At 34.1% G+C, this 51,291-nt stretch carries 43 protein-coding genes and 33 tRNA genes; 9 read left to right on the top strand and 67 right to left on the bottom strand.

The window, feature by feature from the left end:
* Positions 1-39: 39 nt before the first annotated feature.
* The 20 genes from KM149_RS05020 to hemE form a co-directional block, all read right to left on the bottom strand.
* A complete protein-coding gene (locus tag KM149_RS05020; protein ID WP_214972267.1) occupies positions 40-738 on the bottom strand; it encodes an exotoxin beta-grasp domain-containing protein in 699 nt (232 codons plus the stop codon).
* Between the two features lie 198 nt (positions 739-936).
* Entirely contained in the window at positions 937-2,442 is a 1,506-nt protein-coding gene (locus KM149_RS05015; protein ID WP_214972270.1) for a coagulase domain-containing protein, read from the bottom strand.
* 514 nt (positions 2,443-2,956) lie between these two features.
* Positions 2,957-3,094 (bottom strand): beta-class phenol-soluble modulin, encoded by a 138-nt coding sequence (locus tag KM149_RS05010; protein WP_050330608.1) that lies wholly within the window; start codon positions 3,092-3,094, stop codon positions 2,957-2,959.
* Between the two features lie 260 nt (positions 3,095-3,354).
* Positions 3,355-4,332 carry a beta-channel forming cytolysin gene (locus KM149_RS05005; RefSeq protein WP_214972273.1) on the bottom strand — a complete coding sequence of 326 codons (978 nt, stop codon included), beginning with the start codon at positions 4,330-4,332 and terminating at the stop codon, positions 3,355-3,357.
* 2 nt (positions 4,333-4,334) lie between these two features.
* Positions 4,335-5,279 (bottom strand): beta-channel forming cytolysin, encoded by a 945-nt coding sequence (locus tag KM149_RS05000; protein ID WP_214972276.1) that lies wholly within the window; start codon positions 5,277-5,279, stop codon positions 4,335-4,337.
* 619 nt (positions 5,280-5,898) lie between these two features.
* Positions 5,899-6,876, bottom strand: a complete 978-nt coding sequence (locus KM149_RS04995) for a beta-channel forming cytolysin (RefSeq protein ID WP_165545901.1) — start codon at positions 6,874-6,876, stop codon at positions 5,899-5,901.
* Positions 6,877-6,878: 2 nt separating this feature from the next.
* Positions 6,879-7,820, bottom strand: a complete 942-nt coding sequence (locus KM149_RS04990; protein ID WP_182281415.1) for a beta-channel forming cytolysin — start codon at positions 7,818-7,820, stop codon at positions 6,879-6,881.
* Positions 7,821-8,484: 664 nt separating this feature from the next.
* A tRNA-Ser gene (locus KM149_RS04985) sits at positions 8,485-8,573 on the bottom strand.
* Positions 8,574-8,620: 47 nt separating this feature from the next.
* A tRNA-Glu gene (locus tag KM149_RS04980) sits at positions 8,621-8,692 on the bottom strand.
* Between the two features lies 1 nt (position 8,693).
* Positions 8,694-8,768: transfer RNA gene (locus tag KM149_RS04975), tRNA-Asn, on the bottom strand.
* A 7-nt stretch (positions 8,769-8,775) separates the two neighbouring features.
* Positions 8,776-8,849: transfer RNA gene (locus KM149_RS04970), tRNA-Gly, on the bottom strand.
* Positions 8,850-8,866: 17 nt separating this feature from the next.
* Positions 8,867-8,941, bottom strand: a tRNA-His gene (locus KM149_RS04965).
* A gap of 13 nt (positions 8,942-8,954) precedes the next feature.
* Positions 8,955-9,027, bottom strand: a tRNA-Phe gene (locus KM149_RS04960).
* Positions 9,028-9,037: 10 nt separating this feature from the next.
* Positions 9,038-9,114: transfer RNA gene (locus KM149_RS04955), tRNA-Asp, on the bottom strand.
* A gap of 10 nt (positions 9,115-9,124) precedes the next feature.
* A tRNA-Met gene (locus KM149_RS04950) sits at positions 9,125-9,198 on the bottom strand.
* A gap of 111 nt (positions 9,199-9,309) precedes the next feature.
* Positions 9,310-9,381: transfer RNA gene (locus KM149_RS04945), tRNA-Glu, on the bottom strand.
* 510 nt (positions 9,382-9,891) lie between these two features.
* On the bottom strand, positions 9,892-10,446 hold the full coding sequence (locus tag KM149_RS04940) for an RBBP9/YdeN family alpha/beta hydrolase (protein ID WP_214972279.1): 555 nt from the start codon (positions 10,444-10,446) through the stop codon (positions 9,892-9,894).
* 318 nt (positions 10,447-10,764) lie between these two features.
* On the bottom strand, positions 10,765-12,171 hold the full coding sequence (hemY, locus tag KM149_RS04935) for a protoporphyrinogen oxidase (RefSeq protein WP_182280798.1): 1,407 nt from the start codon (positions 12,169-12,171) through the stop codon (positions 10,765-10,767).
* Positions 12,172-12,177: 6 nt separating this feature from the next.
* Positions 12,178-13,110, bottom strand: coding sequence for a ferrochelatase (hemH, locus tag KM149_RS04930; RefSeq protein ID WP_050330601.1), 933 nt, complete (start codon positions 13,108-13,110; stop codon positions 12,178-12,180).
* Between the two features lie 30 nt (positions 13,111-13,140).
* The gene (gene hemE, locus KM149_RS04925; protein ID WP_214972283.1) at positions 13,141-14,178 is read right to left on the bottom strand and encodes a uroporphyrinogen decarboxylase; all 1,038 of its coding nucleotides are present in this window, start codon (positions 14,176-14,178) and stop codon (positions 13,141-13,143) included.
* A 497-nt stretch (positions 14,179-14,675) separates the two neighbouring features.
* Here hemE and KM149_RS04920 point away from each other — a divergent pair, with 497 nt between their 5' ends.
* Entirely contained in the window at positions 14,676-15,197 is a 522-nt protein-coding gene (locus KM149_RS04920) for an antibiotic biosynthesis monooxygenase family protein (protein ID WP_060829713.1), read from the top strand.
* Between the two features lie 55 nt (positions 15,198-15,252).
* On the opposite strand, the gene ecsB is transcribed toward KM149_RS04920, so the two are convergent.
* Positions 15,253-16,470: an ABC transporter permease EcsB gene (ecsB, locus tag KM149_RS04915; protein WP_425353686.1), complete on the bottom strand. Its 1,218-nt coding sequence runs from the start codon at positions 16,468-16,470 to the stop codon at positions 15,253-15,255.
* Positions 16,467-17,201, bottom strand: coding sequence for an ABC transporter ATP-binding protein EcsA (gene ecsA, locus KM149_RS04910; protein WP_165546249.1), 735 nt, complete (start codon positions 17,199-17,201; stop codon positions 16,467-16,469). The genes ecsB and ecsA overlap by 4 nt, the downstream gene beginning before the upstream one ends.
* A gap of 137 nt (positions 17,202-17,338) precedes the next feature.
* Here ecsA and KM149_RS04905 point away from each other — a divergent pair, with 137 nt between their 5' ends.
* From KM149_RS04905 to prsA, 5 genes are all read left to right on the top strand, one after another.
* Positions 17,339-17,761 carry an HIT family protein gene (locus KM149_RS04905; protein WP_182280803.1) on the top strand — a complete coding sequence of 141 codons (423 nt, stop codon included), beginning with the start codon at positions 17,339-17,341 and terminating at the stop codon, positions 17,759-17,761.
* A gap of 79 nt (positions 17,762-17,840) precedes the next feature.
* The gene (locus KM149_RS04900) at positions 17,841-18,197 is read left to right on the top strand and encodes a YtxH domain-containing protein (protein WP_016425444.1); all 357 of its coding nucleotides are present in this window, start codon (positions 17,841-17,843) and stop codon (positions 18,195-18,197) included.
* Positions 18,198-18,297: 100 nt separating this feature from the next.
* Positions 18,298-18,828, top strand: coding sequence for an HTH-type transcriptional regulator Hpr (locus tag KM149_RS04895; protein WP_165546248.1), 531 nt, complete (start codon positions 18,298-18,300; stop codon positions 18,826-18,828).
* 47 nt (positions 18,829-18,875) lie between these two features.
* Positions 18,876-19,424 (top strand): DUF3267 domain-containing protein, encoded by a 549-nt coding sequence (locus tag KM149_RS04890; protein ID WP_165546247.1) that lies wholly within the window; start codon positions 18,876-18,878, stop codon positions 19,422-19,424.
* A gap of 308 nt (positions 19,425-19,732) precedes the next feature.
* On the top strand, positions 19,733-20,710 hold the full coding sequence (prsA, locus tag KM149_RS04885; RefSeq protein ID WP_050330593.1) for a peptidylprolyl isomerase PrsA: 978 nt from the start codon (positions 19,733-19,735) through the stop codon (positions 20,708-20,710).
* A gap of 168 nt (positions 20,711-20,878) precedes the next feature.
* Here the strand turns inward: prsA and yhaM are convergent, their stop codons facing one another.
* The 7 genes from yhaM to KM149_RS04850 all read right to left on the bottom strand — a co-directional run bounded on the left by yhaM (position 20,879) and on the right by KM149_RS04850 (position 29,324).
* A complete protein-coding gene (gene yhaM, locus KM149_RS04880; RefSeq protein ID WP_050330592.1) occupies positions 20,879-21,820 on the bottom strand; it encodes a 3'-5' exoribonuclease YhaM in 942 nt (313 codons plus the stop codon).
* Positions 21,821-21,838: 18 nt separating this feature from the next.
* Complete coding sequence (locus tag KM149_RS04875; RefSeq protein ID WP_214972298.1) at positions 21,839-24,763, bottom strand: ATP-binding protein; 2,925 nt, start codon at positions 24,761-24,763, stop codon at positions 21,839-21,841.
* Positions 24,764-24,766: 3 nt separating this feature from the next.
* Positions 24,767-25,954 carry a metallophosphoesterase family protein gene (locus tag KM149_RS04870; protein WP_214972301.1) on the bottom strand — a complete coding sequence of 396 codons (1,188 nt, stop codon included), beginning with the start codon at positions 25,952-25,954 and terminating at the stop codon, positions 24,767-24,769.
* 291 nt (positions 25,955-26,245) lie between these two features.
* On the bottom strand, positions 26,246-26,590 hold the full coding sequence (locus tag KM149_RS04865; protein ID WP_016425452.1) for a YlbF/YmcA family competence regulator: 345 nt from the start codon (positions 26,588-26,590) through the stop codon (positions 26,246-26,248).
* Positions 26,591-26,679: 89 nt separating this feature from the next.
* The gene (locus tag KM149_RS04860; RefSeq protein ID WP_214972303.1) at positions 26,680-27,810 is read right to left on the bottom strand and encodes a DUF445 domain-containing protein; all 1,131 of its coding nucleotides are present in this window, start codon (positions 27,808-27,810) and stop codon (positions 26,680-26,682) included.
* 285 nt (positions 27,811-28,095) lie between these two features.
* A complete protein-coding gene (xdrA, locus tag KM149_RS04855; RefSeq protein WP_016425454.1) occupies positions 28,096-28,560 on the bottom strand; it encodes an XRE family transcriptional regulator XdrA in 465 nt (154 codons plus the stop codon).
* A 557-nt stretch (positions 28,561-29,117) separates the two neighbouring features.
* Positions 29,118-29,324: a DUF6007 family protein gene (locus tag KM149_RS04850; RefSeq protein ID WP_214972314.1), complete on the bottom strand. Its 207-nt coding sequence runs from the start codon at positions 29,322-29,324 to the stop codon at positions 29,118-29,120.
* Between the two features lie 493 nt (positions 29,325-29,817).
* Between KM149_RS04850 and KM149_RS04845 the strand changes: the two genes are divergently transcribed.
* Positions 29,818-30,255 (top strand): hypothetical protein, encoded by a 438-nt coding sequence (locus tag KM149_RS04845; protein ID WP_214972318.1) that lies wholly within the window; start codon positions 29,818-29,820, stop codon positions 30,253-30,255.
* Between the two features lie 233 nt (positions 30,256-30,488).
* Here the strand turns inward: KM149_RS04845 and KM149_RS04840 are convergent, their stop codons facing one another.
* Entirely contained in the window at positions 30,489-31,775 is a 1,287-nt protein-coding gene (locus tag KM149_RS04840) for a dicarboxylate/amino acid:cation symporter (RefSeq protein WP_214972322.1), read from the bottom strand.
* Between the two features lie 180 nt (positions 31,776-31,955).
* On the opposite strand from KM149_RS04840, the gene KM149_RS04835 reads away from it, so the two are divergent.
* Entirely contained in the window at positions 31,956-32,825 is an 870-nt protein-coding gene (locus KM149_RS04835; protein ID WP_050330585.1) for a cation diffusion facilitator family transporter, read from the top strand.
* A 165-nt stretch (positions 32,826-32,990) separates the two neighbouring features.
* Here the strand turns inward: KM149_RS04835 and KM149_RS04830 are convergent, their stop codons facing one another.
* A complete protein-coding gene (locus KM149_RS04830) occupies positions 32,991-33,617 on the bottom strand; it encodes a response regulator transcription factor (RefSeq protein WP_050330584.1) in 627 nt (208 codons plus the stop codon).
* Between the two features lie 20 nt (positions 33,618-33,637).
* Positions 33,638-34,741, bottom strand: a complete 1,104-nt coding sequence (locus KM149_RS04825) for a GAF domain-containing sensor histidine kinase (protein WP_050345449.1) — start codon at positions 34,739-34,741, stop codon at positions 33,638-33,640.
* Between the two features lie 151 nt (positions 34,742-34,892).
* Between KM149_RS04825 and KM149_RS04820 the strand changes: the two genes are divergently transcribed.
* Complete coding sequence (locus tag KM149_RS04820; RefSeq protein WP_214972325.1) at positions 34,893-35,720, top strand: RluA family pseudouridine synthase; 828 nt, start codon at positions 34,893-34,895, stop codon at positions 35,718-35,720.
* A gap of 380 nt (positions 35,721-36,100) precedes the next feature.
* Here KM149_RS04820 and KM149_RS04815 read toward each other — a convergent pair whose 3' ends face one another.
* From KM149_RS04815 to KM149_RS04645, 35 genes are all read right to left on the bottom strand, one after another.
* Positions 36,101-38,263 (bottom strand): RNA degradosome polyphosphate kinase, encoded by a 2,163-nt coding sequence (locus KM149_RS04815; RefSeq protein WP_182280810.1) that lies wholly within the window; start codon positions 38,261-38,263, stop codon positions 36,101-36,103.
* A gap of 83 nt (positions 38,264-38,346) precedes the next feature.
* The gene (gene ppx / locus KM149_RS04810; RefSeq protein ID WP_182308586.1) at positions 38,347-39,873 is read right to left on the bottom strand and encodes an exopolyphosphatase; all 1,527 of its coding nucleotides are present in this window, start codon (positions 39,871-39,873) and stop codon (positions 38,347-38,349) included.
* A 20-nt stretch (positions 39,874-39,893) separates the two neighbouring features.
* Positions 39,894-41,279: a class II fumarate hydratase gene (gene fumC / locus KM149_RS04805; protein ID WP_050330579.1), complete on the bottom strand. Its 1,386-nt coding sequence runs from the start codon at positions 41,277-41,279 to the stop codon at positions 39,894-39,896.
* A 171-nt stretch (positions 41,280-41,450) separates the two neighbouring features.
* Entirely contained in the window at positions 41,451-41,876 is a 426-nt protein-coding gene (locus KM149_RS04800; protein WP_165546235.1) for a hypothetical protein, read from the bottom strand.
* Positions 41,877-42,024: 148 nt separating this feature from the next.
* Complete coding sequence (locus KM149_RS04795; protein WP_214972328.1) at positions 42,025-42,177, bottom strand: SAS053 family DNA gyrase inhibitor; 153 nt, start codon at positions 42,175-42,177, stop codon at positions 42,025-42,027.
* Between the two features lie 18 nt (positions 42,178-42,195).
* A complete protein-coding gene (locus KM149_RS04790; RefSeq protein WP_214972331.1) occupies positions 42,196-42,795 on the bottom strand; it encodes a 6-phosphogluconolactonase in 600 nt (199 codons plus the stop codon).
* Positions 42,796-42,974: 179 nt separating this feature from the next.
* Complete coding sequence (gene trmL, locus KM149_RS04785) at positions 42,975-43,445, bottom strand: tRNA (uridine(34)/cytosine(34)/5-carboxymethylaminomethyluridine(34)-2'-O)-methyltransferase TrmL (protein ID WP_060829695.1); 471 nt, start codon at positions 43,443-43,445, stop codon at positions 42,975-42,977.
* On the bottom strand, positions 43,445-44,575 hold the full coding sequence (gene queG / locus KM149_RS04780; protein WP_182280813.1) for a tRNA epoxyqueuosine(34) reductase QueG: 1,131 nt from the start codon (positions 44,573-44,575) through the stop codon (positions 43,445-43,447). Before queG ends, trmL begins: the two co-directional genes overlap by 1 nt.
* A 175-nt stretch (positions 44,576-44,750) precedes the next feature.
* Positions 44,751-45,479, bottom strand: coding sequence for an amino acid ABC transporter ATP-binding protein (locus tag KM149_RS04775; protein ID WP_182280814.1), 729 nt, complete (start codon positions 45,477-45,479; stop codon positions 44,751-44,753).
* Complete coding sequence (locus tag KM149_RS04770) at positions 45,472-46,932, bottom strand: ABC transporter substrate-binding protein/permease (protein ID WP_214972337.1); 1,461 nt, start codon at positions 46,930-46,932, stop codon at positions 45,472-45,474. The genes KM149_RS04775 and KM149_RS04770 overlap by 8 nt, the downstream gene beginning before the upstream one ends.
* A gap of 327 nt (positions 46,933-47,259) precedes the next feature.
* Positions 47,260-48,321 carry a PTS sugar transporter subunit IIC gene (locus KM149_RS04765; protein WP_182280816.1) on the bottom strand — a complete coding sequence of 354 codons (1,062 nt, stop codon included), beginning with the start codon at positions 48,319-48,321 and terminating at the stop codon, positions 47,260-47,262.
* Positions 48,322-49,095: 774 nt separating this feature from the next.
* Positions 49,096-49,179 (bottom strand) — tRNA-Leu (locus KM149_RS04760).
* A 35-nt stretch (positions 49,180-49,214) separates the two neighbouring features.
* Positions 49,215-49,288 (bottom strand) — tRNA-Gly (locus tag KM149_RS04755).
* A 27-nt stretch (positions 49,289-49,315) separates the two neighbouring features.
* Positions 49,316-49,390 (bottom strand) — tRNA-Gly (locus tag KM149_RS04750).
* Positions 49,391-49,404: 14 nt separating this feature from the next.
* Positions 49,405-49,479 (bottom strand) — tRNA-Cys (locus KM149_RS04745).
* Between the two features lie 8 nt (positions 49,480-49,487).
* A tRNA-Gln gene (locus tag KM149_RS04740) sits at positions 49,488-49,559 on the bottom strand.
* A 16-nt stretch (positions 49,560-49,575) separates the two neighbouring features.
* Positions 49,576-49,648, bottom strand: a tRNA-His gene (locus KM149_RS04735).
* A gap of 2 nt (positions 49,649-49,650) precedes the next feature.
* Positions 49,651-49,724: transfer RNA gene (locus KM149_RS04730), tRNA-Trp, on the bottom strand.
* 7 nt (positions 49,725-49,731) lie between these two features.
* Positions 49,732-49,815, bottom strand: a tRNA-Tyr gene (locus KM149_RS04725).
* 9 nt (positions 49,816-49,824) lie between these two features.
* A tRNA-Thr gene (locus tag KM149_RS04720) sits at positions 49,825-49,897 on the bottom strand.
* Positions 49,898-49,903: 6 nt separating this feature from the next.
* Positions 49,904-49,976 (bottom strand) — tRNA-Phe (locus KM149_RS04715).
* 10 nt (positions 49,977-49,986) lie between these two features.
* A tRNA-Asp gene (locus tag KM149_RS04710) sits at positions 49,987-50,063 on the bottom strand.
* Positions 50,064-50,074: 11 nt separating this feature from the next.
* A tRNA-Met gene (locus KM149_RS04705) sits at positions 50,075-50,148 on the bottom strand.
* 16 nt (positions 50,149-50,164) lie between these two features.
* Positions 50,165-50,257 (bottom strand) — tRNA-Ser (locus KM149_RS04700).
* Between the two features lie 8 nt (positions 50,258-50,265).
* Positions 50,266-50,339, bottom strand: a tRNA-Ile gene (locus KM149_RS04695).
* Between the two features lie 23 nt (positions 50,340-50,362).
* Positions 50,363-50,436: transfer RNA gene (locus KM149_RS04690), tRNA-Met, on the bottom strand.
* A 32-nt stretch (positions 50,437-50,468) separates the two neighbouring features.
* Positions 50,469-50,544: transfer RNA gene (locus tag KM149_RS04685), tRNA-Ala, on the bottom strand.
* An 18-nt stretch (positions 50,545-50,562) separates the two neighbouring features.
* Positions 50,563-50,636 (bottom strand) — tRNA-Pro (locus tag KM149_RS04680).
* A 12-nt stretch (positions 50,637-50,648) separates the two neighbouring features.
* Positions 50,649-50,722: transfer RNA gene (locus KM149_RS04675), tRNA-Arg, on the bottom strand.
* 12 nt (positions 50,723-50,734) lie between these two features.
* A tRNA-Leu gene (locus KM149_RS04670) sits at positions 50,735-50,823 on the bottom strand.
* A 7-nt stretch (positions 50,824-50,830) separates the two neighbouring features.
* A tRNA-Gly gene (locus tag KM149_RS04665) sits at positions 50,831-50,905 on the bottom strand.
* Between the two features lie 3 nt (positions 50,906-50,908).
* Positions 50,909-50,990, bottom strand: a tRNA-Leu gene (locus KM149_RS04660).
* A 3-nt stretch (positions 50,991-50,993) separates the two neighbouring features.
* Positions 50,994-51,069: transfer RNA gene (locus KM149_RS04655), tRNA-Lys, on the bottom strand.
* A 4-nt stretch (positions 51,070-51,073) separates the two neighbouring features.
* Positions 51,074-51,149 (bottom strand) — tRNA-Thr (locus KM149_RS04650).
* A 17-nt stretch (positions 51,150-51,166) separates the two neighbouring features.
* Positions 51,167-51,242: transfer RNA gene (locus tag KM149_RS04645), tRNA-Val, on the bottom strand.
* Positions 51,243-51,291: the final 49 nt, after the last annotated feature.

Here is a 51,291-nt window from a genome sequence, read left to right as displayed (position 1 = left end):
CTCTTCTTTTTCATCTATATTTAATAGAACTATTAAGTTTTATAGATCTATAGTAATTTTTTTGATTTTGCTTACATCTACCGTGTCACTCATACGGTGTTGTTGTATTTTTTTGTTTAACTCTATAGTCATTTTGTCTTTATCATCATCGCCTAATTTGATGACAATTTTACCGTTATTTAAGCCATTTTCATATAATCCATATTCTTTGATAAGCTTTTGACGAAGTTTAAAGTCTAATTCTTTTAAAGAAACTTCTTCTTTAGTTATAGAAAAATCGTTTGAATCGACTCTAGAAGTCAATTCTCCACTTTTTCTATTAATAACGATATTAGGTTTTTTCACATGGTCGTAATATGAGCCTTTATTTGTTTTAGTGATACCACCTATGGATATAGTCTCGGCACTTCTGTCAGTTCCCTCTGGCACAACAAAGACATCTAATCCTTCGTAGTTCTTTGTTTTATCTTGATACTTTGATAAGTCATCACCATTTAATGTTACAGATAATTGAGTCTGATATGGTGTAACAAATATTAGTTTATTATCCTCGTTGTAACCCGTAATATTTTTGTATTCAAAACTTGATTTAGAATAATATGTTTTTAAATCTTGCGCTTCTTTATTGAATTGAATACTCCCCTCATTGGCGAATACAGCTGCATGACTTTGTATCCCAACACCAGTTGTTAAAATACCTACAGCCAAGCTGACTTTTATAATTGTGGATTTTTTCATGATGATTCTTCTCCTTCGTATGCTGTCATCTAAAGTGTGTCATTTAAGACTTTTTAATTATATAGAGATACTAGGGATTTTAGTATTAACCATTTTTTAAATAATTATTAACTTATGTTCTAAAAATTTAATAAGTTAAACCCCTATTTTAGTTTTGCAACTTAAAATAAGGGTTTCTTGATTATTTTATATTATATTTTATTGACCGTTATACGCTTTATTAATCATTTTATTAAAACGATTTTGGTGTGCTTCACTTAATGTATTTACTTTTTGTTGTGCAGCAATTCTGTCTTGATAACGGTGTGTGTCAACATATTGATTCACTAACGCTTCCGCTTCTCTTACATGATTACGTTTAATTGCACGTTTTTCACGTTCTGTATAACCAGATGTATCACTTTGACTTAGACCATACAAGTAGCCTGATTTTTGGAAAGTAGTAGATTCGTCAATATCAACTACATGACTTTCAGTGACAGTTTCCGTTTCAACAGTTGCTTGTTTCGGTTCCTCTGACTGACGTGCATTTGAATTCTCTTGTTGTAAAACTGTTGCCGCTACATGTTCAGTTTCAACCTGTGCACTATCCATTTGCGTTTCCATTTTATCACTTGTTTGTTCACCGTTAACAGTAGCTAAAGGTTTAAAATTACGGCCTTGAATCACTTCATATGTTGACTCATGTTTCATTTGTGGTGCAGCAGACATTGGTTTATGTACTGTTGTTTCAGTATAAACTGGAGGTTGTGGTTTTACTGTTTGTGGTGCTTCAATTTCCATGATGTTAAGTGATGGTTGTGTAACTTCTGAACGGTTAGATTGCGCTTGTACCTTAGCCGTTTTTTGTTTCAAGGCTCTAGGATGTCTAAGATTTTTATCTTTTTTAGCTTGTATTGCTTGTTCCTTAAGTTTTAATTTAATACTTGTATTATTTACGTTTTCATTTGTCAAAGCAGGTATCATAATAGGACGTGCTAAATTAATTTCCTCAAAAAATTCATCAATAATTGTTTCTAAATCTTCAACTTTTCTATCTAACATTCTTTTGTTTACAGGTCTTTTTTCTTCTCTTTCTTTTTCCAAATTGCCTATAGTCAAATCTAATTTATTATATAAATTTTGAACAGCATGACCATTTTTAAATGCTTGACCGAGCATCAAAATTTGATTTTCGAGTTCTTTTATCTTTATGTCCGCTTCATATTGTAAATCATCATTAAATAAATTTAATTCTTTATGAATTTTACTTACTCTTTCAATTTCTTCATCAAAAGTTTTTTTATTTTGAATTAACTCCTCATATATAGATTTGTATCTTTGATGAGTCAAACCTAAAGCGTCATTTAGCATATATCGTTTATTTTTAGCTTTATTTTCTATTTTTTTTTCTTCTTTTAAAAATTGATTCATTGCTTCCATTTCAGCCATAAAGCGTTGTTTATATTTTTTAACTGCCTCTGCATATTCAGGCTCGTCGTACTTTTCGTAACCAGAGATAGTTAGCCTATGAATAAGATCTTCTAAATGGTTTTTATACTGGTTTACTGATACCGATGAAGAATTGCTCCGCTCCATTATCGATAATGATTTCGATTTATATGGATTTTCTTCCCCAGAAACAATCGCAAATGCTTCACCTCCTACTAAAAAGTGTGAAGCGAGAACTGCACTTGCTGATAAAACAACTAACTTCTTTTTCATTAATTAATCTCCCTTAATATAAATAATTTATTCGCAAACAATAATTTAATCTCCCAATTATTTTTGTCGCGAATGTTGATTATATACTGGTTTAAAAATAAGAGAAATTAAATCAGGATTAATTAATCTTTAACAATTCTTAAGGCGTTTAACAATTGATTAATAAATGGTGTGCAAAACTTTGTTTTATATAATTTTAATCATATATATAGTGATTCAATTTCTTAATTATTTATTTAGTTGATAAGATTTAACTTTTTAATTGGATGTCATTTTTTAAATACATTACTTGTTTTATTTGGTTCAATCAGCATATCATATGAATTTGAAGACTTTTAAAATATTTCATTACTCAATGATAATATCACAATTTTTTAAATACTAGACATTTATAGAGAAATCTCCTAAAACCAATGCTTACGTTATGGCGTTCAGTCTGACTAAATTTCGGCACAAAAATAGCAATTAAGAAATTTTAAAGCATCATTTCTTAATTGCTATAAAGGTTTGAACATTATCCAATTCCAAAGATTTTAGTCACTAATTCTACACCATGTTGTACTGTTGCTACGATTGCTGCACCCATGCTTGTCCAGTCATGCCCGATTGCTGAAGTAACGATGTTTGTAATTGAATCAAATAATTCTTTCATTGATATGCACCTCCTCTATCTGTATAGTTTTATTTTAAATCATTTTTTTGATAATTTTATTTTCGTTTCTTAATTTAAAAGATACTCTTCTTAAGTGAAATAAAACAATAAAAAGCAACACGATAACGCATGCCTAAGTGTTGGGTAAGCATTTTATTTTGTATTTCATTTTCTATATGGTCTATCCTCTTCTCCTTTGATATATAAAAGCTACAGGCACTAATGAAAATATCTAATAGCGCCTGTAGCTTTTATTATTTTTAGTAGCCTTCTGTCCAAGATTTAACTACTTTAGCAGTGTGGTTTTGCCAATCTATTTCGTAAATTGTATTAAATGTTTTCGGATCATAGTTCTTTCTGTTATGACCTCTCCAGAAAAAACCATTCCATATAATTTCATAAAAGTCTGTTTCACGTTGATATGTCACTTTTAATTGTGTTTTTTTATGGTCATTTTTTTTATGAGTGAATACACTCAAAAATTCTGGGTTAAAATTACTACGTGCTAATAAAGGAATTTGATAGTCTGGGATAAAGTTTTGACCGGCATTCGCACTACTGTTTCTTTTCGCTAAAAATAATTCGTTACCATATGTGCCACCATTATCATCTGCATCTCTACCATATGGACCCCAGCCATTATTCATAATTTTATTCGCTTCAACACCCCAGCTGACTTGTTTGTAGTTTGTACCACTATTGATATATGTTCTATAATCTTCTTGTTTATAACTGATTGATTCAGAAAATGAATATTTTCCGTTTAAGCTACCTGTTGGATTATTAGAGATATTGATATCTCCACCGCCTCCGTAACTTAATGTATTTTGGACTTGAAAGCTATCAGTTTGATTTTTAGGTGCGTAATCAACAACCGTTGTTGAATCCCCTTTTAATGCATTTAAAGTAACATTATATTTACCGCCCCAAGGAAGAACAGAATAATTGTAATCGTTCGGATTTGGTCTTAAATAACCAGAATAAATATTACCTGATGCTTTAACAATCAGCGTATCTTTATTATAATTTTTATCTTCAATAAAATTTAAGTTTAAAATTTGTGATATATTAAATCGATCTGCATCTGCAGTAGCTGTTGTTTTAAAAATGGTTGTATTCGAGTCAGGTTTTTCCATTTTTACTGGCTGGAGGTCCTGGTTTGCAAATACATTTGTTGAAAGTAATAAGAATGCTGCTGAAGTGACGACTGTTGTTTTAATTAATTGATTTAATTTCATAATTAATTCTTACCTTTCACTTTTATTTCGTGTGTTTTCCAGTTAACTAGGTATTTAACTTTAAAATTACGATTAGTAAATGCATTATGTGTTCTACTTGTGTCAATGTAACTTGCATGAGATCCCGGAATATGTCTCCAAACACTTGTTACATCTAGATTTCTACCTAATGAAATTTCGATTTCTGAAGTTTCGCTTGTATCTTTATCATGTGAGATTGTAGTTAAGAATGATGGATTAAAGCCACTTAATACAAGCGGTGGCAATTGATTATCCGGTACAAAGAAATCTCTTGGCGTCTTACGTATAGAATTTCCACCGAAAAAGAGGTATTTATCATAGGCAGATATTTTATTGCCATCAATATTAAATTCATTTGCTTTGACGCCCCATGCTACATTTTTTGAGTTTTGGTTCTCTACTTCACTGACATAACTTGATTGGTTATAACTGATTGACTTCATATAGTTGACGGAGGCATTAATATTTAAAGAAGGATCCGGTTTAAATGTACCCCCAATCGCGTAACCTAATGTTTCTTTGACATCAATCGAATCTGTTTTGTTTTTTGGCAAGTAATTAATGATACTTGCGTTTTGGTCATTAACTTTCAATGCAATATTATATTGAAACGGCCAAAGCATTTGAGCCACATCTGGGAACTGACGATTTCTTTGATATCTTGTTTTGGATTTGATAAAACCTTGAGTTTTAATTATCAGAGCATCTTTGTTATATTTTGGATCTTTAATAAAATCAAATTGAATATTTTGAGTGACACCCCATTTGTTACTACTAATATCTTTCGTTCTTTTAATAACTTGCGCATTATCCCCAATGCTTTCGAAATTATCACTTGCTGCGAATACATTTTGTTGTTCGGCGACAATAAATGATGTAATTAAACTTAAGACAATTACCTTTTTTAAAAGTTTATTATTTTTCATTGTCTTCGCCCCGTTTCTAATAGTTATTTTTATTTCACTATTATCTTATCATCAAAGTACAAAAATATTTCTTAACTCACTATTAAATATTCATAAATAACAATAAACTAAAAACATTAATGGGAAATATTTTTAAAAACCCTTTAAAACCGCTCTTATCGAGCTTTGTTTTTATTAATATCTGTAAAAATTAACATTATTTATTATATACTAATAATTGTTTGGTTATTATTTCACAATATTAACAATTGTTTATTCCTTTATTCACTCCTCAATTAAATCAATGATATTTTTTTAATTCATCGATTTAACTAGTACTATTTTCCATACGACCTTTGTAAACAAATAATCAACACTGGTTTAAAAATTTTGATCGTGATTATTGTGTATGTAAGTAAAATATGAGTATATTAGATAAAATTACAAATCGGTAAATACATTTGACTTTATCTTGGATTATCAACTTTTACCATTTCAAATAACATTACAAAATATAGTCTTCTTTGTGATAAACAAAAACGCTTCCGTTATAATTGAAGAGTGAACAACTATACGAAAGCGCTTTTATTAAATTCTTTTGATTAAATAATTAAGCATTATAGATATGAGCTTCTATATGTTAAATAGGTTTTGAAGTTTGTTCTATCAACTTAGCGCTGTGATTTTGCCAATCAATTTCGTACACAGCAGTGAATGTTTTTACTTCATATCGTTTTTGATTTTGACCTGCCCAGAAAAATCCATTCCAATATATTTTATATAAATCTGTCTCGGTTTGATATGTAACTTTTAATTTTGTTTTTTGTTTATCGTCTTCTTTATGGGTTAAAACTCCTAAAAATTCCGGATTGAAGTTTCCACGTGATAATAAAGGCATTTGATATTCTGGGATAAAGTTCTCACCGGCATTACCGCTTTGATTTCTTGATTTTAAGAACAATTCATTACCAAAATTTCCACCGTTATCATCAGCATCACGGCTATATGGTCCCCAGCCATTGTTCATAATTTTATGCGCCTCTACTCCCCAGCCAACGTGTTTATTATTCGTTTTTCTATTAATAAGCGTTCTATAATTTTCTTGCTTATAACTAATAGTTTCTGAGAAAGAATATTTCCCATTTAAACTACCTGATGGATTATTAGAAATATTAATATCTCCGCCCCCACCATAACTGAGAGTTTCTTGAACTTGAAAACTTTCATTTTGATTTTTTGGTGCGTAATCAACAATAGTTGTAGAATCTCCGTTTTCCGCTGTTAATCCGACATTATATTGTCCACCCCAAAGCAAGAAGGATGAATAATAATCATTGGGATCAGGCTTTTGAAACCCTGAATGAATATTACCAGTAGCTTTGACAATCAATGTATCTTTGTCATAAGTTTTATCTTTAATGAAATTTAAATTTAATATTTGAGATATTTTATATTTATCAGAATCCGCAGTAGCTGTGGTTTTATAAATCGTTGTTTTATCATTAACCTTTTCTATTTTAACAGGTTGAATGGCCTCATCTGCAAAAGCGTGACTTGAAAGTAGCAGAAATGCTGTTGAAGTAAGGATTGTTGTTTTTATCATTTTATTTATTTTCATAGTTAATTCTGACCTTTCACTTTAATTTCATGCGTTTTCCAATTAATTTCATATTTAACTGTAAAATTACGATTCTTAAATGCACCGTGTGTTCTTTTAGCAACGTAGTAACTAGAATAAGGATGTGGCGTATGTTTCCAAACATTAGTAATATCCATATTTCTACCAAGTGAAATTTCTATTTCTGAAGTTTCACTCGTATTTTTATCATGTGAAACTGTTGTAAGGAAAGACGGATTAAAGCCGCTTAAAACAAGTGGTGGTAATTGGTTGTCTGGCACAAAATAGTCTCTGACTTTTTTATGAAATGTGTTTCCTCCGAAAAATAAATAGTCATCATAGGCAGAAACTCTTTTTCCATCTCTATAAAATTCGTTTGCCTTTATCGCCCAAGTCACATTCTTAGAATTTTGTTGTTCTACTTCACTTACATAGTTTGATTGATTGTAACTGATTGATTTTGTATAGTTAGAAGAACCATTTAGATTTAAAAATGGATCCGGCTTGAATGTCCCGCCTACTGTATATCCCAATGTTTCCTTAACATCTACCGAATCCGTTTTATTTTTTGGTAGATAATTAATAATATTTGTTTTATTATCGGCCAACTTTAGTGAAACATTGTATTGGAACGGCCAATACATTTGAGCGACATCTGGACGTTTATAATTTTTTTGATAGGTTGTTCGGGGCTTTATATAGCCTTGCGTTTTTATCACTAATGCATCCTTATCATATTTAGGATCTTCTATAAAATCAAATTGAATATTTTGAGTGACACCCCATCTGTTACTACTGATATCTTGTGTTCTTTTAATCACTTGTGCATTGTCCCCAATATCTTCAAAATCATTTGCTGCAAATACATCTTGTTGTTCAGCGACAATAAATGATGCGATTAAACTAAAAGCTGCTACACTTTTTAAAAGTCTATTATTCTTCATTGCCTTTGCCTCTTTTCTATAATTTTAGATTGCATTTTTATATTATCATTATTTTATACTAATATTTCTTAACTCATCCTTAAATATTTTGAAAAAAATAATTAACTAAAGTATTTTACAAAATATAGTTTACAAAACCTCATTATACCAATGTTTATGATAATAAAGTAAGATGCAACTTCATTATCTTCTATTATATTTAAATAGTTATTTGATAGATGATTCACAAATTTATTACGACTTTTCCATGCTTAAATCATCATTTTTATTGTTTAATCCTTATATTGAGATTTATACATTCTGACTAAATAGTCGTTTCCTTCAAATTAAAAAAGCACCAAAAAGTAAATGAACTTTTTAGTGCATTAGCGGAAAACAAGTCATCTAAATATCTTAAAGAGCGTCTCAAACGTTAGTAAAAGATGACATAAACAAGAAGAATCATATGAGATACATTAGTAAAGTACCGAAACAGATAGTAAAGTATTATTCAACAATAAAGACAAAAAATAACCGTCCCTACCTTTTATGGTGCACGTTAGTTTGGACGAGTATGATAGTTATTGTATAATCATTAAATTTTAGTATAAACCCAAAATAAAAAGTCCATACGACACACCATTAAATCAATAGTAGTGTAGTATGGACTACGTCAAACAAGTAACGGAGAGCAAGGGATTCGAACCCTCGAGACGCTTGTGGCGCCTACACACTTTCCAGGCGTGCTCCTTCGGCCAACTCGGACAACTCTCCACAATTAAATTAAAAAAATCAGAAGCGATATTTCACTTCTGATTATATGACTCCTACGGGACTCGAACCCGTGTTACCGCCGTGAAAGGGCGGTGTCTTAACCGCTTGACCAAGGAGCCATGGCTCCACAGGTAGGACTCGAACCTACGACCGATCGGTTAACAGCCGATAGCTCTACCACTGAGCTACTGTGGAATAACAATGGAGCGGGTGATGGGAATCGAACCCACAACATCAGCTTGGAAGGCTGAGGTTTTGCCATTAAACTACACCCGCAATCATACTAACGATATAGGCGGGTGATGGGAATCGAACCCACGAATGTCGGAACCACAATCCGATGCGTTAACCACTTCGCCACAACCGCCGTGATTTAAGAAGTGGTTCAGGACGGAATCGAACCGCCGACACAAGGATTTTCAGTCCTTTGCTCTACCGACTGAGCTACTGAACCATATTACAAATGGCGGTCCCGACGGGAATCGAACCCGCGATCTCCTGCGTGACAGGCAGGCGTGTTAAACCGCTCCACTACGGGACCTTAAAAATAATTGCGGGAGGCGGATTTGAACCACCGACCTTCGGGTTATGAGCCCGACGAGCTACCGAACTGCTCCATCCCGCGCTAATATTATTTCAAAACAACTTACTTATTTATCATACCAAATTGTTAATTTAATGTCAACAATTTTTTAATTTTTTTAAAAAATTGTTGATTTAAAATAATTGGAATTAATGACTCCTACGGGACTCGAACCCGTGTTACCGCCGTGAAAGGGCGGTGTCTTAACCGCTTGACCAAGGAGCCAAAAGAATAGAAATATTAACGACTTTTTAAGTATATAGTTTACGCTTAAAAACGTCAACGGCTTTCTTACAAAAATTTGTGTAATATCAACCCTTTTAAGTAAATCAATAAGTAAAGGGAGGAAGTAACACAGTCAAAACGATTTAATTTTACTATTCAGTGTATCATTTTTAGGATTTTTTACAAATCTAGAACTATAAAAATAACACTTCATCCAATCCTGATCGCTAAATGCTTTATTTGGGTGCTCATTTTAATCTTGGATCAACTAAAACTTTAATACTGAATGCATCCCTTGAGAATGAAATGCATGTCCCCCTTTTCCATAAAATAAAGACTCTCAAGGCGAATAAGAGTGCCTTGAGAGTAAATGGAATCTTAAACATGATTAGGAGAATACAAACATTATGTAGAAATAAAATGAATTCTACACCTAACATTATATTTAGGTTAACCTAATAATTCAAGCGATAACCCTTTATTTTCAGAATTTGTACAAATTTTAATCTATTAATCAAAATTTGTTAATATTTTTTTCTTTAAAAATAAGAAAGAGTCAAAGCCGTCTTGCTCACAAAAATGTCCGCCCTCTTCCTGTAAGTAATATTTGGCATCTAGCGCATCACATAAGCGCTTCGTTGCTTCATAAGGTACCACTGTGTCATTTTTAGCAGCGATACCGAATCTATGTAGTATTTTGTTTTGTAAATTTTCAAAGTCTACATCTTGTTGGACAAAAGGTTCGAGTTCAGGCATGTCAGAAATACCATCTTTAAAACCAGATACGATAGCTAGACTTCCAATATGATTAACATCTAAATCATTGAGAAATTTAAGCGTTGTAATAGCACCCAAACTGTGTGTTACGAAAATTGTATCACTATTCACTTCTGTTACATTTTCGTTCATATAATCTAACCATACATCAACTTTAGGATGGCTTGAATCAGGTAAATTCAAAATTTCTACTTCATGACCTTCCAATTCCAAAGATTGCTTTAACCAAGGAAACCAATGTTTGGTGGAATCTGCTTGATACCCATGAACAATATAAACTTTTGTCATTTTCAAAACTCCTTTTTTACTGCGCCAATAATAAATATCTTACCATGCGGATACGATATATTCACGTCTCAACGGTTGGGTAAGTAAAATGGTAGATGCGCCGTTGATGAATTCTGGTATAGTTACTTTGACGCTCACAGCATACATTTCAAACGATTTTTGTCATTTGATCACTATAAAATGACGCTTTGCAAATAAAAATAGGTGTAAATCACTAGAAAATGATAAACACCTCTCATTAAAAATTGATCAATTAAAATTAATCACAGGACAGCTATTAGGTATATTAAAACAATCCCCTAAATTTAAAAACAATCTTTAAACCAATCTCGGTAATAATTTAGAAACCACATCTTTTGCTTGTTGAATACAGTCAGGTAATCCTACCGCTTCAAAAGGTGCACCCGTAATTTGTAAATGTGGATAATTCTCATAAATATGTTGCTGTATTTCTTTGATTTTACCGATATGGCCCACATGGTATTGAGGACTCGCATAAGGCATTTTATTAACAATAGTAAAATCGGGTTCGCCATAAAATGTCATCATTTGTGATAAATCTTTTTTAGCTATAGCAACAAGTTCTTCATCCGATTTCTCATTAACAATGTTGTCACCTGGTTTACCAATATAAGCACGAATCAATACTTTACCTTCTGGTGTTGTGTGGGGCCATTTTTTTGTCGTCCAAGTACATGCCGTAATATCTGTTTGACTGGTTCTTGCAATAACAAAACCCGTACCATTGTATGTGTTTTTAATATTTTTTTCATCAAAAGCAAAGACTATAGTTGCCACTGAAGATGCTTGAAGTTGATAAAAATAATCAAATTTCGGATCACTACTAAACCAATCTCTAAACGATTGATGTGGTGTTGTTACAATAACGCCATCATAAAATACACGTTCTTCTTGCGCTAGTTCAACAAAGTAACCCTTTTGGGTTGCCACTAAATCATGAACTTTTGTTTCATACTCAAAATTCACATCTTGATTAACTAACCAGTTTTCTAGTTGATTAATAAAATCATTGAGACCCTTTTTAAATTGTTTGAACTGGCCTTGTGGTCCTTTTTGATTATGATGCGCAAGTTGTTGTCTTTCCTTTTTAACTTGTTGCATACCTTTAATAATACTTCCATGCTTTTCTTCTAAAGCTTTAAAATTAGGAAATGTACTCATTAAACTTAACTGATCAATATCTGTTCCATAAATACCACTTAAAAGCGGTTCAATTAAGTTTTCAAGCATTTCATCCCCTAATCTTGCTCTAAAAAAGTGGCCAACTGAAATATCATTTTCATCTTCCATTGCGATTGGTTTTAAAGAAAGATCTTTCAACGCACGAAGTTTTCCTTTAAATGAAATTAACTTTGTCAGCATAAAAGGCTTTAAGTCCGTTGGAACACCTAAAATAGAGCCTCCAGGTATGGGATATAGTTGATTATGCGCATAAATATAAGATTGACCTGTCTCATTAGTGACAATATCTTCATCTGACATACCGATTGATTTTGCTACTTCAGTCATAATGGTTTTGCGTCCCAAATATGACTCTGGCCCAAGTTCAATGGTATAGCCATCACGTTGCACTGTTTTAACTTTGCCCCCTGCGCGATTCGTTGCTTCATAAACAGTAATCTCGACTTGAGGATATTGCGTTTTAATAAAATATGCACTCGCTAATCCAGTAATACCCGCGCCAACGATTGCAACTTTTGTCATTTTTCATCACGCTTTCGAAAAGATATTTGAAATTTCATCCACAATTGCTCCAATAAATAGAGGATGTGTGTCTGGCATAGGTGGGCGGTGATATGTGGCTCCGACATCGTCACATACGACCTTGCATTCATAATCATTATCGTATAATACTTCTAAATGCTCAGCTACAAACCCTACTGGTGTATAAATAAAGTGTTGATAATGATTTTTTTCATAAAGACTTCTTGTTAAGTCTTGTACATCAGGCCCAAGCCAAGGCGTCCCCGTTTTACCTTCTGATTGCCATCCAACTGCAACATTTTGAATCAAAGATTGCGCTTTAATCAGTTTCGCTGTTTCATTTAATTCAAATGGATATGGATCGTTATTTTCTACAATCATTTTTTCAGGTAAGCTGTGCGCAGAAACGATAAGCACGGTTTGATCATGTGCTTCTTTAGGAATATTTTCTAAAGTTTCATTCACGCGCATTGTCCAATAATCAATAAATTTCGGTTGCGCATAATAATGATTTACATGTTGTAATTGAATACCATATTGGTCTGCTTTCTCTTGTGCACGGCGATTATAAGAAGCAATAGAAAAATTTGAAAAATGCGGCGCTAATACGACCGTTACTGCTTCTTTAATACCATCATTGTGCATTTTGTCAATGGCATCTTCAATATAAGGGTGAATGTGTTTTAAACCGATATATAACTTAAATGAAATATCATCATAGCTGTTGTTTAAAGCTTCTAGCAATGCTTCTGCTTGTCGTTCAGTTGTACCTGCTAACGGCGATAATCCCCCAATCGCCTCATAACGTGAAATCAAATCTTCCAACTCTTCATCTGACGGCTTTCTACCATGTCTGATATCAGTGTAATAGGGTTCAATATCACTTTTTTGATAAGGTGTCCCATAAGCCATCACTAATAAACCTATTTCCTTTTTCATCTTAATCCGTCCTTTATATACTCGATTCTCTTAATTTTGCTTCGTATAATCGTGAACAAACTGCGATACACGACGCAATGTGTCAGGTTTCACTTCAGGAAAAACACCATGCCCTAAATTAAATATATGGCGCCCATGAGCCATCCCTTGATCTAAAATCGGCTTCAATCGAGATTCAATGACAGGCCATGGTGCAAGTAAGACGCTAGGATCTAAATTACCTTGTACTGCCTTAGTCACACCTCGATTTTTCGCCTCATTGATAGTGATTCGCCAGTCTAAGCCCAATACATCAATTGGTAATGAATGCCAAGACTCAATAAGATGACTCGCACCCACTCCAAACATAATCACTGGTACATTGTAGGCTTTAATCCCTTTTAGCAATTTATCCATGCAAGGCTTAATGTAATAATCATAATCTGCTTGATTCAAGGCCCCTACCCAAGAATCAAAAACTTGAATGAGTTGTGCCCCAGCTTGAATCTGTGCACCTACATAAGTAATAGACATTTCTGTTAATACATCCATCAATTTAAACCAAGTTGCCTCATCGCTATACATTAATGCCTTAGTCAAATTATAATTTTTAGAAGGTCCGCCTTCTATCATATAACTTGCCAATGTGAATGGTGCACCTGTAAAGCCAATCAGTGGAACATTTAATTTTTCTTCTGTTAATAATTTAATAGTGTCTAATACGTAAGGAACATCTCGTTTAGGATCAACCTTTCCCAAGGCTTCTACATCAGACATCTTTCGGATTGGGTTGGCAATCACAGGGCCAATACCAGATTTAATATCTACATCCACACCCATTCCTTTTAAAGGTGTCATGATATCTTTATATAAAACAGCTGCATCTGTTTGATATTGCTCAACAGGAAGTGCTGTCACATATGCACAAAGTTCAGGTTGATGTGTAATCTCAAACAGTGAATATTTTTCTTTTAACTTTCGATATTCTGGTTGAGATCGCCCAGCTTGCCTCATAAACCATACAGGTGTATGCTGAACGGCGTCCCCCTTAATTGCGCGTAAAATTGTATCATTTTTCGTCGTACTCATATGTTCCTCCTTAAACAACGTCATTCTTCACTAATATATCACATTACGACTTAATTCCTTTACCAACTGGCTCAAATGTCATAAAAAATTTAAAACTACATTTCATTTGAAATCTTTTCGAGGATTTACATTCCTCATCAAATCGTGCGCATCTCAAACGTCAAATGGATGTGAATTGCAATATAACAAAATTCAATATTCATTATAAATTGAAAAATGATTTAAGATGAGATAAACTCGTTGAGTGGGAAATTGATTCAATATTATTGAAGCTTCATCAATGAAGACTCGAAATGTATTTTAAACGTGTATGTTTCATTTGTGTAAGGGGCTCGAGTTTTTAATAAAGCATTGATGTTGTAATGCTTTTAGTCATTGCTTTTTTGCGCGAAATAACACTTTTTCCACTAATCTTTAATAGTTTTTTAACCATGCATAAAATAGTGGTTATTTCAATGAGAACGGCTTATAATAAATGCAATAAGGAGGCGATCACCATGAAATTCTATATCACATACGGAACTTACGGATATTTACGCCAAATCCAACTTAACAATCAATCACATCAATTGCTTATTTTCTCAGGTGACGATCAATCCGTTATGATTGATGAAACAGAAAATGAGACCGTATTTCAACAACCTAAATCTTATCGCGTATTAACAAGATTAGGTACACTATCAGCTGATAACTTTCATGCGCTTATTTCTATCCCTACAACAGAGGATCATAAATATCAATTAGAAAATAAACTTGAAAATTATGTACCAAGCTTAGATTCAAGTGAGGGTTTTAATAGCTTTAGATTACTAAAACCTATTCACAGTAATATTTACAAAGTTTTCTTTGGTTTTACATCACGTCAAGCTTATGAAGATTTCAAAAAATCTTCGGCATTTCGTGAACACTTTTCAAAAGAAGGTGTTAGACCCCTTGCAGGATCTTCAAGTGCGCATGCTTCATATTTGGAACAATATTTCTATCCAATTAGTGAAGAGGATACAACTGAAGAATCATAAAAAGAAAAGTCATTTGATGCATGAATCATTTCATCCATGTCATCAAATGACTTTTTTAATCTTTTAATAAACTTTCTTGATATTTCAGCTTCTTGATTGTCGCGTTGACAGTTAAGTACCCTACTATAAAAAAGAGTATGAATAAGTAGAAATAGCTTACATTCAAAATGATATAAACGATGCTTAGTATAATACCAATAACCAAAACTGTGTGTTGCAGGAATTTTCGATAACCTTCAATCACATGCATCTCTGAAACAGGCCAAACTTGTGGCCATAAACTATACGCTTCTTGCTTGTAAAATTGTGACATTTGTAAAACAATAATATACATAGATAAACCGCCAATGATAGCACTCACAATTGGATGACTTAACCATATCATTAACGCAATAGCGATAATCACTAAGCGTAAAGTTAAATTAAATGCATCTCGCCCTCTTAAAAAGTTTCTTTTAAATAGAAATGGATACATTTGTTTGTCATTAAATGGCTTTGGCGTTTTCAAAAGAAAATCTAAATAACGTCTTCGAACAGCTTGCTCTTGTATCCCTTTGACATCGGTAAACATATTTACAAATTTATAATAATTAATTTGATGTTGATGGGCTTGTTTAATCATAAATTCCCATGGGAAATGACTTTTTTGATTTAAACGGTTAAATAACAATATCAATGCAAGTAAAATAACAATACTGCCTACCCCTTTAATATCAAAAGGCCCCAGAATTAAATAGTAACCTGAGAGATAGATTAAAAATAGTATAAATTGCACTGACCAATTCTCAAGTCGATATCGGTACCATTGCCATTTGATGATTAACCCTAATAGAGGAAATATAAAAGCCATTAGAACCACAAGTATAAAAGCGTGCATACGGTCTGGGTATACCGTGTGAACTAATGGATATGCAATGATAAGCAGAACGATTTGTAACGGTAAACGTGCCAAATAGCTGTATTGGATACTCTCCTTTATATATACACGCATTTGCTTTTCAAAAGGGAGTAAAAATAAACGGTCTGCATCTTTAAGTAATGTTTTTAAAGGAAATAAAGACGTAATTGATAATACGATTCCGATTATAAGTGCGTAATTGACATCTTTTGGTACATGTTTTAACCACTGACCATAGCCGAGTAGAAATGCACCAAACAAAATGAGTAGAAACACACTGAAATGACCATTAAAGATGAAGCGATTATAGTAATTTTTTTCAGCTCTAAGCGCTTTTAGTCTTTTTTGAAACAGTTCTTTTGCAGCTGTCATCATGAAACAGCCCCTTTTGTTACATGTATATAAATATCATCTAAAGTCGCCCCGGGCATGTCGGTTTGCTGACGTAATTCATCTAAGTCACCCATTGCAACGATTTCTCCATGATCCAATATAATGAAGCGATCACAATAACGTTCAGCAGTCGCTAAAATATGTGTACTCATCAATACGGTACGTCCCTCTTTTTTCTTAGATTCCATTAAATCAAGCATAGATTGAATTCCTAATGGATCCAGTCCTAAGAAAGGCTCATCAATAATATATAAATCTGGTTCTACAATAAACGCACAAATAATCATGACCTTTTGCTTCATTCCTTTAGAGAAATGACTTGGGAAAACAGATAACTGATCTTGCAAGCGAAAAGTCTTTAATAGTGGCTCTGCACGTTTCATTGCTTCATCATAATCGATGCCATAAGCCATTGCTGTCATTTCAATATGCTCTTTTAGCGTCAAAGCATCATAAATCACTGGCGCTTCTGGAATATAAGAAAGGTGTTGTCTATATGCATTAATGTCTTCTTTAATATCAATGCCAGAAATGGACATCTCCCCTTCTGTCGGTGTTAACAATCCTAACATATGTTTAATGGTTGTACTTTTACCAGCACCGTTTAATCCAATTAAACCAATAATTTCTCCATCTTTTAATTCAAAATTTATATTTTTAATCACAGGCTTCTTACCATAACCACCTGTTAAATGTTTTATATGCACAGTCATCAACTTGCACCTCCGTATTTTTTATTGTATCAAAAACAGCGTTATAATTGCTATTTAATCGTCGTTGTATAAAATCGTTACATCAAAAGATACACATGCTATAATAATAATTAAATGAAGAAACGGGGGTACACAATATGACAAAAACAATTTTTTCTCAAATCATCGATGGGGAGATCCCAAGTTTTAAAGTGTATGAAAATGACTATGTTTATGCTTTTTTAGACATTTCTCAAGTCACTAAAGGTCATACTTTACTTGTTCCTAAAAAGCCATCTCCTAATATCTACGAAACAGATGCTGAAACGATGAAGCATATTGGTGAGGCATTGCCTATTGTAGCCAATGCAATTAAAGCAGCATTCAGTCCAGATGGTTTAAATATTATTCAAAATAACGGTGAATACGCTTCACAGTCTGTTTTCCACCTTCATTTCCATTTGATACCTCGTTATGAAAATGATATTGATGGCTTTGGTTATCAGTGGGATACACACGAAGACACAATAGATGATACTCAAAAAGCAGCATTAGCTAAAGAAATTACCGCCCACATTTAATATGAATATTTTGCGTTCTATCGCTTAATTTCATTAGAATTGGGTATAGATATAAGAAAAACATTCGAGGAGGAAAACTATGAAAGCCGTTCGAATCACACTCGGTGTTGTAGCCGGAGTCGCAACAGGATTAGGCGTTGCATTGATTAAAAAAGATGGTCAAACACGTATTGCGAATCCTAGACCTGAACGCCCTAAAACTGAATTAGAGCAAGAAGTGGATACAATAAAACAAAGTGTCAATGATATCGTAAACTATGTGACACAAATAAAAACTGAAAGTCAAAGTTTTGCTTCTTCTATTGGAGACGAAGTAAAAACGATGATTGGCGAATTCCAAGCGGATATTGACCCTAATGTGAAACGCATCCAAACACATATCGAAAATTTACAAAATCGTGGACAAGAAATTACAAATTTTCCAACAAAAAAATAAATTTTTAGTGTGTGATTGTGCATTATTCGATATAATATTTTTAAGCATGATACTTTAAGGTATCATGCTTTTTTACAGTCTGAGAAAGGAGCAACTCATCATGAAACACAAACAACAACAAATTGAAGGGATGCTTTACACACATAAAATCGCTATGCTTTCTAAAGTGCTTTGGAAAAATGCAGAAAGCGATTGGCAAGCATGGTTGAGAAAGTCAGACATCACTATGAATGAACACTTAATTCTTTTGACAATATATGCCTTTGAACGTGCTACAATTTCTGACATATCTAAATATGGCGTGATGCATGTTTCAACAGCATTCAACTTTGCTAAGCGTTTAGAACAACAAGAATTACTTTCACTTAAAAAAGATACAAGTGACAAAAGAAATACTTTTATAGTATTAACAGAAAAGGGAAAGCAACTTGTTGAAGAGATATTTGATCAATATGATGAAAGTAAAAATCATATTTATAATGTTTCCAAACAATATAAGGATGAAATGTTTCACCTTCCAAACTTTAGCGATGCCCATTACCTTGTATCTAAATTGCAAGGCAAAGAATTCATAGATGACGTTAATTTGTGTCAAGAAAATTTACGGAAAAATTTGCTTGACGAACAGTAAATTCAGGTAGATAATACCTTATATTACTGATGCAGAGGAGTATCCAAATGTTAAACTGTTTGCGTTCAATTGATATACATTCTAGATTTGGTTTACCTAGAATTGCCTTCATAAGTTTTGTAACAGTGGTTATCACTTTTTTTATAAGTTTTGAAGTGTTTCATTATTATTCAAATGTACCTTTTACAGATCAAAATTTTATAGTGTTTATTGTCTTAATGTTACTTATATACCCACTTCATAAACTGATTCATATTGTGACGGTGTTACCCTATTTCAAGCACCTAAAAACTTATAAGTTAATTCGTAAATCATGGATACCTTTATATAATATCTTTTTAGATAAACCGGTACGTAAATTCTATTTTTGTATTTGCTTATTGATGCCGCTTATCGTTATTACTATAAGTTGTATCTTAATTGCACGCGCATTTCCAGAATATGGCCATTACTTTATGTTTTTACTGGCACTTAACGCTGGCTATTCTGTAATGGATATTCTTTACCTCAAAGTGATATTATTTTCGCATCAAGGTCATTATGTCGAGGAGCATAGTAACGGTTTTGTACTATTAGAACATAATTATCATTCATAATTAACGAGAGTTTAAAAACAATCGTTCTGAACATCAAAGCCATCAAATTGTTAATCGATTTGATGGCTTTGACTTTGTTTTTTAAGCATTTTGTAAGAAGAGTTCCTTCAATTGAATCATTTGAGCAACTGAATCATTAACGCCAAAAACGACATTTCCACCCTATTCTTCTCTATTCTATAATAAAAAAATTCATTATATTTTGTTTTTCTCATCTTTTAGTCTGATATTTACCCTTCATCGTTGGTCTGAGCCTGACATTATGGTATATTATTTGTGTTAATTTTAAAAATAAAGGAGCTCATAAGATGAAGAAAGGCATACAAAAATTAATTATTCCTGTTACAGCAAGTGCATTATTACTCGGAGCATGTGGAAATGATGCCCCTACTTCAAAAGGAGAAACTTTAATCTCATCTAAAGCAGGTGACGTTAAAGTTCAAGACGTTTTAAAAGAAATTGGTAACGAACAAATTGCAAGTGACTCTTTTAAAGTATTACTTAATAAAATATTAGAAGAAAAATATGGTAAAAAAGTCGATGATAAACAAATCGATAAAGAAACCGATGAAGAAATCGAAAAATATGGCGGTAAAGACCAATTTAAAAACTTATTAAAACAACAAGGTATGTCTTTGGATGAATATAAAAAGCAACGTAAAATGATTGCTTATCAAAAAGAATTACTTAATGACAAAGTAAAAATTTCTGATAAAGAAATAAAAGATAATACCAAAAAAGCATCACATATCTTAATAAAAGTAAAACAAGATAAAGACGATAAAGAAGGTTTATCAGACAAAGATGCTAAGAAGAAAATTGAAGAAATTAAAAAAGAAATTGATAAAAATCCAAAATCATTCGATGATCTAGCGAAAAAAGAATCTATGGACTCAAGCAAAGATAAAAATGGTAGTCTAGGTTATGTTGTTAAAGGTCAAACTGTGAAGCCTTTTGAAAAAGCCTTATTTAAATTAAAAGACGGCGAAATTTCTGACATCGTTAAAACGGACTATGGTTACCATATCATTCGTGCAGATAAACCGACTGATTTTAACAAAGAAAAATCTAAACTTAAAGAAAAATTAATTCAAAATAAACTACAAAAAGATCCAGAAATTTTAACAAATGCTTATAAAGATTTATTAAAAGAATACGATGTTGATTACAAAGATCGCGACATCAAAAAAGCAATCGAAGACAATATTTTAAATCCTGAAGCATTAAAAGAACAATCTTCTCAACAACAAGGTATGCAAGGACAAGGACAACAATTAGGTATGTAATACATATGCGGTTGATTTAGCCTCATAATAATACAAAACAACGTCAGTACATCACAATGCTGACGTTGTCTTTTTTATTTACACCAATTTGTTATCCCCTCTTCATACTGAGCAAAGAAAAAGAGGCTAGGAAATGATTCCCAACCTCAATCTTCAGCTTACCTCATATTAATCCAATTTTTCAGGCTTATAAAATTGACGATTCTCCAATCCAAAAATACGCTCTGTGAACTGTCCTTTATTAACCTTTTTAAAAGCTTTATCGAACATATTCATTCGTGCATCAATGTTATCAATATAATTAAGAATTTCAGCTTCTTTTACTTGTGGTAACTTAGGAGAACCATATTCTAATTTACCGTGATGCGCTAAAATTAAATGGCGTAATAATAATATTTCTTCACCATCCACATTCAGCTCTCTTGCTGCATCCGCCACATCATCACTTGCTATAGAGATATGACCGAGTAAATTTCCTTCTAATGTATATGAAGTAGCAACAGGGCCAGATAATTCTCTTACTTTACCCATATCATGTAAAATAATGCCACTATACAATAAACTGCGATTTAGCTCAGGATAAATATCGCATAAGCCTCTAGCAATTTTAAGCATCGTTAATACATGGTAACTTAGTCCACTGACAAAATTATGATGGTGTGAACTTGCTGCTGGGTATACAAAATAACGATCTTCATATTTGTTTAACAAATATCTTGTTACCCTTTGAAGTGGTGCATTTTCTATTTCAAAAATATATTCTTGCATCGCATCTTTGATTTCTTCTGGAGACATTGGGGCTCCATCTATGAAATCTTGCGTACGCATGCCATCTTGCTCAGTAGCTAAACGAAATTGATTTACCTTCATTTGTTTACGTCCACGATAATTGATGATATCACCTTTAACGTGAATGATACGTTCAGGTTGAAGTAATGGAATGTCCTCTTTAGACACCGTCCATAATTTCGCTTCTATTTCTCCACTTTTATCTTGTAAGTGAAGCGTCATATAATCTTTTCCTTGTGCTGTAACCCCTTGAGTTGCACGGCGAATCAAAAAGAAGTGATCGACCGTATCTCCAGGTTGTAGTGTTTCAACATTTCTCATATTTAACGCCTTCCCATTCTATGTTTCTATCTTTTTTAATGTTACAAGTTGTTTAGTTGGTATATTTGAGTCACGTAAACATGTAAAATAGAGAATTTGGAATTCTTCAGACATGCCTCTTAAATATTTCATCATTCTTGAACGACGCTCTGCATCAAAATGTACAAACGCATCGTCAATAATAATCGGCAATGAATAATAAGGTTTTAATATTTTAATCAGACTAAGTCGAAGTGCTATATATAACAACTCTTTAGTAGATTGACTTAACTCAATTGGATGGTACATTTGGCCATCTCGATGACGCACCATAACTTGTTCATTTTCATATGTGACTTGAACATATTGGCCGTCTGTTAGTTCTGAATAAATATTCGTTGCCACCTGAACAACTTGTGGTAATCGTTTATCTTTAATTTGTTTAATATGTTCATCAACAAGTGCTTCAAGATAACTTAACGCTGCCCAATTATCAGCCGCAGCATTAAGTTGATTTTTCGAGAGCTCGTATTGATGGCGTAAATGACGCAATGTATCATCTGTTTCCATATGGTTGATTTGTGCAGATAAATCACTCACTTCACTTTGTATAGTGAGATATCTCTCATTGTAGTCATCAATTTGCTCAGATAATTTTTGATATTCAGCATCAAGTTGTGCTGTCGTTTTTTCGCTTAATTTAGAACTTTTTTCATAACTATAATCTTGATTTTCAAGAAAATGGGTTAAGTCATTAAAGCGGGATAATCGTTTATGATAAGTTTGATAACGATCATGATGCCTGTAATAACTTTCTTCATCTAATGCACCAATTGCGCCAAACAAATTATGAATGACACTTTGATTATCTTTTAAGCGCTGATTCAAATGTTTAATTTCGTTATCGATGAGCGAAATTTGTTCTAAATTATGTGCATGTCTTGTCATATCTTGATTCGCATTTTTCAACCATTCTCGGACATCATGAAATAAAGTCTGACGGTCAAATTGTGTTAAAGCTAGCCCAATCTTTGTTTTTGCTTCATCATAAAACGCCTCTAATTCATCATGTAATTGGGTTTTTGTGGCTGACAACGTACTTAAATGCTGTGCATGTTCTTTCAATTTTTGAATTGTTTCAATCGCATTTAATAATAAATCATCAGATAAATTTTGAGACACATGTAAATGCGTTTTCAGTTCTGAAATGCTTTGAGATGATTGTTCATAATCAGTTTGTGCTTGTTCATTTTGAATATTCAAATGATCTTTTTTCGTTTTTAGAATTGCGAGTTGTTGCTTTCTTTGAGTAATTTGATCACGTAATTGATACTGTGTCGACAAATCGAAATCTAATTCATAATTATCTTCTAGTTGTTGTACTTCTTGTTCTAATTGTGTAATTTCCTGTGAAAACTTTTCATTATGACCGACAGGTTTAGAACGGAACATAAAAATAGCAACGATAAATATGACACCTAATACTGCTAAAACTACAGCCGGTACGAGTGCTTGAGATAAAAACATAAAAATTGCAAATCCTATAGAAATCAGTGCAAGGATCATAGATGCAATACTCAATTTTTTTTGTTTTTTATCTTTTTGTTGTTGTTCGATTTCGAATGCTTCTTTCATCTTCGAAAATAAATTATGTTTTTCATTTAATTCTAACAGGCGATGATCATAAATCTTTTTCTTTTCAAAATTTTCATCACTCACAAGCTGCTCTTCTAGTTGTTCAATTTCATTTTCATATGACTGATGTTCGATTTGATTTTCATCAATATTACTTTTTAACTGTTGTAACAATTGACTTTGGTCTCTTTTATTTCGTAACACTTCACTAGTGTAGCTTTTCTGTGCTTCTGAAGTGTCGATATTCTCATGCATTTCTTGCCAACCTATGTTGGACTGCAGACCTGACATATCCATTCGATGATTATTAATTTCACGTTCGGTTTGTTTCAAATCAAGCGCTTTCTGCTTAATCGTATCTTCTTGTTTTGCTACCCATTCAAAATTTTGATATAAATCTTGTTCGGGCACGAATAATTTATCGTTTTCTTTTTCAAGTTGACTTTTCTTTTCATCTCTTAAACCGATATCTCTTTCAAGATGTTGAACTTGAATTTTCGCTGCTTCATAGCGATCAATCCCTTGCTCTGGAAATTCTAACGGTTCAATATTTAAGTCCGCTTCTAACCCTTTCCATTCCTGGACCTGATCAATTAATGCAACTTCTTTTTGTTTTTCTTCAAACAGCGCCGTAAGTTGACTCAAGTTTTCTTTTAAAGCTTTTAAACGTCTTAATGCTTTATCATGTTCTTCAGTAAGACGCTGATACGTTTCCAACTTCGCTGATTCTTCTCTAATATCAAACTCTAATTTTCTAATTTGCTCTAATTGCTGATTAATTTCTGGATTTTGTCCTGACTTTTTATATAGGTCTTGCTTTTTCTGATGAATTAATTCACGCATGCCAATAAACTCAGTTGAACCCAGTGCGCCCGCCTGCATTAAGAAATTTTGCAATTGTTGCTCACTCATATGTTTATGGATATCTTGTAATCCTAAAACACTAAAGGAGAATATTTCTTGATACGTGCGCTTATTAATATAATTAAGTTGCTGCTTTAACCAGTTTTCGTCTTTAATTGCACCATTAGGCATGAAAACTTTGACGTCTCCTACAGCACTTCCTTTAACACGCTCAACATCTACTTCTGAACCGTCATCCATAATCAATGTAACACGCCCACCGTAATGGTTCCCCATTCGAGGTTCTAATCTAGGCTCATTTTCTTTTTTAGTTGGAAACCCAAATAAAATTGAATGGATGAATGCTTGTAAAGTTGATTTACCTGCTTCATTTTCACCAAAAATTTCTGTGAAGAACGGATTAAATTCAACTTTACGTTGGACAAATTGACCATAACCATAAATTTCAACTGATTTTATCTTCATGGCTTAGTTGCCCTCCTTTAGTTCAGCTTCTATAATTGCTTCAGCACGTTCAATCAGTGCTTTTCGATCATGTTTTTGATAGTGATCTAAATATTTTGAGGCCTTAGGATTCATATATAACTCAGATAAAGCACGTTCGTAGACATCATCTTGTGCTAATAGATCTTCAGAAAACTCATTCGCGATACTTGTTTGAGGGATTTCTAAATAGTTAATTAACCATTCATCAATCATCACAAAATGGCGTTCATTTTCTTCATATTCTGTAACTAAAGTTTTTACTTGCTCTAAAACTTGTGCGTCAATACGCTCATCACCGTGAACATTAATTTGCAAGCGGTAGAATGCTCTACCTTGATGGCGTACACTTTCTTTAAATTCCTGAATACTTTCAAATAAAGTCTGCTGAGATACAGAATCAATTTCAATCGTCGCACTTTCAAAACGTATAAACTGCGTCGGAACAAAGCGTGTTTTCAATGCTACATGGTCTCCCTCAACGATAAGGCAACCTTTTTCCCCTTGTTCTTTAAAATGACGCCCCTGTATATTACCGGCATAGTGAATTTCTGGCAGATCACTTAATTGCTGTCTTTTATGGATGTGGCCAAGCGCCCAATAGTGATACAGTTTTGCATTTAAATCTTCTAGACGAAATTCAGTGTAGCGATGTGCAGTCTCTGCTTTACTATAAGTACCGTGAAGCACACCGATATGTACTATTTGGCGATCCTTATTCGTTGGATAAAGATCGATTTTATTTTCATAGCTTTCGCTCTTTTCATAACTAAAGCCATGTAAATGTACATTTTCACCGGATTTTGTAATCGCTTGATAAGTTTCAACATCTTTAGAAAATACAGTGACATTTTCAGGCCATTTTGATGTGATTTGATCAGAGAGTGGATCATGATTTCCATGTGCAATATAGACAAAAATCTGTTCTTTTTGCAAACGTTCAAATTGTCCTTTCAAAAACATTTCAGCTTTTAATGTACGGTTGTGCTGATCAAATAAGTCTCCACTTATCACCATAAAATCAACTTCTTCTCGTAATGCGAGATCTATAATTTTTTTAAAGCTTTCATAAGCGCTATTTTCGACATCTTTCAAAATTGTAGGATTTAAATAGCGTTTTGAGGCAAAAGGGCTATCTAGATGTAAATCTGCACAATGCAAAAATTTAACCATTTAAGCATTCTCCTTTTTACTTTCTAATTTCATCTCTGTTTAATAGACTATGTATTCATTTATTTTATCATATTTTAGTTATATAAGTGTGAACCAAAAGCGCATTCTGTAAGAACTTTATCATCTTCTTGGCATAAAAAAAGAGCAATTCAGAAATCTAATCATTATGCTTTAGATTTCTAAATCTGCTCTAATCAATTCGAACCGTCTCATCGAATGAAACCTTAGTTCAATGTTTCATTTAATTCCTATCCCACACTATGGGTTGATAAGAATGTAGCCGATGAAAAATTAGTTTGCGTAAATTTCATCCAATGGTTTAACAATGATTTGGTTGATTTCTTGGAAAACTTGGCTCATTTTTTGTTCAGCATTCATTAATTCAGAAATGTTGCTGTCTTTTTCAATTTGTTGCGCTTGTTCTTGCGCTTTTTGCAAGTCTTCCTCACCAATTTCTTCACCTTGCATTTGTTTTTGTTGGAAGTTTAATTGTGTTTCACGAAACTCATCAAACAATTTTTTAGAGTTTTCATCAGCTTCAACTTTAGCATAAGCATCTTTAATCGCTTTATACTCATCACTTTCGCGTAATGCTTGTTCTAATTTGTTCGCGTAATCATATAAATTTACAGCCATTTCTATTCGCTCCTTGAGTTGTGTAATTTAAGATTGAATTCTATCTCTTCCAATCTCTTTCCTTGCTTACGATACCACATTTTATACAGTTATACAAAGATTGCAATTAAACCTTGGAAAAATCCAATAATTCCACCTAAAATGAAGCCTAGCAGCATGATTAATTTAAGCTCTTTATTCGCAATTTCAAATATCAGCTGTTCAATATAGTCTAAATCAAAACGATTAATTTGCTCTTCAATAAGTCCTCGTATATTAACTTTTTTCATAATTTTAGACAAACGACGTGACAATGTATCTATTATCATGTCTGTAATACGTTCTGCACCTTTTTCATGTAACATTTCAAATAATTCAGGCGCAAGTGTATTGAGTGGCTGATGTGCACGTTTTGTTATATTTGCTTGTTTTAAGACATAGTCAGCCAATTGAATTTGAATCTGCTCCATTGCTTCCGGTTGAATGATTTCTTTTAAAGGTAACACCTTTATACGCTCATACTCAATCTTCAATTGTTGTGCCAATATGTTTTTGGCTTTCGGATGATATGTTAATCGAATTAACTCTTTTTGTATTCGCTCAGCAATTGCTTCTTGTGTCATAAACATTTGGAGTAGACCAACGATTTTCCCCTTCTCAACAAAAAATGTTTCTAACATATCAGTAATGTCGTGATAACCCTTTTCAGATTCAAGGTAATCTCTAGCTTTCGTTAATAAAAATTCATCTAATGAGTCAACTTTTTTATCTAGTTGTTGCACAATCTTGTCTGGAAGCCATTGATTCATTCCTTGATTTTGATGACTTAAATACTTTTCATTTAACGATTTATAAACGATACGTTTTAACTGTCTTTCTCCTGAAGAGACGATATCAATATCAAAGCGCTCAGCTAAACGTTGTAATGTCACATGGTCCTGTTCCAAAAGGCGAATCTGATCTTTTACCGTTTGGTTCATTGTTTCTTTTATCTCAGGCGTAGCCAATTTCTCTTGAATTAATGCCTCAGTTAATAAATGATCTTCTATCACTTGACCAATTTTTTCGGCAATTTCTCCTCTTCTTTTTGGGATTAAACCTGGTGTAAAAGGAATGCGCTTACCAAAAATATAATATGCACGAAAAGGATGAAAAAGCATTTTAACTGCAATCATATTCGTTACGCCACCAATCACCGCACCTATGATTATCATAAATACAACAACTAAAATCGGTTGCATATTCATCTCTCCTTAATTCATCATCATCTATAGTTTTTATTGAACGTTTAAAACTTTAAAATCTATAAAATATGAAATATAGCAGTCAAAGCTTTAATAGTTGCTATTATACACATAATCCTCAATCATTATAAGTTCAAACACTTTTTTAATGAGATGATAGTGACGCCTTTCAATACCTATATTGGATAAAAATAATTCCTTCAAAGCATGCCTATTCAGTCCATACTTTGAAGGAAGATATTCAATGATGATTTATTCTATTATTATAATTTATTTTCAATCTTATGCGCGAATAAGATCTTCTTTAACATTACGTTGGAAGTATGTCTCAGCTTCTCTCAATTTAGGCGTCGCAAAAACAGGTTGTTTATCTGTATCTAGTACGCGATAAAGTTCACTCACTTTATTAGATTGAAGGATGAAACCACCTTTAGTATCAATTGTATCCCAATAAATATCGCTAATTGTTGAATATTTTGGATATGCAGCTTGGTTTCTTGAAATTGTTTGAACAATTTCTAATGGGTCACAACCGAAAGTACTATTTAAAACTTCTGAATCTCTAAATAATGCACAAATGGATACACATGTCGTCCAGTTAGGTAATACACGCTCTTTTTCAATTTGAACAAGTGTCTTTTTTGACAAGCCAATTGTTTGAGCCATTGTATCTTGTGTATACCCCGCTTCGATACGTACCATCTTAAATTTGGTTTGAATTAAATCAGTAAAACTTTGTCTATCCATATTTATATTACTACCTCTCTTAAATAAAAATTTATCCGCACACAAGCATTGCAATTCTACACAATTCTTGAAACACAAATTACATATTAATACAAAATAAGATAAATGAAAAGCATCTTTTTAGAAAACATTGAAAGTCATAAAAATGACATAATTAACGCAAATCGCGAATATATTTTAACTTAATAACATTTATTTCAGGTAAAATGAATACATTGATATCTATACTGTTTAGTACTATACACACTTGCGTAACTTGTTTCTTATATGCTACTGGAAATGCATTCTTTCTATTAATTTATTTTGTACTGCTATGGATTGAGACTTAATGATGCTCAATACCTATGTATCTTTACTACCTTTATTTAACATACAATGTCAGCCGTTTTATTTCTCTAACTCTGCTTATCTTATGTCGAAAATATGTGTTTAAGAATTTTATTATAACACAGATTAATAGTGTTACGAACTCAAATAAATAATGCTTTTGTGTTTAAATCAACTTACAATAAATCACTTTTTTATGCATGAATCATGTTTTTTCTTGTATTTCGAAATTATGATTTATCTTTTTTAATCCATTTATGAAACAATGAATGAAATACAATCGAAAGGCCTATACTAAAAAATGTAATAATGATTATGTTTACGATAAGTTGCCAAAGATGGTCACTAGGTAAATGCGAAAACAGAAAAAACATAGGAATAACAAAAATAAGATCTAACCAACCTAATTCTTTTAAAGCTTCGTCTAAATGATTCAAAATATTCAACTTCCTTTCGACATTTTATAATAAACTTACATTTTTTATACAAACGTATATTAATTTTGATTTCATATAAAGAACAATATCGGATTATTCAGGAATGCAACTGTTTTCAATGGATTATACACATTGTATCATATGTTAAAAAGAGAGAGGCTACCAATAAAAAGTCGATAATACTACTGAGTTTTTGGAACTTGCTTAGCTGTATGAGTGGTAATTACAACAATATCAGCATCAATTGAAACTTAATTGACCGTATCGGTGTGCTTGTTATAGCTTCCTTTTTTACTTCAGACAGCATCTCATTAAAGATACAAGATTTTAATACCTTTGACCTGTCAAGTTTTCATTCGTCCATTCCTATTATCTTCAATTTTTAATACAATAAAGAAATGTTAGGCACTTATTATTTTAGTTCGTGCATTGCCGAATCTATTAAGGTTTTAGCACACAAAATCATAAATACTACTAAAAAAGAGGTGAGAAAATGAATTCTAAAGTTATCATTTTAAAAGACGATGCTTATGAAGAAAGTAACGTATCTATAACATTTACATTAAAAAACATACGCATGGATGAAGGACTCAAAATTTATTACTTTGAGGTCATGACCCAGTTTGAAAATCAACAAATCAAAACAGAATTAGCCATTTTCAATGATGAAATTCAACATTTGAAAGACCTTGAATTTACACCACCTATAACTAAGCTCTATTTCTTAGAGCCCGATATTTCATTGACAGTCATAGAAGTTGAAAAGGACGAATTTTGTGTATACGTCAACTTAGATTCAGGTGTAAGAATGCATAATATTGCGACTGAATCAGGCATATCCGTAAGGCTCAATGTAGCGCAATCATCATTTAAGCAGTTCATCAATGAAATAGCATCAATCGAATCACACACATCATTTTTGAATGGTTAGTCTTAGCTCATTTGGTCACGCACGCAAGTAATATATTTCTTTCAATATCATCTCTATTTGTTACGATTTAATCCTGTTTACTAGCTTTGCTTATCGCTAAAAATTGGGACATTTAAAAACAGTGTATATCATAATGCTCTATTATAAAAGCAACGGTTAGTGCTTTTTCACTAACCGTTTTGATAGAACACGTGCCCTCCTTCATTATTTATATGCGTTCTGAGAGTATTGAATTACTCGACATGCATATGCCCTTTCAACTTTTTACCTTCTCTTTCAGATAATATTAAAGCACAAGCTGCATCACCTGTAATGTTAACAGCCGTACGAGACATATCGAGTAAACGATCGATGCCTAAAATAATACCAATGGCTGCTGGATTTAAACCAACTGCTGTTAACACCATCGCCAACATAATCAATCCAACACCCGGTACCCCTGCTGTACCTATCGAAGCGATAACAGCGACTGCTACGACTGTAATTAATTGTAACAATGTTAAATCCGCCCCCATTAATTGTGCGATAAAAATCGTTGCTACCCCTTGCATGATTGCAGTACCGTCCATATTTATTGTTGCCCCTAAAGGCTGAACAAAAGAAGCAATTTCAGGTCGAACTCCCATTTTTTTCGTACATTCCATAGAAACTGGAAGTGCAGCATTCGAACTCGAACCTCCAAATCCGACAGTAATAGCTGGAAAGAAACCTTTAAAAAACGCAATGGGACTCCGTTTTGCTAAAAATTTCACTGCACCACCATAAACGACAAAGAAATGGATGACTAAGGCACCTAATACAACAATAAAATAAAGACCTAATTGTTTAATCGCGCCAAAACCTGCACCTGTAAATGCATGTGCAACTAAGCCAAACGTCCCGATTGGCGCAAATACATTCATAATCATTGTAATAATATACATCAGCACATTATTAAATTGCTCAAAAAATTGATGTACGATTCGCCCTTTTTCGCCTACCATCATAATTCCGATACCAATAAAGATTGCAAAAGTGATAATTTGAAGCATATTTCCACCACTCATCGCTTCTAACGGATTTTTAGGGAAGAAATTAATGACCGTTTGATCAAATGTTTGATTCACTGGAGAATCCGCAGCAGATTTTTGACCTTCTAACTTTTTCTGATAAGCTGTTACTTCTTTACTTTTCAACAAATCTGAATGTCCTGCACCTGGCTTAACTATAAGTGCTAAACACATTGCTAAAGTGATTGCGAGTGCAGTCGTCGTTAAGAAAAATACGAGCGTTTTCAAACCAATACCGCCTAACAATTTTGGATCCCCTACACCAATGACACCGAGCACAATCGAAACAAAAACAACCGGTACAACAAGCATAAAAATTAAGTTTAAAAACACTTGACCAATTACATTAAAAATATATTGATCTGTAAAAGATACAAATTTTGCCCCTTCGTAAAAATTAAAAATTGAGCCTATCGTAATCCCTAATACTAATGCAACAATAATCTTGACTGTAAGCCCTTTAAATTTCATGATAGCCATCACCCTTATTACTTTTTACAATATTATAATCTGAAAATTGGCAATATAGCAATCATTTTTTAAATGACTAGATTTATCTTACTATTCATAGGATAATAGAAACATTGAGAATGATTTTTATTATGATTCAATATTAATTCATTGATGACAATTTTAATAGAGGTGTTGTTGTTGCAAGTAGAAAACAGGATTTCCCAAGCAAAAAAAGGCGCAACCTTAAGCATCGTCACATATACTATATTAACTTTATTAAAAGTCACATACGGTTGGCTCGCAGATAGTCGCGGTTTAACAGCGGATGGGATAAATAATGCAACAGATGTCATTAGTTCAATTGCCATCCTTATCGCTCTGCATATATCTATGAAACCAGTAGATAAAAACCATCCTTATGGGCATTATCGATCAGAATTTATCGCTTCTTTAATCGCATCCTTTATTATGTTTGCTGTGAGTATTCAAGTGATTATTACTGGTGTAAAACATTTTTATCAAGGTCAATTTCATCAGCCGAGTCAATCAGCTTTGATTGTAGGTGTAATTTCAAGTTTTCTTATGTTTGCTGTTTTCCTCTATAATCGTAACTTAGCAAAAAAAGTCAAAAGCAATGCCCTTAAAGCAGCGAGTTATGATAATTTATCAGATGCTTTAGTTTCAATAGGGACTGTTATAGGGATTCTAGGTGTATATATCGGAATTCCCATGTTAGATACACTGGCTGCAATCGTTATTGGATTATTAATCATGAAGACAAGTATCGACATCTTTAAAGAAACAGCCATAACCTTAACAGACGGGTACGACGTCGATGAACTCGAGCATATCGAGCAAATCATTTCGTCTATCCCTGGAATTAAAGAAATTAGAGATATTAAAGCTCGTAGTCACGGAGTGATGTCATTCATTGATGTGACCATTGCCGTGGAACCCGAACTAAATGTCATTGAAAGTCATCAAATATCAGATCATATTGAAACTAAGTTACAACAACAATTAGGCGAAGTCGAAACAATTGTGCATATTGAGCCGTATTTGCACTAAATATATCAGATTTAAATCTATACATTAAATAACGTCACAATATATGTACCAAAAGACAATTTTTGGAATGCATACATTGTGACGTTAATTTTGTGAAAAAATAGTCGCTATGACCATCGATTAACACAAAAATATAATTATTTCTTCAAATTTTACTCGATCGGTTTAAATGAGGTTGTTTTCCATAGCATAAATGGCCGCTTGCGTGCGGTCATTGACTTGTAATTTAGAAAAAATATGACTGACATGTGTTTTAATCGTTTTTTCAGATACAAATAATGTCTCAGCAATTTCTTTATTCGTCTTACCTTTAGCCATTTCTTTTAAAACTTCCGTTTCTCGTTTCGATAATTTATTAAGGATATGAGGCTTTGTGATAACAACATCCATCACATGTTGTGCATCTTCATGAATCACTTTCTCACCATTTAAAACACGTGTAATTGATGTCATTAATGCTTCGGGTTCAACGTCCTTCATTTCATATCCATCAGCGCCAACACGCATTGCAGACATAACATGCTCTTCATCAACATAACTCGTTAAAACCAAAATCTTAATGCGTGGAAACCCTTCTTTAATATGTTGTATTAACGTAATCCCATTCATCTCAGGCATGACTAAATCAACTAACACCAGATCGGGCTCAATTTGTTTTTCATTTAATGCATCCAATAATGATTGACCATTTCCAAAACTACCGGTCACTTCTATTTCATTTTGTGTTGATAGTAAAAATTCTAAGCCTTGACGCACAATAAAATGGTCATCAACTAATGCAATTTTAGGCATAAAAAAGCCTCCCTTTGATGTTAAAGTGGTATCTTAATTTTAATCGATGTCCCTTGACGACTGTCAATATGCATCGTTCCTTTTATCATTTTAATACGTTGCCTCATATTCGATAATCCGTGCTTATCGTAAACATCGATACGCGCAACGTCAAACCCCTTTCCTTCGTCCGAAATATCAACGGTTAGCATATCATCAGATTGATTAAGGACTACCGTAATTTTTGATGTATTGGCGTGCTTTTTCGTATTGTTCATTGCTTCTTGAATGACGCGATAAATATGTGTCTCAATTTTGTTTTCTAAGTCAATCAAACCATGAACAGTAATGTCGATTTCTAAATCGATTAGTTTCGCATAATTTTTAAGTGCGTGGACAATCCCTTGCTCTAACCCCACTGGTTTTAATTGCCAAATTAAAGCTCTCATCTCATTAACCGCATTTTGACTTGTCTGTTCAATTTGGGCAAAAGCACGTTGAGATGTTTCTTCTTCAGACATTTGCCCTGCTGCATGTGCAGTTAATTTTAAAGAAAACAACATTTGATTCACTGAGTCATGTAAATCTCGAGCCAATCGATTACGTTCATTAATACGTGCGGCCTCTTTTTCTTGGTTATTCAAGTCAATTCTTTTAATCGCTGAACCAATTTGAAAAGCGACTGATTCTAAAAGTTCTAGATCTTCATCACTGTAATGTGTTGTAAAAGGTGTCGCAACATTTAATAAACCAAATTGCTCATTGCCTGACCTTAACGGAACTGTCGCGTGATGCGTTATATTATCCGTTTCTGTACTAAATTCACGACTGGCTAAGTTAATACGAGAACAGTTAATAATGTTAGAGGCTTTCGTCAATTTTTGATTATGATAAGATTGAACACACCAACATGAACCTTCTGTCATATATTTACAATGATGATGCGTAAGTGCTGGTGGTAGCGAGCGTTGTGCTTCTAATGTATGATAACCTTCCGCATCAATAAAAAATATCCATCCCGTTGTGAAATCACTCCCCTTCACCAAAAAATCTAAAGCGCCATCAAGCATCGATTGTAATTCTGTTTCTTCATTGAGAAATTCAGCGATTTCTTTTAATAATGCTAATCGAGTTGGCTTTTCCACTTCGTGCACACCTCTCTTCCACTTTTTAAAATTTAAAATATAAGAGCGGAAAATATGTATTTAGTTTTATTATACACATACCCCTTTCCCTTTAAAAACCATCAACACTATACTGATTTATGGTATGATAGAAACAATTAAGGAGGATACTATGAAATTTTCAGTTGCTGAATCGTTTGATCAAATGTCTATCCGAGACATTTTTAAATCATTAAAACTACCTAAAAAAGAACTCCATTTGTTGAATATGTCTAAAGCCATTACTGTTAATGGTCAACCCGCACAATTTCAGCAAACCGTTTCATCGGGAGATGTCGTCTCAATCCCAGACGAGCCTGTGAAGAGTCAATATTTACCTAGTTATCGCTATGCACAAATTGTTTACGAAGATGAATATTTAGCGATTGTATATAAACCTAAAGGTGTGAAAACACATCCCAATGACTTGAAAGAAAGTAACACCTTGATGAATCATATCATCTATACTTTAAATTGTGACTACGTAGAACCTATTCATCGGCTTGACCAAGAAACAGTGGGGCTATTAATCGTTGCTAAACATCCAATTGTTAAAAAGATACTCGACCGTATGTTAGAAGACAATACAATTCACCGCATTTATAAAGCCCAAGTAAAGGCTTTATTACCAATTAAACCACAAACAATTGATATGCCGATTGGAAAAGACAAATTCCATCCGAATAAAAGACGTATTTCGAATACAGGTCAACGTGCAGTCACACATATTCTAGAATCACAAATGATCAAAGAAGGTGTATGTGAAGTCAAACTTAAACTCGATACTGGTCGTACGCATCAAATTCGTGTTCACCTTGCTGAAATAGGTCATCCTGTTTTAGGAGATCCGTTGTACAGCGATTCTAAGTTAAGACAATTACAATTAGAAAGTTATCAAATTGAATTCCAACACCCATTTACTCAACAACTCATCTCTGTCACAACGGATGATATTAAATAACGCTCAATTTTATAACATAAACATTAAAAGACTGGAACATCAATCCTAAAAACAAATTGCGCTAAGATGAATTTCACTAAAAATCATCTTAGCGCTTTATTTTGATGATAAAAGCTCGTATGAAATGATTTCCCTATCCAATGGTACACAGCCTGTAATCTTTATCTCGTTATGTATGCTCATGCGCCTCGTTATCAATATTTCTGGTACGATGATTACAAACATCTATTTTGATTCTTAGTAGCGATTTATCGAAACGTGTGGTTACCAAAGATTTTATGTCCTAGCCTCTTTGCACATTGTAAACAAAAAGAGGACAGCCTAATCACGATGATTTCTGTCCCCTTCTTTGAAAAGTTAAAGATTCACTTTTGTGTATATTATTTCCGCTTCAAATGATTTTTGACACGATTAATCCAATTTCGTTTTGATTTTACAGGTTGTCCCATTTTAATTACATTTGATTCAGCAAGTTTTACGCCATAATCTTTTGCTTCTTGCATCAAATACTCTTGTGAGTTCAACGGTTCTAAATCATTTTCAATGTAATGATAAACACCCTGCGCATCTTGATAACGTCCTTTTTGATTATCCGATAATTGAAGATTTAAAAATTCAACTAACCGCTTCGCAATTTGTTTGTTCAATATAGGGAATAAAATTTCAACCCGTTTAATCATATTGCGCGTCATCATATCAGCTGAAGACAGATAAATTTTTTCATCTCCATTATTATAGAAGTAATAGATTCGAGAATGTTCTAAAAGACGTCCAACAATGCTGACAACTTCTATGTTGTCACTAACGCCAGGTATCCCTGGTTTCAAGCAACAAATTCCACGAATGATTAATTTGACTTCTACACCTGCTTGAGACGCTTCAAATAATTTTTTAATTAACGCTTTATCAGTTAGAGAGTTCATTTTCATCATCATTTTACCATTGCCAAATTGGCGATGACTTTCTATTTCTTGATCGATACGCTCAATAAAAGAATCTCTAATTTCATAAGGCGCCACAATCAACTTATGATAGTCCGGTTTCACCGAATAACCACTTAAATAATTAAAGAAATTCATTGCATCCTCACCAATTTCAGGATCAGTTGTAATGATACCCATATCGGTATATAATTTTGCGGTTTTATCGTTGTAGTTTCCTGTTCCTAGATGAACAAACGGAACTAACTGATGATTAATTCTTTTGACAACAAGTGTGATTTTACTATGCGTTTTAAGGTGCGTCATCCCGTACATGACGTGACACCCTGCCTCTTCCAACATTTTTGCCCAATGAACATTGTTTTCTTCATCAAAGCGTGCCTTGAGCTCGACCAGAACGGTCACTTGCTTTCCATTTTCTGCAGCGTGTTTAAGCGCTTTGATAATAGGCGAATCACTACTTACACGATACAAAGTTTGTTTAATCGCTAACGTGTTAGGGTCCTCTGAAGCTTCCTTAATAAAGTCAACAATTGGATCAAATGATTCATATGGATGATGGAAGAAAATATCTCTTTTCATTGCTAATTCATAAATATTATGACGTCCGAGTGATTGCGGGATTTGTGGTGTATAAGCCGGATAAGTTAATGATTTTAATTTATGTGATAAGTGATCTACCAACTCAAAAACAAACGTCAAATCGAGTGGCCCGTCTGTGTAATAGACATCTTGCTGTTCTAGCTCTAACGTATCGATTAACCAGTCCATATTCATATCACACGGTTCACGGTTGTCTATTTCCAATCTCACCGCAGCACCACTTTTTCGTTCTTTTAGAAAGCGCTCGATTTCTATAAGTAAATCTTCTGCGCCATCTTCATGAATGGTTAAATCCGCATTTCTTGTAATTCTAAAAGTATAGGTATTCAGTATTTCATACCCTTTAAAGAGGTGACCCATGAAAAAAGAAATCAAATCTTCAACTAAGACAATATATTGTTTGCTGCCTTCATTAACTGTAATAAATCGTTTAAGAAGCGTCGGTATTTGAACGATCGCTGCATTGATTTCATTACCTGTGTCAATATCTACAAATATATTGAGTGTTTTATTATTTAATTTTGGAAACGGCCGATAAGCATCAATTCCCAACGGTGTCAGTGTTGGCAAAATGTTTGATAAAAAGATGCTTTCTAATTTTTCTTTAAGCGATTCGCTCAAAGATTCAGGTTTACTAAAATAGATATTGTGTGTTTTTAATTGTTCTACGAGCGTATTAAAACGTTCATATTGGAATTTTACATTCTGACGATTTTTCTTTTCAATTTCCTTAAGTTGCTCTTGTGGTGTGAGCTGTGTTTTATTTTCAGGTTTATCGAAGCCCATTTTAACTTGATCTTTTAAACCTGCAACACGAACCATAAAAAATTCATCTAAGTTAGAACTTGCTATGGCAATAAATTTGAGTTGCTCTATCAATGGGTTCTGATGATCGCAGGCTTCTTGCAATACTCTATAATTAAAGTCTAACCAGCTCACTTCACGATTGTTATAATACTCCGGATGATTAATATCAAAACTTCCCTTTTCAATAGTCACTTTATTTGTTCACCCCATTAATCTTCTACGAAACATCACTTCGTTTATGTTCTTAGCGTAACATAAAAATCTAAAGTCATTTTTCAAGATTTTGTAAACACAATATTAATTTTAGTTTTAAGCACTTTTTCAATATGCTTTTTCTGACGATTGGCTTGGTATGACTCGGCGATGGGTTCGCCTTTATAATAAACATTTAAATCATAAGCGTCTTTATTATGTTTTAACTCAACGCGACTCACACTATTTGTATTCGAAATATTAAGAGCATTTGTAAACTTAATCACACCACCCAATGTTTGAATCTCAGAAAGTTCATCATCACTAAACCATTTCGTCTCATCACTATATATTTTTAACAACGTTTTATTTTTATAGCTTGCTAATAGCGCAAGACGTACACGCTCCTTGTGAGATAAACCATTAATACTTGAATTGGCAATGATATAGTACGTATGTTGTGAGCTTGAATCTGCATCAATAAATTTACCGAGATAATAAATATATGCCGCTTCAAGAAAAGCTTGTTTTGATGATACCTCAAAGTTCAATTTTTTGGCTTCTGAGAGTTGATCAAGTAATGATTGTGCAAGTTTAACGCGTTGTTGTGCACCTGTTTCTTCAATTTTGTATTCGTTCGCAAGGTGTCTCAAAGCATCACTTAGCACATTAGCTTTATTAAATTCATTTTTATGCTTTTTAGCAATTTGATTCATAATAAAGCCTTCACGAATACCTTTTCTAGAGAAAGTAAATGCTTTTGCATGAATCATATCAAAAAGCACGTTAAATACAGCAACTGCCGGCAATATTATATCGACACGATCTCGGCTCAGCCCATCTAAATTTAATAATTCATCACGTGTATATTTCTTCAGTTTTTGATAAACTTCTTTCAGATCTTCATGTGCCATCGTGTAACCATGAACACCAGCAATAGGATAATTATGTCCTGCTTGATGTACACGCGCACAGTTACGTGCCGATCCTCCAATACCGATTAATTTAACCTCTTTATTTTGAATCCAATCTACTTTTTCAAATTCACCTTTCAGAAACTTCTCCATTTTTTTAATTGCATCTTTATCATTATGCTCCTTGCCTTCAAAAAACATTCTGATTAAAGTAACAACCCCAAACGGAAAACTGATGGCTTGTTTAATATTTTTATCTTCGAACAATGTCAATTCAGTAGATCCACCACCGATATCAACTGTGATCCCATTTTGAATACTTGTCGTATGGGTCACAGCATATGCACCATAAAACGCCTCATCCTCTTCAGGAATGACAATGACTTTAATACCCAGCTCTTTTTGAATTGATTTTAAAATTTGAGGTTGATTTTTAGATTGTCGTATTGCTGCAGTTGCGATAGGATATAAATGTTTAACTTTAAATTTATCTGCAACTGTTTTAAAACTGCGCAGTGCGGTCGTCAATACATCAATACCTTCTTGTGTCATATTCTGATCATCGTCCAAATATTGACTTAACCTTGCAGGTGTTTTAATGTTTTGAATTTCATTTAACCCTGTACGTTCATCATATTGAAAAATAACCAAGCGAATCGTATTCGAACCAATATCTATTAAACCGTTTCGTTCCATGCTTTAAAAATGCCTCCAAACTATTTAGGATGAACCATGTTTTCGGGTTTAATCCATTCATCAAATTGCGCTTCTGTTAAATGTCCGGATTGAATTGCTGCTTCTTTTAATGTCAAACCTTCTTTATGTGCTTTCTTAGCAATGGCTGCTGCATTCTCATAACCGATATGAGGATTTAAAGCAGTTACAAGCATTAATGAACGGTTAAGATAATCATCAATATGTGATTCAATCGGTTCAATTCCTACTGCACAATTATCATTAAACGTGTTCATTCCATCTGCTAATAAATAAATAGATTGTAATGTATTATGCAAAATCACAGGTTTGAAAACGTTTAGTTCAAAGTTACCTTGTGAACTTGAAATACCTACTACAGTATCATTACCCATGACTTGAACAGCCACCATAGTCAACATTTCACATTGTGTTGGATTAACTTTACCCGGCATAATGGAAGAGCCTGGTTCATTTTCAGGAATAGAAATCTCTGCTAATCCTGCACGTGGGCCTGAAGCTAACCATCTAATGTCGTTGGCAATTTTCATTAAATCAGCAGCTAAGGCTTTAAGTGTACCGTGCAATTGAACAACTTCATCGTGTGCTGTTAAAGCATGGAATTTATTTTCAGAAGAAACAAACGAATAGCCTGTATTTTCTGAAATATAAGCGGCTACTTTATTACCGAATTCTGGATGTGCATTAATACCTGTACCAACTGCAGTACCACCAATCGCTAAATTGAGAATATGTTTTTTAGATTCTGCTAATAAATTGTCACATACCTCTAACATATAGCGCCATCCACTCACTTCTTGACCGAGTGTAATAGGTGTAGCATCTTGTAAGTGGGTACGTCCGATTTTAATAATATCTTTAAATGCTTGTTCTTTTTGATAGAAAGTATCTCTTAAGCGCTTTATTGCTGGTTCTAATTGCGTCTCTACTTGATGATATAAAGCAACATGCATGGCAGTTGGAAAAGTATCGTTAGAACTTTGAGATTTGTTCACATCATCATTAGGATGTATTTTTTCATCGATGCCTTTAGACGCTAAATATTCATTTGCAACGTGGCTTACGACTTCGTTAACATTCATATTGCTTTGCGTGCCGCTTCCTGTCTGCCATACTACTAATGGGAAATGTTCATCTAACTCACCCTTTAATATACGTTCACAAGCATAAATAATGGCATCTTTTTTAGCATCACTGAGTTTTCCTAATTCATGGTTTGCAAGTGCCGCTGCACGTTTTAATTGTGCAAAACCATATATCACTTCGATAGGCATCTTCTCTTTACCTACTGGAAAATTTTGCTTACTACGTTGTGTTTGCGCACCCCAATATTTATCTGCTGGCACTTCAATTTCACCAAATGTATCGTGTTCAATTCTTACTGACATTGATCTCGCTCCCCTTTAATTAGAATGTTATTCTTCAATTAAATTATAGCATTAATTGAAATGCCCATTCAATTCTGTTTCTAAGATAAAACAAAAAAGTAGTTTGCGCAGCGTTTAATAGAATTAACGCGTAACAGACTACTTTTTTAAGGATGACGAAATAAGTAAGGCTTATGCCTTGTCTTCTTTATTATGATTAAGAAATTTAATTTTTACAGCTTGAACAATAGCAATTGCAGATAATAAATATAAAATCAATCCAACCACCATTGTTATTGGACTAAGGTCGATTAATAGCCCCCAAAAACCTTGTAATTGTTGATAAAAGTCAGCAAGATATAGCGTCAATGCCACAGTAATCGCAATACAGCAAATCACACTAATAACAATACCTTTTTGATTTGCTCTTACAAAAGTTTGCGCACTGGCAGCGCGGTCATCAATAAGACCATCGGATAGATTGAGTTGGAGTTGAACAACTTTGAACAACACAGGTAAATATAAAGTTCCTAAAGCAAGTGGAAATGCTTTAATAGACAATAGATTAATGATTGTTGATAATATGAGTAGCAATCCCCATTTACGATATAATTTCATGTATGTCACCTTTCAAATTTTTCTATAGACGCCCTTATTTTATCATATTTTATTACAGCTCAACGACAAAACAAGGCGAAAGTTTACAATCAACTTTCGCCCTGTTTTCCATCTTATAAAGACAATATGTGTAAATTTGATTAAAAGATTACTTATCTGATCGAATATCAGCATCATGATCTTGATTTAATTTATCTTGATCATTTTTTTCTGAGATTTGTTCCATCTCTTTGCCCAATTCAACGACATCATCAAAACCTTCTACCATTTCATTTTCATATTGTTTTCGATCTTCTTTCATTAAATTGCCACCTCTAATTTATGCATATAATGAAGTAAAATAGGCTCTAACATCATCTGGTAAACCTTGTGCAGCCGCTTCATCAAGGACAATAGTCACCATACGATGTGTTTTTAATGTTGACGGTATAAAGCTCGTATTACCATTTTCTTCATATAATTTTTGAACTTGTGCCGCTTTATTTGAGCCTGTGACTACAACAATGATTTCACGCGCTGGCATTACGGCATCATTCATTGGTAACCCAATTTGTCCGTTTTCATCAATAGTTAATATTTGTAACGTTAATTTCCCTTTATTATCTTTCGTTTTAGCATGATGCGCAATAAATGATTCTACATTGTCATCATCTGGAACTTCGTGCACTTGTTTCTCTGGTACGCCTAATGATTTAAAAAATGACGCTTGCTTATCATAGTCCAAGATATGAATTTGACTAAAGTCGACACTATGATGATCAACATCTTGTTTTAAATAATCTAAAACTGGCGCTTGGTCTTCATTTAAATGGACACCTACAATTGAGGTAGGATTATTATTAAGCTGTTTTCTTAAGATATCTGCTGTATATGTTGCCACTGTTTCTGCATCTTTAAATACTTTAAAATTCATTGCCATTATCTTACACTCCTCTATTGTCCTTACTAGTCTATAACATTAATACCTACATACCCATTTTATCAATATATTAAAACATCATTCATTAGGCATTATGCTGACTCATGTTCACTTTCAATTATAACCTTTTTAGTAATTAAATTCTTGTGATAGCTGTCTTATCATGTTGATTGACAGAACTATTGTAAATTCGGATAATTTTGTTGTCTCAATGCCTCATATACTAAAATAGCAGCTGTATTCGATAGATTCAGTGCACGGACATTTTCATTCATCGGAATACGTAAAGCTGTACTTTCATATTTTTCTTTGACCCAATCCGGTAAGCCCGTTGTTTCTTTTCCAAATATGAAATAATAATCCTCATTAGGATCTGAAAAATCTTGTGAGGTATGATTTTTCGAACCAAATTTAGTGAGTAAGAAATACTGCCCCGCTGTTTGTTCGAAAAATGATTCAATATTATCATAATATGTAATTGAAACATATTTCCAATAATCTAAACCTGCACGTTTTAACATTTTGTCATCTGTGCTAAAACCTAATGGTCGAATTAAGTGTAATTTTGTATCTGTTGCTGCACATGTACGTGCAATATTTCCTGTATTTGCAGGTATTTCTGGTTGGTATAATACGACATGAATTGACATTATCCATCTCTCCTCATTTCTAAGCCTTTTAACATTTCAACTTGTACTTCTTCATCTTCATTTTCATAGTGTGCCATAATATAAGATTTGGCTAAATCGCCTTGAATTTGACCAATCGCCCAAAAAGCAGTTGCTCGAATAAGCGGTCTCGGATCATTTTCTGCGACCTCTTTTAAATCTGGAATCGCATCCTCTTCTTTAAAATGTGCTAATGCTATAATGGCATTACGTTGGATAGGTTTTTTGCCACGCCAAGCACCTGCAAGATGACCAAACGTATTTTTAAATGTTTTATTATTCATTTTCAATAACGGTACTAATCTTGGTTTTAAAATTTCTGGTTCTAATATAATATCATCTTGCTCAATATTAATCCCTCTATTTTTAGGGCAAACCTGCTGACAAGTGTCACAGCCGTATAAACGATTTCCAATTTTATAACGATATTCATCGGGCAAATAGCCTTTCGTTTGTGTTAAAAAACTAATACATTTTTGACTGTTTAATTGACCATCACCAACAAGTGCGCCAGTTGGACAACGATCGACACATATTGTACAATCGCCACAACTCTCCATGATTGGATCATCAGGAGGAAATGGGATATTCACTAACATTTCACCTAAATAGGTCCACGTTCCTAAATCGGGATGAATCACAAAACCATTTCTACCTACAAATCCTAATCCTGCACGTTCAGCAACAGCTCTATCAGATAAAACACCCGTATCTACCATAGACATCATTTCTGCATCGGGCACTTTAGCTTGGATAAATGTGGCTAACTTATCTAAACGCTTTCGCATAATGGTATGATAATCTTGTCCCCAAGAGGCCCGCGCAAACATACCACGTCGGTCTCCGCGAATACTTTTAGGCGCATTTTTTAGTTTGTTTGGATATCCTACTGAGATGGCAATAATAGATTTTGCTGTGGGTAATGATAACTTAGGCTCTGTTCTTAAAGCGATATCTGATTCTTCAAATCCAGATGCATACCCTTTCGCATGGTAATCCACTAATTTTTGCTTCAACTCATCAAACGGATCAGCTGTCGTAAAACCGATACGATTAATACCTATACTGTAGGCATATTCTATTATTTCTTCTTTTAATTGTAAGACATCCATAAACTCACCCCTTAAAAGTCACCACACTATTTTAACATATCTTTCTAGACCTGCGTTGTAATTCATTCAAGTTCTTTTTATTCGAATAAGCACAAAATAATAAAGAATGGCGTGCATACTCACCCATTGTTAGGTTATTGTCATTGCTTACGCCATTCAAATTATTTATACATCATTATTTAACTAATACACGTTTTAAAAAGTTTTGCGTCCGTTGATGTTGCGGATTTTCAAAAACTTCATGAGAAGGTCCATCTTCAACAATATGGCCATCCGCCATGAATATCACACGATCACTCACGTTTTTGGCAAAGTCCATTTCGTGTGTTACAACCACCATAGTCATCCCTTCTTTTGCTAAAGATTTCATTACAGCCAACACTTCCCCGACAACTTCGGGATCAAGCGCTGATGTAGGTTCATCAAACAATAAAACATCAGGATTCATAGCAAGTGCACGTGCAATCGCAACCCTTTGCTTCTGTCCGCCAGACAATTGATTCGGATAGGCCTCAGCTTTATCTTTAAGACCAACTTTGTCTAATAAATCGAGCGCATGGGCCTTTAAAAATGCTTTGTCGCTTTTTTTCAATAAACTTGGGGCTAAAATAATATTATCAATTACTTTCTTATGCGGGAATAAATTAAAATTTTGGAAAACCATTCCCATTTTTTGACGTAGTTCATCAACTTTCGTCCCTTTTTCCGTTAAATCTCTTCCTTCAAAAATGACACTTCCTTTTGTAGGAACTTCTAATAAATTCATACAGCGTAATAAAGTACTTTTACCACTACCAGAGGGCCCGATAATAGCAACGACTTCCCCCTTATGAACCTCCATATCGATCTGTGCTAAAACTTCATTGTTTCCAAACGTTTTATTTAATTGTTTAATTTTAATCACTGACTCTCATTCTCCCTTCAACAAAATACATCAAACGTGAAAGTGTGAACGTTAATACAAAATATAATACAGCTGCAATGAGTAACGGTGTAAATGGATCAAATGAGGCACCTTGTACCACTTGTGCATTGAACATAATTTCACTAACACCAATAACGGATACGATTGATGATTCTTTGATTACAGTTACAAATTCATTCCCTAAAGCAGGTAGAATATTTTTAATCGCTTGTGGCATAATCACTGTTTTCATCGTTTGAGCGTAACTCAAACCTAAACTTCTCGCCGCTTCCGTTTGACCTTTATCAACAGCATTAATACCAGCACGTATAATTTCTGCAATATAAGCAGAACAATTTATGACTAAAGCTACGGCACCACATATAAAAGCGGAAATATCGAGACCCAAAACTGCAGTCGTACCGAAAAACACTAAAAATACTTGTACAAGTAAAGGGGTTCCCCGTAAAAACTCAATGTAAAAAGAAGCAATCCATTTTAATGGCTTGATTGAACTAATTTTCATTAATGCAATGATTGCGCCTAAAACTGCCCCTAAGATTACACCGATGATTGAAATCAAAATTGTACTTTTTAAACCAGTTACAAAAAATGTACCGTATTTAGAAAAAAAGTTACCATCATTTTGCATCGCATCCGCAGCTATTTTCTCGTATTTTGGCATTAGATGTTGATCTTTTACATCTGCAATTGTTTGATTAACCTTATCCATTAACTCCGGAGAATGTTTAGGTATCGCAATAGCTGTAGGTTTGTCAGAATCCGCAAATGATGCGTTAGAAAAAGTAAGGTCATCATTTTGTGTTAAATAAGCTTTGCCGACAGCACTGTCCATAACAATTGCATCTACTTTATTACTCTTTAATGATAAAATAACTTCTGGTAATCGTGTTAAAGATTGAATATCGGCATCTTCAATTTCATTTTTTGCTAACTCTTCTTGCGTCGTTTGTTTTTGGACTCCAATTCTCTTCCCTTTTAAATCATCCAAAGTTTGATAATGTGCTTTATCCTTTTTACGAATAACTACTTTTTGCTGAACAGTCATGTAGTTATCTGAAAAATCAACTTCTTTTTTACGCTCATCCGTCGGCGTCATACCCGAAATAATCATGTCGATTTTTCCTGTTTTTATAGCCCCTAATAAACTATCAAATTGCATATTCACAATTTTCAATTTAACACCATTATCCTTGGCAATTTTTTTCGCAAGTTCAATATCGATACCTGCATATTCCCTCTCACCATGAACTGTTCTTTCAAATTCCATTGGTGCATAATCTGCTGAAAGTCCAACCTTCAAAACACCTCTTTTTTTAATGACTTGCCATTGATCCTCGCTTGCAGCTTTTGATACGTGCACAAGAGGCGATTGACATATAAGTAACACAACTATAAATAGTGCTGTAATCAGCTTCCCCAAATACTTCATCTCAGGACCTCCTTTTAAATTTATTCATTATTATACATATTTACGTATGTTTATGCAATAACAAATTTTAAGAACGCACAGTTTATAGTGAGGTCACTAGCTTATGTGATTTTTGTATACATTCCCGTCTTATTATTAAAAGTCAATTGGGTGATAATTGTGGGAAATTCATAAAAAATGAACAAAAAACTATCGTATTGCAGTAAGAAAGTAAAGAAAAATAGAAAGTAAAAAAGACTGAGATTACGTCCTATATGACGATAACTCAGTCTCTCTAATTATATTGCACTATATGTATTTGTTTATGTATTCCATAAAGAATAGTGTTTATTGTTTCGGAATCTCAAAACGATAAATATCATCACGATAACCTGGTAAAATATTTTTACACACTTGATGAACAAACCACGCGACCGTAAATGGAACAATAAAATAACCAAATAGGAGTAAAATCATATTCATTGTTGGATCTCCATCCATACGGTTAAATGCATTAATCGGACCTACAAATCCAGAGTAACCAAATCCCGCAGACATAGGTGTTCCTTTAATACCAATAAGGTAGGTAATTAGTCCTGAAACGATGCCGTTTATTGTAAGAGGAATCATAATAATTGGATGTTTGAAATAAACAGGAATCATCATTTTTGTAGCACCAATAATAAGAACAACGAGAACACCTGCTTTATTCACACGCAATGAACCAACCAAAAATGTCATACTCGCAGCAACAATGCCCATATTGCCTGCCCCACTCGCTAAGCCACTCAACGATACCGCCGTCGCTATAGCAACAAGAGAAATGGGCGTCACCATTAATAACGCAAAGGTTACTGCAATAAGAATACTCATTATAAGCGGGTTTAGCTCCGTAAAAGTTTGAATCATTTTACCTAAAGCACCTGTAATACGGCTTATATAAGGCAGTGTTAATAGACCGACAATACCTGAAAATACAGGAATCATAATAGGTAAAATAATCATATCGAGTGAGCCAAATTTGCCGTCTAACACTTTAAATAAGAAACAAGTGAGCATTACGATCAACATGACATTAATAATGTCCCCAACACCTTGTAAAATAAAATGACTCCCTTTAAATTGAATGACACCCGAGCCAATCATTGCTGAAGTACCAGTAAATACAACACCTGATCCAGAATATTTAAACGCATGTGCAGCCAGTGCACCAATAATAAATGGCATAAACGACTGAATCACGGTCACAATTTGGTGGAGTTGCTCAAGGAGGGGCTGACCTTCTTTAAAAAAATTAAGCAATTCACCTAAAAATGCATTTGGTAATAATGCTATAACCACACCTGCTGCAACAGCATTTAAAATCACACTGAAGAAAGACTTGTTACTTGTTTTTTCTTTTGAAGTCACTTGTTGTGTCCTCCTCTATTAAGAATAGCTTTATCATAATATAAGATAAAAAATGAAACAATATGTAAACATAGAATTTAAATCATTTTTTGTATTATAAATTTTCTAAAAGTCATTTCATCATCAACTATAAAGCTCATAAAGTTTAATACTCTACTAAAATTTATCATTATATAAACCCGGTACCCATAATGAAGTGCACATTTGTGCCCTTTCAAAATAACTATATAGTTTGAATCATTTCATTATGAATTTAACTATCCTCAATGATTTTCAAATGATCATTACAATTCTAGTATAATTCTATTTTATTCCCTTTAACAATAGATATGTAGAGAATGAGACTAAAACAAATTCAATTTAATTTTATCGTCTGAGCGTGATTACAATAAGCGTATAAAAAACAAGAAAAAAGAATAGGAAGCTAATTCAACTTCAATTCGATTTATTATAGAGCTGTGCTTTTGTATTGATACACACTAGAGTTATCAAAAAGAAGTTAAGCAAATCCATTTACTTAACTTTTTCTTTAATGTAGAACCAAACTTTTAATATATTCACAGACGCATCATTTTATGTATGAAACTTTCTGTAAGTCATCCCAAAAAAGAGATTAAGCAACATGATGCTGCTTAACCTCTATATTGCGATAATCAATCCTATTTAAGAGAGCCAAATAAAGGAGCTTCATCAGTTTGATATTAAACTGGATTCTCAGTTAAAAACAGGCAATATAAAAAGCCCCTAAATACAACGTTTAAGGGCTTTATTCGATACCGGTGGTCGGGGTCGAACCGACACGTCTGTGAAGACACGGGATTTTGAGTCCCGCGCGTCTGCCAATTCCGCCACACCGGCATAATCTAAAAAAATCCAATACTACTATTGGAAAATGGAGCGGAAGATAGGACTTGCACCTATACCTCTTTCCGGGAAGGAAAGTGTTCTAGAATTGAACTACTCCCGCATGATATGCAATTGTTATTTTAAATAATGGAGCGGAAGATAGGACTTACACCTATACCTCTTTCCGGGAAGGAAAGTGTTCTAAAAATTGAACTACTCCCGCATATGTCATATCAATGGAGGCGGCAACCGGATTTGAACCGGTGAATAGAGGTTTTGCAGACCTCGGCCTTACCACTTGGCTATGCCGCCAAAAGTAACTGGGCTAGCTGGATTCGAACCAGCGCGTGACGGAGTCAAAGTCCGTTGCCTTACCGCTTGGCTATAGCCCATTAATTTTAAATAAAGGGCGGTTGATGGGAATCGAACCCACGAGTGTCGGAACCACAATCCGATGCGTTAACCACTTCGCCACAACCGCCATGGCAGGGGCAGTAGGAATCGAACCCACATCAAAGGTTTTGGAGACCTCTATTCTACCGTTGAACTATGCCCCTATTGATATGGTGGAGGGGGGCAGATTCGAACTGCCGAACCCGAAGGAGCGGATTTACAGTCCGCCGCGTTTAGCCACTTCGCTACCCCTCCAAGACATAATGCCGGCCAGAGGACTTGAACCCCCAACCTACTGATTACAAGTCAGTTGCTCTACCAATTGAGCTAGGCCGGCAAAAAGTGGTTCAGGACGGAATCGAACCGCCGACACAAGGATTTTCAGTCCTTTGCTCTACCGACTGAGCTACTGAACCATATTACAAATGGCGGTCCCGACGGGAATCGAACCCGCGATCTCCTGCGTGACAGGCAGGCGTGTTAAACCGCTCCACTACGGGACCTTTAAAAATAATTGCGGGAGGCGGATTTGAACCACCGACCTTCGGGTTATGAGCCCGACGAGCTACCGAACTGCTCCATCCCGCGGTAATAATATTTATAATGGCGGAGGAAGAGGGATTCGAACCCCCGCGAGCCGTTAAGCCCCTGTCGGTTTTCAAGACCGATCCCTTCAGCCAGACTTGGGTATTCCTCCTAATTATATGGACCTTGCAGGACTCGAACCTGCGACCGAACGGTTATGAGCCGTTAGCTCTAACCAACTGAGCTAAAGGTCCTAATAATATTCAACTAAGATTAGTGGCGGCGGAGGGGATCGAACCCCCGACCTCACGGGTATGAACCGTACGCTCTAGCCAGCTGAGCTACGCCGCCGTATATAGTTGTTACAATATTGAATTAAAATATGGTGGAGACTAGCGGGATCGAACCGCTGACCTCCTGCGTGCAAAGCAGGCGCTCTCCCAGCTGAGCTAAGCCCCCATAATAAATGATGATAAATCGGGAAGACAGGATTTGAACCTGCGACCCCTTGGTCCCAAACCAAGTGCTCTACCAAGCTGAGCTACTTCCCGGAAGGTATGTAGCGCGCCCGATAGGAGTCGAACCCATAACCTTTTGATCCGTAGTCAAACGCTCTATCCAGTTGAGCTACGGGCGCATATTGCAATAATGGTGCCGAGGACCGGAATCGAACCGGTACGGTGATCTCTCACCGCAGGATTTTAAGTCCTGTGCGTCTGCCAGTTCCGCCACCCCGGCAAAACAATGGAGCAGAAGACGGGATTCGAACCCGCGACCCCAACCTTGGCAAGGTTGTATTCTACCGCTGAACTACTTCTGCATATGCGGGTGAAGGGAGTCGAACCCCCACGCCGTAAGGCGCTAGATCCTAAGTCTAGTGCGTCTGCCAATTCCGCCACACCCGCTAATGGTGAGCCATAGAGGATTCGAACCTCTGACCCTCTGATTAAAAGTCAGATGCTCTACCAACTGAGCTAATGGCTCTAAATGGTGCCGGCCAGAGGACTTGAACCCCCAACCTACTGATTACAAGTCAGTTGCTCTACCAGTTGAGCTAGGCCGGCTACTCTATTTAATTAAATGGTGGAGAATGACGGGTTCGAACCGCCGACCCTCTGCTTGTAAGGCAGATGCTCTCCCAGCTGAGCTAATTCTCCTGTTATGTAAAATTAACCTGGCACCGTCCTACTCTCGCGGAACGTCAGC

The organism is Staphylococcus coagulans (assembly GCF_022557135.1).
Taxonomy (GTDB): domain Bacteria; phylum Bacillota; class Bacilli; order Staphylococcales; family Staphylococcaceae; genus Staphylococcus; species Staphylococcus coagulans.
This window is presented reverse-complemented; position numbering and strand designations above follow the sequence as displayed.

Coding starts and splice junctions, on each gene's coding strand:
- KM149_RS04895 (WP_165546248.1), top strand. CDS start 18,298: ATGAAACACAAACAACAACAAATTGAAGGGATGCTTTACACACATAAA.
- KM149_RS04905 (WP_182280803.1), top strand. CDS start 17,339: ATGACAAAAACAATTTTTTCTCAAATCATCGATGGGGAGATCCCAAGT.
- queG (WP_182280813.1), bottom strand. CDS start 44,575: ATGGATGTCTTACAATTAAAAGAAGAAATAATAGAATATGCCTACAGT.
- KM149_RS04820 (WP_214972325.1), top strand. CDS start 34,893: ATGAAATTTTCAGTTGCTGAATCGTTTGATCAAATGTCTATCCGAGAC.
- KM149_RS04865 (WP_016425452.1), bottom strand. CDS start 26,590: ATGGCTGTAAATTTATATGATTACGCGAACAAATTAGAACAAGCATTA.
- KM149_RS04795 (WP_214972328.1), bottom strand. CDS start 42,177: ATGAAAGAAGATCGAAAACAATATGAAAATGAAATGGTAGAAGGTTTT.
- KM149_RS05005 (WP_214972273.1), bottom strand. CDS start 4,332: ATGAAATTAAATCAATTAATTAAAACAACAGTCGTCACTTCAGCAGCA.
- ecsA (WP_165546249.1), bottom strand. CDS start 17,201: ATGACTGTGCATATAAAACATTTAACAGGTGGTTATGGTAAGAAGCCT.
- KM149_RS04870 (WP_214972301.1), bottom strand. CDS start 25,954: ATGGTTAAATTTTTGCATTGTGCAGATTTACATCTAGATAGCCCTTTT.
- ppx (WP_182308586.1), bottom strand. CDS start 39,873: ATGGAACGAAACGGTTTAATAGATATTGGTTCGAATACGATTCGCTTG.
- yhaM (WP_050330592.1), bottom strand. CDS start 21,820: ATGAGAAATGTTGAAACACTACAACCTGGAGATACGGTCGATCACTTC.
- KM149_RS04770 (WP_214972337.1), bottom strand. CDS start 46,932: ATGAAGTATTTGGGGAAGCTGATTACAGCACTATTTATAGTTGTGTTA.
- KM149_RS05015 (WP_214972270.1), bottom strand. CDS start 2,442: ATGAAAAAGAAGTTAGTTGTTTTATCAGCAAGTGCAGTTCTCGCTTCA.
- KM149_RS04875 (WP_214972298.1), bottom strand. CDS start 24,763: ATGAAGATAAAATCAGTTGAAATTTATGGTTATGGTCAATTTGTCCAA.
- hemH (WP_050330601.1), bottom strand. CDS start 13,110: ATGAAAAAGGAAATAGGTTTATTAGTGATGGCTTATGGGACACCTTAT.
- KM149_RS04845 (WP_214972318.1), top strand. CDS start 29,818: ATGAATTCTAAAGTTATCATTTTAAAAGACGATGCTTATGAAGAAAGT.
- KM149_RS05010 (WP_050330608.1), bottom strand. CDS start 3,094: ATGAAAGAATTATTTGATTCAATTACAAACATCGTTACTTCAGCAATC.
- KM149_RS04940 (WP_214972279.1), bottom strand. CDS start 10,446: ATGACAAAAGTTTATATTGTTCATGGGTATCAAGCAGATTCCACCAAA.
- KM149_RS04840 (WP_214972322.1), bottom strand. CDS start 31,775: ATGAAATTTAAAGGGCTTACAGTCAAGATTATTGTTGCATTAGTATTA.
- KM149_RS04990 (WP_182281415.1), bottom strand. CDS start 7,820: ATGAAGAATAATAGACTTTTAAAAAGTGTAGCAGCTTTTAGTTTAATC.
- fumC (WP_050330579.1), bottom strand. CDS start 41,279: ATGTCAGTAAGAATTGAACACGATACATTTGGTGAAATTGAAGTGCCA.
- hemY (WP_182280798.1), bottom strand. CDS start 12,171: ATGACAAAAGTTGCAATCGTTGGCGCGGGTATTACTGGATTAGCGAGT.
- KM149_RS04860 (WP_214972303.1), bottom strand. CDS start 27,810: ATGCAACCGATTTTAGTTGTTGTATTTATGATAATCATAGGTGCGGTG.
- ecsB (WP_425353686.1), bottom strand. CDS start 16,470: ATGATGACAGCTGCAAAAGAACTGTTTCAAAAAAGACTAAAAGCGCTT.
- KM149_RS04830 (WP_050330584.1), bottom strand. CDS start 33,617: ATGCCTAAAATTGCATTAGTTGATGACCATTTTATTGTGCGTCAAGGC.
- KM149_RS04995 (WP_165545901.1), bottom strand. CDS start 6,876: ATGAAAATAAATAAAATGATAAAAACAACAATCCTTACTTCAACAGCA.
- KM149_RS04800 (WP_165546235.1), bottom strand. CDS start 41,876: ATGAAATTATATCGTAAATGGGGATTGCTACTCATATTATCAACAATC.
- KM149_RS04920 (WP_060829713.1), top strand. CDS start 14,676: ATGAAATTCTATATCACATACGGAACTTACGGATATTTACGCCAAATC.
- KM149_RS05000 (WP_214972276.1), bottom strand. CDS start 5,279: ATGAAAAATAATAAACTTTTAAAAAAGGTAATTGTCTTAAGTTTAATT.
- trmL (WP_060829695.1), bottom strand. CDS start 43,445: ATGTCAATTCATGTCGTATTATACCAACCAGAAATACCTGCAAATACA.
- KM149_RS04900 (WP_016425444.1), top strand. CDS start 17,841: ATGAAAGCCGTTCGAATCACACTCGGTGTTGTAGCCGGAGTCGCAACA.
- KM149_RS04790 (WP_214972331.1), bottom strand. CDS start 42,795: ATGGCAATGAATTTTAAAGTATTTAAAGATGCAGAAACAGTGGCAACA.
- xdrA (WP_016425454.1), bottom strand. CDS start 28,560: ATGGATAGACAAAGTTTTACTGATTTAATTCAAACCAAATTTAAGATG.
- KM149_RS04890 (WP_165546247.1), top strand. CDS start 18,876: ATGTTAAACTGTTTGCGTTCAATTGATATACATTCTAGATTTGGTTTA.
- KM149_RS05020 (WP_214972267.1), bottom strand. CDS start 738: ATGAAAAAATCCACAATTATAAAAGTCAGCTTGGCTGTAGGTATTTTA.
- prsA (WP_050330593.1), top strand. CDS start 19,733: ATGAAGAAAGGCATACAAAAATTAATTATTCCTGTTACAGCAAGTGCA.
- hemE (WP_214972283.1), bottom strand. CDS start 14,178: ATGAGTACGACGAAAAATGATACAATTTTACGCGCAATTAAGGGGGAC.